The 57,671-nt window shown below is 43.7% G+C and carries 52 protein-coding genes (2 of these 52 running past the window's edge); 47 read left to right on the forward strand and 5 right to left on the reverse strand.

The features are described from left to right. The 5 genes from DXB91_RS08535 to DXB91_RS08555 all read left to right on the forward strand — a co-directional run. On the forward strand, positions 1–1,312 hold the 3' portion of the coding sequence (locus tag DXB91_RS08535) for an AAA family ATPase (RefSeq protein ID WP_118017524.1). 74 nt of this gene lie to the left of the window's left edge; only the last 1,312 of its 1,386 coding nucleotides appear in the window; its start codon lies beyond the left edge, outside the window; its stop codon occupies positions 1,310–1,312. 161 nt (positions 1,313–1,473) lie between these two features. Beyond that, a complete protein-coding gene (locus DXB91_RS08540; protein WP_055144596.1) occupies positions 1,474–1,869 on the forward strand; it encodes a hypothetical protein in 396 nt (131 codons plus the stop codon). Between the two features lie 109 nt (positions 1,870–1,978). After that, the gene (locus tag DXB91_RS08545; protein WP_055222544.1) at positions 1,979–2,221 is read left to right on the forward strand and encodes a hypothetical protein; all 243 of its coding nucleotides are present in this window, start codon (positions 1,979–1,981) and stop codon (positions 2,219–2,221) included. Positions 2,222–2,405: 184 nt separating this feature from the next. Further along, on the forward strand, positions 2,406–3,299 hold the full coding sequence (locus DXB91_RS08550) for a hypothetical protein (protein WP_118017526.1): 894 nt from the start codon (positions 2,406–2,408) through the stop codon (positions 3,297–3,299). Between the two features lie 334 nt (positions 3,300–3,633). Then, complete coding sequence (locus DXB91_RS08555; protein WP_118017529.1) at positions 3,634–4,029, forward strand: hypothetical protein; 396 nt, start codon at positions 3,634–3,636, stop codon at positions 4,027–4,029. Here the strand turns inward: DXB91_RS08555 and DXB91_RS08560 are convergent. Next, the gene (locus tag DXB91_RS08560) at positions 4,026–4,232 is read right to left on the reverse strand and encodes a helix-turn-helix domain-containing protein (protein ID WP_055144587.1); all 207 of its coding nucleotides are present in this window, start codon (positions 4,230–4,232) and stop codon (positions 4,026–4,028) included. The genes DXB91_RS08555 and DXB91_RS08560 overlap by 4 nt on opposite strands. 155 nt (positions 4,233–4,387) lie before the next feature. Between DXB91_RS08560 and DXB91_RS08565 the strand changes: the two genes are divergently transcribed. The 3 genes from DXB91_RS08565 (at position 4,388) to DXB91_RS08575 (ending at position 7,172) form a co-directional block, all read left to right on the forward strand. Beyond that, positions 4,388–4,846, forward strand: a complete 459-nt coding sequence (locus tag DXB91_RS08565; RefSeq protein ID WP_118017531.1) for a hypothetical protein — start codon at positions 4,388–4,390, stop codon at positions 4,844–4,846. Between the two features lie 86 nt (positions 4,847–4,932). Beyond that, positions 4,933–5,889, forward strand: a complete 957-nt coding sequence (locus DXB91_RS08570) for a hypothetical protein (RefSeq protein ID WP_055222553.1) — start codon at positions 4,933–4,935, stop codon at positions 5,887–5,889. Beyond that, a complete protein-coding gene (locus DXB91_RS08575; RefSeq protein ID WP_118017533.1) occupies positions 5,889–7,172 on the forward strand; it encodes a hypothetical protein in 1,284 nt (427 codons plus the stop codon). The genes DXB91_RS08570 and DXB91_RS08575 overlap by 1 nt, the downstream gene beginning before the upstream one ends. Positions 7,173–7,259: 87 nt before the next feature. On the opposite strand, the gene DXB91_RS08580 is transcribed toward DXB91_RS08575, so the two are convergent. Beyond that, entirely contained in the window at positions 7,260–11,480 is a 4,221-nt protein-coding gene (locus tag DXB91_RS08580; RefSeq protein ID WP_118017535.1) for a 2-hydroxyacyl-CoA dehydratase, read from the reverse strand. A 214-nt stretch (positions 11,481–11,694) separates the two neighbouring features. Here DXB91_RS08580 and DXB91_RS08585 point away from each other — a divergent pair, with 214 nt between their 5' ends. The 6 genes from DXB91_RS08585 to DXB91_RS08610 all read left to right on the forward strand — a co-directional run bounded on the left by DXB91_RS08585 (position 11,695) and on the right by DXB91_RS08610 (position 16,219). After that, complete coding sequence (locus tag DXB91_RS08585) at positions 11,695–12,030, forward strand: LysM peptidoglycan-binding domain-containing protein (protein WP_022216550.1); 336 nt, start codon at positions 11,695–11,697, stop codon at positions 12,028–12,030. A gap of 173 nt (positions 12,031–12,203) precedes the next feature. Further along, positions 12,204–13,049 carry a hypothetical protein gene (locus DXB91_RS08590; protein WP_022216549.1) on the forward strand — a complete coding sequence of 282 codons (846 nt, stop codon included), beginning with the start codon at positions 12,204–12,206 and terminating at the stop codon, positions 13,047–13,049. Between the two features lie 47 nt (positions 13,050–13,096). Continuing rightward, the gene (locus tag DXB91_RS08595; RefSeq protein ID WP_118017537.1) at positions 13,097–14,524 is read left to right on the forward strand and encodes a hypothetical protein; all 1,428 of its coding nucleotides are present in this window, start codon (positions 13,097–13,099) and stop codon (positions 14,522–14,524) included. A 24-nt stretch (positions 14,525–14,548) separates the two neighbouring features. After that, entirely contained in the window at positions 14,549–14,872 is a 324-nt protein-coding gene (locus DXB91_RS08600) for a hypothetical protein (RefSeq protein WP_015534869.1), read from the forward strand. A gap of 32 nt (positions 14,873–14,904) precedes the next feature. Beyond that, entirely contained in the window at positions 14,905–15,801 is an 897-nt protein-coding gene (locus tag DXB91_RS08605) for a DUF2953 domain-containing protein (protein ID WP_118017539.1), read from the forward strand. A 1-nt stretch (position 15,802) separates the two neighbouring features. Then, entirely contained in the window at positions 15,803–16,219 is a 417-nt protein-coding gene (locus DXB91_RS08610; RefSeq protein WP_118017541.1) for a GerW family sporulation protein, read from the forward strand. A 320-nt stretch (positions 16,220–16,539) separates the two neighbouring features. On the opposite strand, the gene rpmB is transcribed toward DXB91_RS08610, so the two are convergent. Further along, the gene (gene rpmB / locus DXB91_RS08615) at positions 16,540–16,725 is read right to left on the reverse strand and encodes a 50S ribosomal protein L28 (RefSeq protein ID WP_015534872.1); all 186 of its coding nucleotides are present in this window, start codon (positions 16,723–16,725) and stop codon (positions 16,540–16,542) included. Positions 16,726–16,949: 224 nt separating this feature from the next. Here rpmB and DXB91_RS08620 point away from each other — a divergent pair, with 224 nt between their 5' ends. The 8 genes from DXB91_RS08620 (at position 16,950) to DXB91_RS14020 (ending at position 25,166) form a co-directional block, all read left to right on the forward strand. Further along, a complete protein-coding gene (locus DXB91_RS08620; RefSeq protein ID WP_015534873.1) occupies positions 16,950–17,309 on the forward strand; it encodes an Asp23/Gls24 family envelope stress response protein in 360 nt (119 codons plus the stop codon). A gap of 18 nt (positions 17,310–17,327) precedes the next feature. After that, on the forward strand, positions 17,328–19,019 hold the full coding sequence (locus DXB91_RS08625; RefSeq protein WP_118017543.1) for a DAK2 domain-containing protein: 1,692 nt from the start codon (positions 17,328–17,330) through the stop codon (positions 19,017–19,019). A 42-nt stretch (positions 19,020–19,061) separates the two neighbouring features. Next, on the forward strand, positions 19,062–21,098 hold the full coding sequence (recG, locus tag DXB91_RS08630; protein WP_118017545.1) for an ATP-dependent DNA helicase RecG: 2,037 nt from the start codon (positions 19,062–19,064) through the stop codon (positions 21,096–21,098). Positions 21,099–21,119: 21 nt separating this feature from the next. Further along, positions 21,120–22,712 (forward strand): cellulase family glycosylhydrolase, encoded by a 1,593-nt coding sequence (locus DXB91_RS08635; protein WP_118017547.1) that lies wholly within the window; start codon positions 21,120–21,122, stop codon positions 22,710–22,712. A gap of 104 nt (positions 22,713–22,816) precedes the next feature. Then, on the forward strand, positions 22,817–23,383 hold the full coding sequence (gene rsmD / locus DXB91_RS08640; RefSeq protein ID WP_117874244.1) for a 16S rRNA (guanine(966)-N(2))-methyltransferase RsmD: 567 nt from the start codon (positions 22,817–22,819) through the stop codon (positions 23,381–23,383). Beyond that, positions 23,376–23,864, forward strand: a complete 489-nt coding sequence (gene coaD, locus DXB91_RS08645; protein ID WP_117549014.1) for a pantetheine-phosphate adenylyltransferase — start codon at positions 23,376–23,378, stop codon at positions 23,862–23,864. Before rsmD ends, coaD begins: the two co-directional genes overlap by 8 nt. 46 nt (positions 23,865–23,910) lie before the next feature. Next, entirely contained in the window at positions 23,911–24,654 is a 744-nt protein-coding gene (locus DXB91_RS08650) for a hypothetical protein (RefSeq protein ID WP_117549013.1), read from the forward strand. 206 nt (positions 24,655–24,860) lie between these two features. After that, positions 24,861–25,166, forward strand: coding sequence for a hypothetical protein (locus DXB91_RS14020; RefSeq protein ID WP_133300870.1), 306 nt, complete (start codon positions 24,861–24,863; stop codon positions 25,164–25,166). A 480-nt stretch (positions 25,167–25,646) separates the two neighbouring features. On the opposite strand, the gene DXB91_RS08665 is transcribed toward DXB91_RS14020, so the two are convergent. Next, the gene (locus tag DXB91_RS08665) at positions 25,647–26,891 is read right to left on the reverse strand and encodes a tRNA(Met) cytidine acetate ligase (RefSeq protein WP_117549011.1); all 1,245 of its coding nucleotides are present in this window, start codon (positions 26,889–26,891) and stop codon (positions 25,647–25,649) included. 290 nt (positions 26,892–27,181) lie between these two features. Here DXB91_RS08665 and recA point away from each other — a divergent pair, with 290 nt between their 5' ends. From recA to DXB91_RS08695, 6 genes are all read left to right on the forward strand, one after another. Then, positions 27,182–28,240, forward strand: coding sequence for a recombinase RecA (gene recA / locus DXB91_RS08670; RefSeq protein ID WP_022216537.1), 1,059 nt, complete (start codon positions 27,182–27,184; stop codon positions 28,238–28,240). Continuing rightward, on the forward strand, positions 28,233–28,853 hold the full coding sequence (locus DXB91_RS08675) for a regulatory protein RecX (protein WP_117549446.1): 621 nt from the start codon (positions 28,233–28,235) through the stop codon (positions 28,851–28,853). Before recA ends, DXB91_RS08675 begins: the two co-directional genes overlap by 8 nt. 74 nt (positions 28,854–28,927) lie before the next feature. Then, on the forward strand, positions 28,928–30,481 hold the full coding sequence (gene rny / locus DXB91_RS08680; RefSeq protein ID WP_022216535.1) for a ribonuclease Y: 1,554 nt from the start codon (positions 28,928–28,930) through the stop codon (positions 30,479–30,481). Between the two features lie 157 nt (positions 30,482–30,638). Continuing rightward, entirely contained in the window at positions 30,639–31,172 is a 534-nt protein-coding gene (locus DXB91_RS08685; RefSeq protein ID WP_118017551.1) for an NUDIX hydrolase, read from the forward strand. 246 nt (positions 31,173–31,418) lie between these two features. After that, positions 31,419–32,297, forward strand: a complete 879-nt coding sequence (xerD, locus tag DXB91_RS08690) for a site-specific tyrosine recombinase XerD (RefSeq protein ID WP_117549009.1) — start codon at positions 31,419–31,421, stop codon at positions 32,295–32,297. Between the two features lie 34 nt (positions 32,298–32,331). Then, positions 32,332–33,180: a formate/nitrite transporter family protein gene (locus DXB91_RS08695; RefSeq protein ID WP_055222574.1), complete on the forward strand. Its 849-nt coding sequence runs from the start codon at positions 32,332–32,334 to the stop codon at positions 33,178–33,180. Positions 33,181–33,375: 195 nt separating this feature from the next. Here DXB91_RS08695 and aroC read toward each other — a convergent pair whose 3' ends face one another. Beyond that, the gene (gene aroC / locus DXB91_RS08700; RefSeq protein ID WP_022216531.1) at positions 33,376–34,473 is read right to left on the reverse strand and encodes a chorismate synthase; all 1,098 of its coding nucleotides are present in this window, start codon (positions 34,471–34,473) and stop codon (positions 33,376–33,378) included. A gap of 286 nt (positions 34,474–34,759) precedes the next feature. On the opposite strand from aroC, the gene DXB91_RS08705 reads away from it, so the two are divergent. The 19 genes from DXB91_RS08705 to DXB91_RS08795 form a co-directional block, all read left to right on the forward strand. Beyond that, positions 34,760–34,930 carry a chorismate--pyruvate lyase gene (locus tag DXB91_RS08705; RefSeq protein ID WP_117549008.1) on the forward strand — a complete coding sequence of 57 codons (171 nt, stop codon included), beginning with the start codon at positions 34,760–34,762 and terminating at the stop codon, positions 34,928–34,930. 128 nt (positions 34,931–35,058) lie between these two features. Next, positions 35,059–35,325 (forward strand): 30S ribosomal protein S15, encoded by a 267-nt coding sequence (gene rpsO / locus DXB91_RS08710; protein WP_004851136.1) that lies wholly within the window; start codon positions 35,059–35,061, stop codon positions 35,323–35,325. 305 nt (positions 35,326–35,630) lie between these two features. Beyond that, entirely contained in the window at positions 35,631–37,727 is a 2,097-nt protein-coding gene (locus tag DXB91_RS08715; RefSeq protein WP_022216529.1) for a polyribonucleotide nucleotidyltransferase, read from the forward strand. 158 nt (positions 37,728–37,885) lie between these two features. Next, positions 37,886–40,288, forward strand: coding sequence for a GH36-type glycosyl hydrolase domain-containing protein (locus DXB91_RS08720; RefSeq protein WP_118017553.1), 2,403 nt, complete (start codon positions 37,886–37,888; stop codon positions 40,286–40,288). Positions 40,289–40,400: 112 nt separating this feature from the next. Then, a complete protein-coding gene (locus tag DXB91_RS08725) occupies positions 40,401–41,057 on the forward strand; it encodes a ClpP family protease (protein WP_022216527.1) in 657 nt (218 codons plus the stop codon). Between the two features lie 59 nt (positions 41,058–41,116). Beyond that, positions 41,117–41,998 carry an undecaprenyl-diphosphate phosphatase gene (locus DXB91_RS08730; RefSeq protein ID WP_118017555.1) on the forward strand — a complete coding sequence of 294 codons (882 nt, stop codon included), beginning with the start codon at positions 41,117–41,119 and terminating at the stop codon, positions 41,996–41,998. A 21-nt stretch (positions 41,999–42,019) separates the two neighbouring features. Further along, a complete protein-coding gene (locus DXB91_RS08735) occupies positions 42,020–44,917 on the forward strand; it encodes an FtsK/SpoIIIE family DNA translocase (protein ID WP_118017557.1) in 2,898 nt (965 codons plus the stop codon). Positions 44,918–44,936: 19 nt separating this feature from the next. Next, a complete protein-coding gene (locus DXB91_RS08740; RefSeq protein ID WP_118017559.1) occupies positions 44,937–46,607 on the forward strand; it encodes a formate--tetrahydrofolate ligase in 1,671 nt (556 codons plus the stop codon). A 12-nt stretch (positions 46,608–46,619) separates the two neighbouring features. Next, complete coding sequence (gene folD, locus DXB91_RS08745) at positions 46,620–47,462, forward strand: bifunctional methylenetetrahydrofolate dehydrogenase/methenyltetrahydrofolate cyclohydrolase FolD (RefSeq protein WP_015534883.1); 843 nt, start codon at positions 46,620–46,622, stop codon at positions 47,460–47,462. A 28-nt stretch (positions 47,463–47,490) separates the two neighbouring features. Then, on the forward strand, positions 47,491–48,804 hold the full coding sequence (rimO, locus tag DXB91_RS08750; RefSeq protein WP_022216522.1) for a 30S ribosomal protein S12 methylthiotransferase RimO: 1,314 nt from the start codon (positions 47,491–47,493) through the stop codon (positions 48,802–48,804). Then, positions 48,801–49,325, forward strand: coding sequence for a CDP-diacylglycerol--glycerol-3-phosphate 3-phosphatidyltransferase (gene pgsA, locus DXB91_RS08755; protein WP_015534884.1), 525 nt, complete (start codon positions 48,801–48,803; stop codon positions 49,323–49,325). The genes rimO and pgsA overlap by 4 nt, the downstream gene beginning before the upstream one ends. 240 nt (positions 49,326–49,565) lie before the next feature. Then, positions 49,566–50,981, forward strand: a complete 1,416-nt coding sequence (locus DXB91_RS08760; RefSeq protein ID WP_055273023.1) for an acyl-CoA carboxylase subunit beta — start codon at positions 49,566–49,568, stop codon at positions 50,979–50,981. A 15-nt stretch (positions 50,982–50,996) separates the two neighbouring features. Further along, the gene (locus DXB91_RS08765) at positions 50,997–51,974 is read left to right on the forward strand and encodes an OadG family protein (protein ID WP_117548998.1); all 978 of its coding nucleotides are present in this window, start codon (positions 50,997–50,999) and stop codon (positions 51,972–51,974) included. 19 nt (positions 51,975–51,993) lie between these two features. Continuing rightward, on the forward strand, positions 51,994–52,365 hold the full coding sequence (locus tag DXB91_RS08770) for a biotin/lipoyl-containing protein (protein WP_118017561.1): 372 nt from the start codon (positions 51,994–51,996) through the stop codon (positions 52,363–52,365). A gap of 41 nt (positions 52,366–52,406) precedes the next feature. Next, positions 52,407–53,537 (forward strand): sodium ion-translocating decarboxylase subunit beta, encoded by a 1,131-nt coding sequence (locus DXB91_RS08775; RefSeq protein WP_055222592.1) that lies wholly within the window; start codon positions 52,407–52,409, stop codon positions 53,535–53,537. Positions 53,538–53,578: 41 nt separating this feature from the next. After that, entirely contained in the window at positions 53,579–54,985 is a 1,407-nt protein-coding gene (locus tag DXB91_RS08780; RefSeq protein ID WP_118017563.1) for an oxaloacetate decarboxylase subunit alpha, read from the forward strand. Between the two features lie 98 nt (positions 54,986–55,083). Then, a complete protein-coding gene (locus tag DXB91_RS08785) occupies positions 55,084–56,343 on the forward strand; it encodes an NAD(P)/FAD-dependent oxidoreductase (RefSeq protein ID WP_118017565.1) in 1,260 nt (419 codons plus the stop codon). 40 nt (positions 56,344–56,383) lie between these two features. Beyond that, positions 56,384–57,046, forward strand: coding sequence for a (d)CMP kinase (gene cmk / locus DXB91_RS08790; RefSeq protein WP_022216517.1), 663 nt, complete (start codon positions 56,384–56,386; stop codon positions 57,044–57,046). Between the two features lie 16 nt (positions 57,047–57,062). After that, positions 57,063–57,671, forward strand: the 5' end (the start) of a protein-coding gene (locus DXB91_RS08795; RefSeq protein WP_055222594.1) for a bifunctional 4-hydroxy-3-methylbut-2-enyl diphosphate reductase/30S ribosomal protein S1. It continues 1,341 nt past the right edge of the window; 609 of the gene's 1,950 nt are visible here — the first part of the coding sequence; the start codon lies at positions 57,063–57,065; its stop codon lies beyond the right edge, outside the window.

The raw sequence follows: 57,671 nt of genomic DNA on the forward strand, positions 1-57,671 counted from the left end.
CATAACCAATCCTGCGGTCGACTTCACCAAAAGGGCAAAGGCTGGGGTCTATGACTCTATGACGGATGAAGAGTATTATGAGGAGCTTGATAAGGTTGAAGAACTGAACAGGGTTTGGCAGCACAAAACCAGCAAAACGGTCGGAGAATTGCTGCTCACAGCTCTGGAAAACCTGAACATCCGGGACGAGGATGTGGAGGACATTTCAGCTACGCTTATGTGTGCATACAGCAGGACTGACCAGGAGAGCATTCCGTGTGACTCAGATGTGAGTGAGCGGGTAAGTGATATAATATTCGGAAATCATCACGACAGGAGGCCTGATGGTGAGACTGAGGAAATAGATGAGGATATCCTTTGTGAAGATGAGATTCCGTCAGAAACATCCGGACAGGTGAGTCATATATTGAGTTCACCTGCCAGGATATACAAGTACCTTGACCGGAATGTGTACGGCCAGAAGGAGGCAAAGCGCGCCGCTGCCATGCTCATCTGGAACCATGTGAATGGCAGGAGGCAGAATGTACTCTTTGCAGGCCCTACCGGCTGTGGCAAGACAGAGATATTCAGGCAGCTCGCAAAGCTATATCCGAACATAGTGATCCACAATGCCACCTCTCTGACGGGCACGGGCTGGAAGGGAAATACAAAGGTCAGAAATCTGTTCGATGGGGTGCCTCAGGATAAAATGGGCCACCTTATCATTGTCCTTGATGAGGCTGACAAGATGTTCGAGGATGCGGACGACAGGCATTACAGTTACATAGTCCAGAATGAACTGCTGAAGGTCCTGGAGGGGGACATGGTTCATTTTGATGGCAATCCGTCGAACAGTGAACCAGCTCTTGATATAGATACATCAAATGTAAGTTTTGTGTTCCTGGGTTCCTTCGATTCCATGGTCAGAGCGAAGGATGTGGCTGTGAATAAGAGCAGGGCTATAGGTTTTGGTGCAGTATCGTCTGACGAGTCATTTGACGGATACAGGAGTACATTCACTCAGGAAGATCTGGTGCAGTACGCAAATGTCAGAAGCGAGGTCGCCGGTCGTATAGGCACTATAGTGCAGCTAAATGAGATGACAGAGGATGATTTCTACGCCATCTTAAATGCCGAAGGGATCAGTCCGGTCGATAAGATTGCGGACTATTACGGGGTGCGGCTGAAGATGTCAGCTAATGCAAAGCACAAGCTGGCAAAGCAGGCGGCCGAAAACAGAATGGGAGTGCGATTTATCCGCTCACAGCTACAGAGAAAGCTTGATGATGAGCTTTTTGAGGACTGTAACAGGACGGAGTACACTATTGCTTAGATAAATATAATCAGATATCAGCGGGAGAACTGCAATGCAAATTATGCATTGTGGTTCTTTTTTGTCTGGTCGTTTGCCTGCCGTTGAAAAAACGGAAGAAATATAACTGGTGATATGATTTGTTTACAGGTTAGGTATTTGATTGCAGGAGGTAAAAATATATGCTGTATTGTTTAGAAGCGTTTCTTTTTTGTTTTATTGTCATGTATGCATTTGGCCGCGAGAAGCTGGTAATGCTGTGGAAGATTATGAAGATCACAGCATTGGTAATTGTAGTAATATTTTTTGTGAGAATGTATATTCAGAACCGGCGTATCCACTCTGAAGCTGTCGCAACCGTGACAGAGGTGACAAATGACGATATGATGGGTGGATACAGCCAGAAACTCACATTAGAATATACCTATGATGGCAAAAAGTATGTCGTTGAAGATCTGCAGACAATAAATCTGCAGGCAGAAAAGGGAGATATGTACACGGTACATTTCAGCTACCGCACCCCTGATAAGCTAAAATTCATACAGCCGGATGATAAAGTGAAAAATAAAAGAAAATAGCATTGCCTGGCAAAAATCTCCGTTTTTTATACGGAATATCTATGTTGGAAGATTATACTTCGTATATGAGCTTGAGAGTTAGAGGAATATTGCGGAGGTGTAAAAGAGTATGGATGATACAGAGATTAAAATGTACGAAAAAAACTGGGTGAAAATTGCAATATGTCTTGCCAGGATGTACGGAGTAGGTGAATGTCTCAGGCCATTGCCAAATATTCCGTTGGACGAGATGGCAGATATAGTAATTGAGTGGACGGATGAGTATATAAAGTCCGGATGGAATCTGAGTAATGGGGGTGATATAGTAGACTTCTTTGAAATGAAAATAAAAATCTGGACTATGGATATTTAAAATAGTTCCAATATTAGTTATGAAAATGTATGCAATGTAAATACTCAACATATTGACTATGATGTAGCTTGTACTGTATAATAAGAAAATAAGTGTGTGTATTGCATATCCATATAGCACATCAATTATTTTAGTGTGAGGGATACCGTAAATACGGTGCATTATACGAAGGAGGGAATGTAATATGAAAAAGAGTGAGACAGGTTTTATAACCAGAATTGTAACTTTGATTATGGTATGTGTGATGGCATTATCACTGATACCTAATGTTTCGGCAAATGCTGCAACAACCAGTAAGAGCACAGCGTATAAGTCGACCAAGACTATGACGTGCTATCTGGCAGGAAGAGAGAGAAAGACTATCACCATGCCGGCTGATATTGCAAAGATAAGCTTTGGAAGCCAGAGTGCAGTGAAGATGAGAAAAGCATCATCACGCAAGGTGGTTGTGTCAGGAATCCGTAACGGAAAAACAAAGTTTACGGTGATCACAAAGGACAAGAGACGTATAGTATGTAACGTAGTCAGAACTACGAAATTTACAATGAGTCCGTCTAAAAAGCGTGTAATAAACACCAACATAAAGCTCAAGTATGTGAAGAGCTCTAATACAAAGCTTGCGACAGTAAAGCTTGCAAAGAACAAGAAATCCTTTACTGTTACCACTAAGAAGAAGGGTACAGTAAAGATCACAGTCAGATATTCAAACAATAAAGTAGAGACACTTCGTTTAGTAGTGGCTCACCAGCATACATGGAAGACAGTTGTAGATAAGGATGAGTGGGATGAGCCAATTTATGAAGAAAAACCTATTATAGAGTATCATGCAGCATGGCCTGATGGTACTTATGCAGATGAATTGGATGATTCTGGTGCCAAAGTACAATGGTGTATAGACCACTGTATTCATTGTTTTCCTAACTGTCCTGACCCAGACCCTGCTGGTAGATGTGCTCTTCAAGTATGCCAAAGTGCATCAAACCCTGTAATAGTAGGATATGAGAAAGTTCAGACTGGCACAAAGCATCATAACGCAGTAACACACCAGGAGTGTACCACCTGCGGTGCCAGAAAGTAATATATTAAAACCCAGTTTGTAATTTAGTTTATAGACTGGGTTTTATTTCGATAACACACAGATACCAAAATTAAAAAGAAAACTGTCGATAAAAAGTGTACCATTTGATATAAACAACCCAAACTTCCGACAAACTCCTAATGTCGTGCCATAGAACATAGTAACACCAATAACACCTAAAAACGCTATCATAAATATTGAGATATTTACCCTCTTTACCGGTCAACCGATAAAGAGGGTATTTTTATGTAAAAAAAACGGAAGAAAAATAAACGTCTGATATTATGATATAGAAGCTTGAGACATACCAGTATAAGAAAAGGAGGCAATGTTTATGAAGAAATTCAAGTTAATAAGAAGCAATTTATATGCGGAGAAACAGAATTATATCTCAACTCTCAAGATAGAGAATGATGACTATTATGTTGCATTTAATTATTTTTGCGACTATATGGGAGACCTGAAAAATAATGAGCTGGACATGCAGAATCTGGCAGTTGTTGTGAAAATGAAGGTGAATGGCGATGGGATGCCGATGATATATTCATCAACCGAGGATGATATGTTTATCAATCTGTGTCGATATCCAAACAATCTTCTTGATGACGAGGGAATCAAAAAGCTGATCTGCAGGCTGCAGAAAGCCAAGGAGACAAAGAAAGAATTGCTTAGATATGTACAAATGATTGCCAGAGGCGAGTGCATAGATGTGGAAAAGGAATTTATCTAGCTGTCAGATTTGACAAATTCAATTATATCGGATACCGGACAGTCGAGAATGTTACAGAGAACATCGAGAGTCTTTGTAGTTATGGCTTCACCATGTTTCATTCTGTGAATGGTATTGGCCGGTATGCCGTGCTTAAATATGAGAGCATATTCAGTGATGTTCTTTTTGTATAGTGTTTCGTAAAAGGGTCTATAAGAAATCATATGAAAAACCTCCATTACTGTTAAAACTATCACATTTCATACAATTAATATGCTCAATAAGTTGACTATAAAACGCAAGCAGTGATATAGGAGGGAAGAAATAATAAAGAAATATAATTGATCTGCAGACATTTGTGACATAGAGGAGGAATATGATGGGTAAAAATACAGACCAGCCTGGGCTGGAACAGTTGGAAAAGGAACGTTTCCGTATAATTACGGACATAATTTATTACGCTGCCGGGCATGTTGACAGGATGGATTTTAAGTATGGGTGCACTCTCAACAGACTTGTATTCAAGGTAAGAGAGTGTATTGATATATATGACGTGGCAGAGGTGATACAGGAGGATATGTTAAATACATATTCCATTGTGATGGGGCTTGTGTCAGACAAATATCTGATGAGTAAGGAAGGTTCAAGAGGAAAGTATGACTGCGTCGTAACGAAAAAAGGTAAAAAGATAGGCATGGGAAGATATACCACGTCGGAAGGTGTTACTAAGATAACACTCAGCAGCGTTGCTGCGGACATGGTGATCAGGAACATCCGGAATGGAAGGTATTTAAATCGACATACTGAAATGGAGAATGACGATAAGGTATGTAAGTAATTAACCGGAAAAAACAGAGAATATGTTTGACATGGACAGATGTAAGTATGAAAATGAATATAAATAATATACAAGGAGCAATATTTATGGGGTATATGGTAGATAAAATGAGAAATATGAGCTTCCGTCAGTACAGCTTTGAGAAAAAGCTGCGCGACATTGAAGCTGAGATGAGCGGCAGGAACAGATCGTTTTTGCCGGAGATTACGGATGTTAATGGTGTAGTCAGCGAGGAACGTATAGATAGCTTCATAGCGGCGAATGTAGATCGTATAGAAGAGTATGGAACAGCCAACAACATGTGGAGAGAAAACGGTTTCAGGTCGGTCACTTCTGAGCACATGCCGGATGTGCTCCGGGAATATCTGAGCGATTTTATGTATCTTGCAATAAAGGTAATATTGACGGAGGATTATCTGGGTGATGAAGAGCTGGTTGAACTGCCGGTGTCGACATTTGAACAGATATACATGATGGCAGAGGAGCTTGGATCAGGTGAGATGAGATATGACGATGTGTTTACCGAGTTTTACTGCGGTGGTGTACAGCGTGCCAATCTTCTGGCATATTGTGATTCTTTATACGAGCTGCTTTCAGGTGAGAAGATAAAAAGCCTGATAACAGATGAGATGCTTGACAGGGCAAATAAGCTCTATGAGAAAGATGTGGAGCGTATCAACGGTTCATATCAGGAAATAGAAGATCTTCCTGAGGAGATAAGAGAGGAAATGGAAGATTGGAGCGAATCGGTAACTGGGGAAGAGATGCCAGAGCTCATTGGGATTTGTGATGTCCAGAATCCTGACGTGTTCTGCACGAAATACAGACGCTTCAGGGAAATATATTTTTCCGATGAACTTCCGCAGGATATCGATCTTGCAAATGTAGTAAAGAGGATGCTCAATATCTATCTGTGCAGTATAAATGCATCGTCATATGGATTTGAGGATGCATTTTCTGACTCATACATTTACATGAAAAGGGCACAGCGCATGGTGAGCTACGCGGCAAAGAAGCACGCAGAAGGCGGGGCGGATGACTGATGAAGGATTTTAAGAGGGAATACTACAAAAATCTCAAAAAAGACTTTGATGAGAAAATAGAGAAGTCCGCAATATTCAAATATATAAGGGATGAATACGAGAAAGACATCGATACCCGGGAAGCTGGGGATGATAAAAGAAATTACATAAAACTCCGGAGACTCCAGTTGAGATACGACCGCGGAGAGATCGATATTCCTGGGTTCATGGAGGGATATATCAGAATAAAGCTCAATATGCCGAAGATCAACATGGAAAAAGACAAAGCCGGTGTAGTGTATGGCAACAGGAAGACCATGGCCAGAGTGAAAAACAGACAGCTCATCAGAAGGGGTTTTGACAGGCTGGAAGATGAGCTTGCGGCTGGAAAACGTAAGACAAAAGACAAACTCAAAGCTTTGCTCAAGACTGCCGGTGAAGACAAGGAGTTATTTGACAGAACAGTAAGAGAGTGTTTTCGAGATGACGATGTGGTTCCTGTTTCTCTGGATGAGTCCGATATAGACCTTCCGTGCGAAGATTGCCAGAGCCCCGGCATTGTACAGATGATAACATACGAGATGCTGTACGCCATAATAATGTATGATATAGCCGCCAAATTCTACGACATGGGATTCAGACAGATCAGAAGCGGTGAGGATACAGGCCGTATGGATAACGTCTCAGAGATGGAGAACCTTATTCCAAGAAAGAAGGATAAAAGTCTTGATCTTGTTGAACAGTTATTTCGGACTAAGAGGCTGAATAATCCTTTTTTAGGCAGTTCAGTTGTTGAGCCACAGAGAGATGAGAACAGGCTGGAGGAGGAGAGCACAAAGCTTCTGGACATCCTGAACACAGAGCAGAGAACAGATATATGTATTCCGCTCAAGGTAGATCCCGCCACCGGATGTGGTGTATATATACTGGGAAGGGATTATTATACGGACAGAAGCCTCAAGGTCATGGAGAACAGAGCACAGTATTGTAGATTTGGAATTATAGAGATGGATCCCGGTCTGGCGCCGGACACGATATTTGATATAAGGACCATCGATGATACCGATCCGGATGAATATCAGTCAGTTGTGGACATCTGGAAGACACAGGTGGTAAGTGACGCACATGAGGAACTCAGGGAGCGGAATGGCGTTATACCTGAGGGCTGCTCGGATTACTTTGCGGGATGGTTTTCTGATGACAACGACAACTGGTTTGACAGCCGGATAACCGGTGATGAGAGGATCGCATGTGCAGAACAGTTAAGCAAAGATAAGCAGCGGTTCATGAAAAGATATAATTAAACCTAGGTAATTCATAACGTGAAAAAGGCACATCACATGCAGAAATATTCTGTATGTGATGTGCCTTTAGCGTTATATAACTATCTTTTATTTCTTCATATTCTTATTTGCCGCTGCAAGCATGAGCTTGATTCTGTTTACCTGATTGACCTCAGATGCACCAGGATCATAGTCGACAGCCACGATGTTTGCCTCAGGATATGCTTCACGCAGATGCTTGATAACACCCTTGCCTACGATATGGTTAGGCAGACATGCAAATGGCTGAGCGCACACGATGTTAGGGGCACCGCTCTTTATGAGCTCGATCATCTCGCCTGTAAGGAACCATCCCTCACCATTCTGGTTACCAATGGATACGATAGGTCTTGCATACTCGGCAAGTTTTTCAATATGAGCTGGGGCCTCGAAACGCTTACTCTTCTCAAGTGCATCCCTAGCAGGTTTTCTGAAAGACTCCAGAACCTTTATAACAGTGTTGCTGACTATGGCGCCCTTCTTGGTCTTGCCGAGGAACTCATAGTTGTAATTGTTGTTGTAGAAGCAGTACATGAAGAAGTCCAGGAGATCCGGCATAACTGCCTCTGCACCTTCTGCCTCGAGCAGGTCAACCAGATGGTTGTTGGCTGATGGCAGGAACTTTACAAGTATCTCTCCAACAATTCCGACTCTAGGCTTCTTGATATCAAGGAGTGGAAGAGTATCGAAGTCGTGGACGATTCCCTGTATATTCTTCTTGAATACTGCGTTGCTTCCGGTCTTTGTAAGGCTCTCCAGACAAACCTTCTTCCATTTCTCATGGAGTGCATTTGCCGAACCCTTTTCCTTCTCGTAAGGTCTTGTCCTGTACAGACATCTCATGAATACATCACCATATATCAGAGCCTGCATTGCACGCTTTACGACCTTGTAGCTTATCTTGAAACCTGAGTTCTTCTCAAAGCCCTGGGCTGACAGTGCTATTACAGGTATCTGACCGTAGCCTGCCTTGGAGAGGGCACGTCTGATAAATCCTACATAGTTTGTTGCACGGCATCCGCCTCCTGTCTGGCTCATGATGACAGCCAGCTTGTTCACATCGTACTTTCCTGAAGTGATGGCGCTCATCATCTGTCCGACAACGATCAGAGATGGATAACATGCGTCGTTGTTTACATATTTCAGACCAACATCTATCGTCTCCTTGGTTGCATCCGGCAGGATCTCAATATTGATTCCCATGCACTTGAATGCAGGTGCAAGAAGATCGAAATGGATAGGAGACATCTGAGGTGCAAGAACTGTATAGTCCTTCTTCATCTCCTTGGTAAATTCTATTCTGTTGATGGCACTGCTTGACGGACATGTCTTGTAGTGCTGTTCATGTCTTGAGTTGACCGCGCTTATGAGGGATCTGATTCTGATCCTTGCTGCACCTAAGTTGCTGACCTCATCGATCTTGAGGACAGTGTATATCTTGCCTGACTTGGTAAGTATATCGTTGACACAGTCAGTTGTTACAGCGTCCAGACCACAGCCGAATGAGTTGAGCTGTATGAGCTCTAAGTTGTCACAGGTCTTGACGTAGTTGGCTGCCTTGTACAGTCTTGAGTGGTACATCCACTGGTCGGAGACAATAAGAGGTCTCTCGACCTTGCCAAGGTGTGCGACTGAATCCTCGGTAAAGACAGCGATCTTGTATGAGTTGATGAGTTCTGGTAGACCGTGGTTGATCTCAGGATCAAGGTGGTATGGACGACCTGCCAGAACGATACCGAGCATGTCATGTTCATCAATGTATCTGAGGGTTTCTTCGCCTTTTGCACGTACATCTTCCTTGACTTTTTCTGCCTCTGCGTACGCCGCATGTATGGCGCTTCCAATCTCGTCCATTGTCACATCATAGTACTTGGACATCTCACGGTACATACGTTTTACGAGAGCTTCCTCGTTGTCCAGGGCCACAAATGGTCTGATGAATGTTATGTCGTCAGCCTTGAGTTCCTCCATGTTGTTCTTGATGTTCTCTGCATAAGAAGCAACGATAGGACAGTTGTAGTGATTGTTTGCCTCAGGAGTCTCGTTCATTTCATATGGTACACATGGGTAGAAGATGGACTTGATTCCATTTTTCAGCAGCCACATAACGTGTCCGTGTGAGATCTTGGCAGGGTAACACTCTGACTCACTAGGTATGGATTCGATACCCAGGCTGTATATGTTTCTCGATGACTTTGGAGACAGTACAACTGAGAATCCAAGCTTTGTGAGGAATGTGTGCCAGAAAGGATAGTTTTCGTACATGTTGAGTACACGTGGAACACCTATCACGCCGCGCTTTGCCTCCTCAGGCTTAAGTGACTCATAGCCAAATATTCTTCCAAGCTTATATTCAAAGAGGTTAGGGATGTTGTCTGCGTTCTTCTTCAGACCTACACCCTTCTCACATCTGTTTCCGGTGATGAACCTCTTGCCGTTTGAGAATTTGTTTATTGTAAGGAGACAGTTGTTTGTACATCCTTTACATCTTGTCATGGAGCTCTCATATGTGAGCTTTCTTATCTCCTCGATAGGGAGCATAGTCGTGACAAATCCCTCTTTGTACTTGTTCCTAGCGATGAGGGCAGCACCAAAAGCACCCATGATACCTGAGATGTCAGGTCTTATGGCTGTTCTTCCTGATATGACCTCAAAGCTCTTTAAGACAGCATCGTTGTAGAAGGTACCACCCTGTACCACAATGTTCTTGCCGAGATCCTTAGGATCTGTGAGCTTTATAACCTTGAGCAGGGCATTTTTGATGACGGAGTAGGCAAGTCCGGCGGATATATCAGCCACGGATGCTCCCTCCTTCTGGGCCTGCTTAACCTTTGAGTTCATGAAAACAGTACATCTTGAACCGAGGTCTATAGGGGTTTTTGCTGTTATGGCTATATGTGCAAAGTCCGCAATATCATAGTTGAGTGACTTTGCAAATGTCTCTATGAATGAACCACATCCAGATGAACATGCCTCGTTCAGCATAACGTTATCTACGACACCGTTCTTGATCTTGATACACTTCATATCCTGACCGCCGATATCGAGGATACAGTCAACCTCCGGGTCAAAGAATGCAGCAGCGGTGTAATGGGCGATAGTCTCAACCTCACCGAAATCCAGTGAGAGAGCCTGCTTGATAAGAGCCTCACCGTAACCAGTAGAACATGAGCCTGCGATCACTGCGCCCTCAGGAAGCTTGCTGTATATATCCTTTATAGCTCTGATGGTGGTGTTAAGTGGACTTCCGTTGTTGCTGCTGTAGAAGTCGTAGAGCAGTTCACCGTCAGAACCGACAAGTGCAACCTTTGTGGTGGTTGAACCGGCATCGACACCGATGAAACAGTTTCCTTTATATGTTGCGAGATCACCGCGCTTTACGGCGTACTTGTTGTGATCTGCCTTGAATTTCTCGTAATCTTCATCGCTCTCAAAGAGTGGCGCAAGTCTCTCTACACCTGAGGAGAGGTTGAGCTCCTGTGAGAGTGCATGTATAAGCTCTGAAAGTGTCATGGATACCTCAGGCTTGGAGTTCATGGCGGCACCTACGGCTGCAAACAGATGTGAGTGTCCCGGATCTATGATGGCATCACCTGTCAGGTTAAGAGTTCTGATAAATGCATTCTTCAGCTCCGGGAGGAAGTGAAGAGGACCGCCCAGGAATGCAACATTGCCCTTGATAGGTTTACCACATGCAAGACCGGATATAGTCTGGTTGACAACGGCCTGGAATATGGAAGCGGCCAGGTTTGGCTTTGTAGCTCCCTCGTTGATGAGTGGCTGTATATCTGTCTTGGCAAATACACCACATCTTGCAGCGATAGGGTAGATGGTATCGTAATCCTTTGCATAGTCGTTAAGACCTGATGCATCGGTCTGCAGAAGTGTAGCCATCTGGTCGATGAATGAGCCTGTACCTCCGGCACAGACACCATTCATACGCTGCTCTATTCCGTTTGTAAAATATATGATCTTGGCATCCTCACCGCCGAGCTCTATGGCAACGTCGGTCTGTGGTGCATAGTCCTGCAGTGCCTCTGATACACAGACTACCTCCTGTGTAAATGGCACACCGATGAGCTGGGCGAGAGCCAGTCCACCTGAACCGGTTATACATGGATTGACCTCGTTCTCGCCGAGGGCATCCTTTGCTTCCTGTACAAGATCTTTAAGTGTTTCTTTGATATTTGCAAAATGTCTTTTGTAATCGGAGAAAAGTATCTTGCCCGCCTTATCAAGGACAGCAACCTTAACTGTTGTTGATCCAATATCAATTCCTAATGTGTACATAAAACAACCCTTCCAATTTCTTTTGTGTGTTGAATGTGTTTGATTTCGACATTTCTGCCGATAAAGCTACTTTATTATAGTGTAGGGTTTAAAAAAATACAATGACTTTATAAAAACTTAACCATTACCAGAAAATGTAAAAATAAAAGTTTTTTGCAGGTAACTATATCATCGGAGGTGAATATATTATAAAAAAGCCTTTCAGGGGTAAGCTATGAATTTTGATACCTGTAACGGAGTTATCCATGTAGTGAAGAGAGGGGACACACTGTATAAGCTGTCCAGGATATACAAGGTAAAGCTCAGCGACATCATATCAGCAAACCCGTACATCAACGTATACAATATGCAGCCGGGGGATGAAGTGTGTATTCCCGTGATCATGGAGGAAGATTTTCTTATATATACAGTGCAGGATGGAGATACATTTGAGGATGTCCTTAAGAATACCGGAGTATCTCCGGATGATCTGTTCAAATTCAATCCGGATCTCTACAAGATGGCCCTTGCCGCGGACATGGAGATAAAGTATGTGGACTTTCAGAAGTAGATGGATGCACATGGCTGTATGATATCTGTCCTGGCTGCCGGTTTATAGCTGGCAGCTATTTTGCTGTTATCCGCCAGGTTAGAAAAACTTAATTATTCTACTGTTGTAAACTCATTTTTTATATTATATAATTCAAAAGGTGTAGTTTAAAAAAGTATGACAGGAGTTTTTCTATGAATATAATAAGTAAGATCGAGAAGAAGTTTGGCAGATACTCCATTCGAAACCTCACATTATACCTCATCATAGGCTACGGTATAGGATATCTGTTGTTCATGTTCCAGCCAAAGATACTGTTCATGTTGACACTTGATCCGGCGGCGGTAATGCATGGACAGGTGTGGAGACTTTTCACATGGATAATCACACCACCGGTATTCGGTGTCGATATATTCACGATAATCATGCTGATATTTTACTACAGTCTGGGATCTCTGCTGGAACGTACTATCGGAACATTCCTTTATAATCTGTACATGTTCAGCTCCATGCTGTTTACCATGATCGGTATAATGCTTGCACACATATTCTGTACCTATATCATAAGGTATGATTACGCGAGCTCGACTGGTTATTTCGCATATGCATCGACATATTATATATTGATGTCCATATTCCTTGCTATAGCGGTATGCTATCCTGACATGAGCGTGTTATACGCCATGATCATACCGATCAAGATGAAGTATCTCTCGATACTGTATATCGTCATTATAGCGTATTACTTCATCAATGAGACATTTATGGGAAGAGTGAACATAGCCATGTCACTTGTGAGCTTTGTGATATTCTATCTGAGCACGAAGAACTTCAGAAAGTTTTCGCCAAAGCAGATGAAGAGGCGGCGGAATTATAACAGGCAGGTGCGGACAGCAAAACAGGAGAATATCGGACACAGATGCGTTGTGTGTGGAAGAACGGACAAAGATTATCCTGATCTGCAGTTCAGGTACTGCTCAAAGTGTACAGGTAACAAGGAGTATTGTCAGGATCATCTGTTTACTCATACACACAACTAGGATATATGATCAAAGATTTATAAAGAAGATAAAAGAGGAAGTTTATTATGTATAATGAAGAGAAGAAGCTTATAACCGATATACAGAGAAAGAAGGATCTGGACAGGAATCTTGCACTGTTTGCAGGGGTGGCATCGAAAGCAAATTATGAATATGCATGCCACAAATTCACCTTGAATTACCTGACACTCAAGGACATGCATATGGATGGGGATGTCCCTGATGATCCATATATCGCTCAGTGCCAGGCTGTGATCGACAAGCTGATAGGCGACTTTGTTGTGGGAGATAAGACGGTGTGCGAGGATGCTGACATGAAGCTTATATCGGATGTCAGGAACACCATAACAGCCAAGATGAAGGTGCTCACATCATACACGGATGCATTTGAGATGTATGAGTATATTTTAAACAGGAAAGAATACAGTTATTCGGAGAATGTTGACGAGGAGATACAGAAGGAGCTTAAGGAGCTCGATGAGGCGGGCGTCAGTGACTTTGCAGAAGAGATATACAGATTTGTGTTCGCAGATCAGGACAAGGTTGCCATCAACTCCAAACTGCAGTCCATCATAGGACAGCTCCCGATACGTATGACAAAGAACAGATTCTATGACATTCTGGGAGAAACTCTTGATATATATAATGGAGTGGAGAAGGAGTCTCTTGACCAGTTTATTGAGATGATCGAGAATACTGCTCTCATAAGACTTCCAGAGGGATTTGAGACAGAGTACCATGAACTACATGAGGCGCTTGAGGTCTTAAAGACCGGTGATTACACTGCTCTTGATTACGATGGTTACAGAAAGCTCACTGATGTGCTGGACAGAAGTGCAGCATTCCTGAATTCGGTTGTGACTGAATATATGCTCATCATAGAGCTTGTAAACGATCTCTATGTTATGATGCTTGCGCTGGATTCAAAGAAAGGCGTATCTGAGAGCTGTAAGAAAGCGATGACTGTCATAGAGAAGGCTGTCGCTGACGACGGAGAGCATCTTGAGGATGTATATGCACTCCTTGACGATATCGTCGGAGAACAGGAGCTGGCAGGAGAGCATAAGGTAATGCTTGAGTCTGCTGTGTACGACATCTCAACCGGTTACACCGATGATATTGCCGCAAATGAGCTTCAGGATACATACAGAGATCTGGAGATCATGGATAAGCTTCTCTCGGGAAGTATGTTTGTGGATATAGACAATATAGCTGTGATGGGCGTACTCAATGTGGATACTGATTATATAGCTGCATGTAAGGAGAAGCTGACAAATGAGTTTGCAGATCTGTTTGCTGCCAACTCAATGACAGTCAACAGAGCCATCATGGCAAAGATACTCTCCAACATACCTGTTTTCTTCAACACCACTGATGAGATAAGGGAATATGTAAACGGATCTCTTTCGAGATGCAGGGAAAAGAGTGAACTTCTTGCGGACTATATTGTTATAAAGCAGATGATGGAAGAATAAACTGTTTATTACAGGTGATTGAATATGGTCATTGATGATAAGTTTTATGTTGGTGGAGCCCGGGACCGGCAGATCATAAGGATGGTCAGAGGAATAAGGCGCTTCCACAGAGTAAAATATGTGCCTGGAGTGTTCGTTATCACACTTCCGTTGTTTGGAGATGGGATTCTTGAGATATATGAGTTGAATGAACTCAGGCAGAAGATCTACACTGACATGGGCGATGCTATACATATTGTCGGTGCAGCTCCAAGCAGATTCCAGGCTGTACTGCTTGTCAGGGATATAATAGATGATATATATAAGAAGACCGGGGATGTTGATGTGGAGAGATTTTTTGCATCGTGACCAGATAGTCTCTGGGTCTAAGGGGATGGAGCATGCATATTGTTTGGTTGATATTGAAGATACTGCTCATAGTTATCCTGTCGCTGGTGGGACTGGTAGTGCTTCTTGCACTTCTCGTATTGTTTGCGCCGGTGAGATATAGGGCGTATGTGAAGAAGGATGATGACATATTTGCGAAGTTCTCTGCCAGATGGCTTGGTTTTGTCCTGTGTTTTAAGGTTTTGTATGATTCGGACGGCCTTCGGTACAGGCTGAGGCTGTTTGGCGGAACCATCATGGGCAGCGAAAAAAGTGCCATACCGGAGCCGGAAGAAGAGGTATATTCTGAACCCGGGGAATACAGTCGGGCTGAGACAGAGGAAGAGGCTTCTGACAGTCCGGGATATGAAGACTATCCATCGGTGGAGCCGGAGGACAGGCAGTTTCTTCTTGAGGACAGCGAATTTGAGGAACCCGTACCGGGGCCGCTCATCAGGCTGGGCAGAAGGATAGACAGTATGGCAAAGGCGGTTGTATCGAAGTTCAAAGATCTGTCAGAGAAGTTTGCCAGTCTGAAAAAGAAAAAAGATGGCTATACTAAGCTTGTACACAATGTCAGAACAAAGGAAGCCATGAGAGTTTTCAAGGTTGAACTGATAAAGGTGTTAAAGCATCTTAAGCCCACAAAGCTTAAGGGGCAGATCATATATGGTGCGGATGACCCGGCAACAACAGGTGAGCGCCTGGGGTATATGAGCCTGCTTTTCCCGCTATACTATGATAATATAGATATAACACCGGATTTCTCTGAAGCCCGGCTGGAGGGAGACCTGTTCATGAAGGGCAGGATAAGACTTGGAACAATCGGCTGGAGCGCGCTGAAGGTGATCTGGAACAAGAATGTCAAGATAACTATTGCTCGATTTAAAAAGATATCAGGAGGAAATTGATATGGCAAATATGAATATTGAGGGAACACTTGGTTCTATGTTTAAGGGAATGGATGGCTTTATATCATCGAAATCGGTGGTGGGAGAGCCTGTGTATGTCGGTGACACGATCATTATTCCTCTTGTAGATGTCAATTTTGGTATGGCTGCCGGAGCGTTCAATAAGCAGGACGGCAACAAAGCTGCCGGAGGAATCGGAGCAAAGATGAGCCCGTCTGCTGTTCTTGTCGTCTCAGGAGGAAATACGAGACTTGTAAATCTCAAGAACCAGGATGCCGTAACAAAGATCATAGACATGGCCCCAGAGGTCGTAGATAAGGTCGTGGGTCTGTTCAAGAAGGACAAGACAGAGGAAGAGAAGAATGTTGACAAGGCGATAAATGATGTCGCACAGTCAGAGAAATCTGTCACAGAATAATAAATATCAAAATATATAATATAAGTAAGATTCAGTGCGTTGGGAAATGCATTATTAAAAAGTCACCACATATAATGATAATAAATCATTATGGTGGTGATTTTTTATCTGGAAAAAATTCACAGGATTTGCGTTTTTTTTCACAGCGGTGGGAGTGGTTATAGGATATTTCATAAGTGGATTTGTGGAATTTCTCATAATCGTTATATTATTGCTGTTATCTTATATATTCTCCTGCAGATAAAAAAATAAGAGTGATGATCCTTGAGGACCATCACTCTTATTTATACCAGAACTGAATCGGTGATATTATGCAAATATTATGCACGCTCGACCTTACCAGATCTTAAGCAAGATGTACAAACATAGATCTTCTTTGGTGTACCATCAACTACAGCCTTAACAGACTTAACATTTGACTTCCACATCTTGTTTGCTCTTCTATGAGAGTGGCTCACTTTGATACCGAAATGAGCACCTTTATCACAAATTGAACATTTTGCCATAATAGCACCTCCTTCAATGAATAAACTAACTTTCTTCCTAAGTTCACAACAAGACATATAATAGCAGATTATTTTTCCATATGCAAGCAAAATATTTATTTTTTATTGGAAATGAAGAAATACTATAGAATAAAATTAGATTTATGCTATAATTGATGAGTAATTGTGTTTATAAGTCGGTAGATATGATGAACACTGGTGACTTTGTTAGAAAGGAGTCGTGTATGAAGGAATATATTAATAGCGATAACGGTAAAGTAAGTATAGATGAGAGTGTTGTTGCACAGGTTGCAGGACTTACAGCCCTTGACTGTTTTGGAATAGTAGGAATGGGAATAGTCAGTGTCAAGGACGGAATTGTAAAGCAGCTCCGCAGAGACAATGTTTCTAAGGGTGTAAATGTACGTTTTGATGAGAATGGTGATATAGTCATTGAGCTGCACATAGTTGTTGCTTATGGCGTTAGTATAAAGGCTGTCACAGACAATCTTATGCAGTCGGTAAAGTACAAGGTAGAGGATTTTACGTCGTTTAAGGTCAGCCATATCAATGTCTATGTTGAAGATGTTAAAGTACTTGATTAGTTTGGAGGATAGAGTAAAGTGAGTAATACGATTGATGCGCTTGCACTGAAGAAAGCATTTATTGCCGGTGCCAATAATCTTGATAAGAACAAGGAATATATCAATGAACTTAATGTGTTCCCTGTGCCTGACGGAGATACAGGAACTAATATGACGCTGACAATCCTGTCTGCAGTGAAGGAGGTTGAGGCGGCACCTGATGATATGAAGTCCATAGCAAAGGCCATGTCCACAGGTTCGCTCAGAGGCGCCAGAGGTAACTCAGGTGTAATTTTGTCACAGCTTTTGAGAGGATTCAGCAAGAAAGTGCAGGACGCAAGGACCATAGATGTTCACGTTATAGCAGATGCTTTTCAGAAGGCTGTGGAGACTGCATATAAGGCTGTCATGAAGCCTAAGGAGGGAACGATTCTCACAGTTGCCAAGGGCGTGGCGTCCAAGGCAAGGGAGTGTGCTGATGCAGATATGTCCCTTGCACAGTTCTGTGACGAGGTTATTGAATATGGAGATGCCGTTCTTGATTCCACTCCTGAGATGCTTCCGGTTTTGAAGGAAGCCGGCGTGGTCGATTCAGGTGGACAGGGACTCATGGTGGTGCTCAAGGGTGCTGTCGACTGTCTCATGGGCAGAGTTACAGTTGAACTCAGCAAGAACACAGGAACAGTGAATGTGGCAAGAACATCCACAGGCGCAGGCAACGATTCCATATCCACAGCGGATATAAAGTTTGGATATTGTACAGAGTTTATTATCAATCTTGAGAAGTCATATGGCGAGGCTGAGGAGGATGATCTGAAGAGCTTCCTCGAGTCTATAGGTGACTCGATAGTATGTGTATCTCTTGATGATATAGTTAAGATACATGTGCATACCAACCATCCTGGTCAGGCATTTGAAAAGGGTCTTACACTTGGCTACCTTACTAATATGAAGATAGACAACATGAGGATAGAGCATCATGAGCGTGTTATCGGTCAGGCAGAGCGCGATGAGGCCGAGAAGCAGGAGGAAGAGAGACAGCACAGAAAGCAGGAGCATAAGGAGCCTCGTAAGAAGTATGGATTTATTACGGTATCCATGGGTGATGGTCTCAAGACTCTTTTTGAAGAGCTTGGAGCAGACCGTGTTATAGAAGGCGGACAGACCATGAATCCAAGCACTGAGGATATGCTCAATGCGATCGATGATGTGAATGCCGAGAATATATTTATACTCCCGAACAATAAGAATGTTGTTCTTGCGGCTAATCAGGCTGCAACTCTGTGTGAAGATAAGAATATAATTGTGATTCCAACCGCGAATGCTCCTCAGGGCATAAGCGCCATGATCGCATTCGACAGTACAGTCGATGTGGACGAGAACAGATCTGCCATGAAGTCGGCTGTCAAGAATGTCAAAAGCGGACAGGTAACTTATTCCGTAAGAGATACCTCGATCGATGGAAAGGCCATCAAGGAGGGCGATATCATGGGTATCGGCGATAAGGGGCTTGTCAGTGTTGGAAATGATATAGAGAATGTAACATTTGAACTGATCGCAGATGCGGTCGATGAGGATTCAGAGGTTATAAGCATATATAATGGTGCTGATGTGTCTGAGGAGGATGCGCAGAAGCTTGCTGGCAGAGTGGAGGAGGCATATCCGGACGTTGATGTGCAGTGCTACTATGGCGGACAGCCGATATACTATTATATAGTATCTGTGGAATAACTTTCTGTGTATCTGTGAGATCCGTTGTGAAGAGGTGTATGTATGGAATTGAATGACTCCATAAAGACAATAAAAGGCATAGGTGACAAGACTGCGTCGGCATTTGCCCGGCTTGGGATAGAGACGGTGAACGATCTGCTTCTCAATTACCCCAGGACATATGTCACCTATGAGGATCCGGTGGATATATCAGATCTGCAGGCGGGAAGCAGGCAGTCCGTGAGGGCTGTTGTGAACAGCCGTGCGGAGGTCAGAAAAGTACATGGACTGACCATAGTAATATTGTACGCAAAGGATTTCTCTGGGACAATTAAACTTACCTGGTTTAATTGTCCTTTTTTGCGTAATTTCTTTCATATAGGTCAGGAGTTTGTGTTTGTAGGAAATGTGGCTTATAAGGGCGGTATGATGACCATGACGCAGCCGGAATACTACACTGATGATAAATACGGCGAACTTACGCATGTTTGGCAGCCGGTGTACACGGTAACGCCCGGTATAACCTCAAAGACCATACAGAAGGCTGTGAGAGGCGCAGAGGAAGCCATAGACAGGCTTGAGGATTACCTGCATGACAATGTGCTTGATGAGTACCATATTATGGGTATACAAAAGGCTATCCACTCGATTCATTTTCCTCAGGATGAGCAGAAGCTCAAGGGGGCTGTGAAGAGGATGGCATTTGATGAATTTTACAGCTTTATATCAAACCTTCACAGGATAAAAGACGACAATGTGTATGCAGAAAATACATGTATAATAAACTGTGATGAGAAGGTCAGGACGTTTATTGAGAACTTGAGGTTCAGGCTTACCGGGGCGCAAATGAATGCGGTGCGTGATATGCTTGACGATATGCGCTCTGAACATGTCATGAACAGGCTGGTTCAGGGGGATGTCGGATCAGGAAAAACCATAGTTGCAGCAGCCGGATTATACGCAGTGGCTGCAAGTGGCTATCAGGGAGTGATCATGGCACCGACTGAGGTTCTGGCGGTTCAGCATTACAAGGAGCTCAGTTCACTGTTTGAGCCATACGGAATATCTGTGGGACTTCTGACTGGTTCCATGACAGCGAAAGAGAAAAGAGAGATGTACAGCCGTATCAAGAATATGGATGTGCAGGTTGTGGTCGGAACACATGCCCTCATACAGGACAAGGTGGAGTATGGAAGACTGGCGCTTGTTGTAACTGATGAGCAGCACAGATTCGGTGTAAAGCAGCGCGAGAGACTTGCGTCAAAGGGAGAAGCTCCGCACACGCTTGTTATGAGTGCCACACCTATTCCGAGAACCCTTGCGATCATCATGTATGGCGATCTTGACATTTCAGTTATAGATGAGCTCCCGGCGGGAAGAATCCCGATCAAGAACTGCGTTGTGGATGAGAGCTACAGGAAGACGGCTCTCGGCTTTATCATGAAGGAGGTCTCACAGGGGCATCAGATATATATAGTCTGCCCGATGGTGGAGGCCAGCGAAGTTCTGGACGATGTTGCAAATGTGACCGAGTATACGGAGGAGCTGAAGAAGTCCATCAGGGATGGATATGGCGCTGACACTTCGGTGGTATGTTTGCACGGTAAGATGAAGGCGGAGGAAAAGAACAGGATACTCCAGGACTTTGCGGATGGTAAGATAAGCATTCTTGTCTCAACTACGGTCATAGAGGTTGGAATAAACAATCCAAATGCCACAGTTATGATGGTGGAGAATGCAGAACGTTTTGGCCTTGCGCAGCTCCATCAGCTCAGGGGACGTGTAGGAAGAGGAAATCTCCAGTCGTACTGCATTTTCATGAGCGGAAAAAAGGACAAGGATACTATGGAGAGACTGAATGTTCTGGAGAAGTCAAATGACGGCTTCTATATAGCCGGTGAGGATCTCAAGATGAGGGGCCCGGGCGATTTCTTTGGAATAAGACAGAGCGGGGAGCTGATGTTCAAGGTTGGGGATATATACAATCATGCTGACATGCTTAGGGCGGCGCAGGACGTATACGACCGCTATGGACAGGAGATAGATGCGAAACTGATAAACAAAGGAGATGACAGGCTGTACACTATGCCTGTATTATAAATAAAAAAAAGGGGGTATACCATGAAAAATAAGAAAACGATAGTTATGGGAATAATTATTGGCGTTTTGCTGATAATTATAGCGGTTATGGGATATGTGATCGCTTCGGGAAAGAAAGGTGATTCCGTTAAGAAAGAAACGCTGCAGGAGACTTCTGCAGGCACAGAAGAAGTGAAAAGTGCTGACAATACGGGCGATACAACTGAGTCGTCAGAAAAACAGGATGACCAATCCTTGGATATTGCAGACGATTTCTATGCTGAGATAGGACATGATACAACGTGGGAGGCAGATGGCAAAAAGTGTGCTACAGAGAGCATCAACATATATAACAACACATCTGCGTCTGCAAAGGACTGGAAGCTTGAGATTACATATAAGGGAACTCCGGCTGTAGATCAGATATGGGGCGGAGAGTACAAGATATCAGGCAAAACAGTGTCAATAAAGGCCGTGGATTACACCCAGGAGATACCGGCTAAGGGCAGTATCAACCTCGGATATAATTTCTCTTCAGATGACCTCGACGTTGAGAAATACGTGCTGTATGTAAATGACACACAGTACAGCGGAGATGGTCTTAAGATGGTAGCTTCAGCGCCTGAGAAGACCGACAGCAATGAAACAAGCGGAGGCGGGAAAAATACAGAATCCGCTGCCACTGAGAAGAAAAACAATACAAATGTTCCGGGAGAGATCCCATTTGAAACACATGGAAAACTTTCGGTAAAAGGAACGGATATAGTGGACATGAATGGAGACAAATATCAGCTTAAGGGTGTCAGCACCCATGGAATCACATGGTTCCCTGATTATGTGAATAAGGAAGCCTTTGAGACTCTGCGGGATGACTGGGGTGCAAATCTTATAAGACTTGCGATGTATACGGATACAGGAGACAGCTACGGATACTGCAGTGGCGGAGATAAGGACGAGATACTTGCTCTTGTCGACAAAGGAGTTAGTGCAGCGACTGAGCTTGGCATGTATGTCATAGTTGACTGGCACATACTAAGCGACAGTGATCCGAATAATCATATAGATGATGCAAAAGAATTCTTTGACAAGGTATCTAAGAAATATGCTGCACAGGAGAATGTCATATATGAGATCTGCAACGAGCCGAATGGTGGAACCCAGTGGAGCAGTGTCAAGTCGTATGCCGAGACTATAATACCGGTCATCAGGGCAAACGACAAAGATGCTCTGATAATCGTGGGAACTCCAAACTGGAGCCAGGATGTCGATATTGCGTCACAGGATCCGATAACCGGTTATGACAACATCATGTACGCAGTGCATTTTTATGCGGCTACCCACAAGGATGACCTGAGAAATAAGGTTAAGACGGCTCTGGACAACGGACTTCCTGTATTTGTGAGTGAGTTCAGCCTGTGCGATGCATCGGGCAATGGAGGTATTGATTACGATTCATCTGACGAGTGGTTCGAGCTTATAAACGAGAATAATCTCAGCTATTCATCATGGAGTCTGTGTAACAAGAATGAGACATCGGCACTTATAAAGTCTGATTCAACAGCCACGGGCAGCTTTTCCGATGGAGATCTGTCGGATACCGGAAAATACGTGAGAGACAGAATAATGGGAAAATAGAGTGAAGATTGGAAGCTCTTCTTGTAATTTCGCAGAAGGCATGGTATAAGAATGTCTGGCGGAGAACGTTTACAATAAACAGTACATATAGATAGGAGATTAATATGAGGGTTATTGCCGGTAGTGCAAGAAGTCTGAAGTTGGTGACGGTTGATTCGATGGATACCAGACCGACAACGGACAGGATAAAAGAAACCTTGTTTAATATGCTCTCAAATGATATTCCGGGATGTCGGTTCCTTGATGTGTTCAGCGGAAGTGGAGCTATTGGAATAGAGGCGCTCAGCCGTGGGGCAGACATGGCAGTATTTGTTGAGAACAGCAGAAAGGCAGTGGAGTGTATCAATAAAAACCTTGCGTTTACAAAGCTTGCCGACAGGGCGCAGGTATTGTCAGCGGATGCTGTTCAGGCAGTGGGGATGCTGGGGAGACAGGGGAAGGCATTCGATGTAATATTTATGGATCCTCCATATGGAAAGCTTTTGGAAAAGGCTGTGCTTGAAAGGCTTGCAGGTTCACCTCTGATGGATGATGACACAATGGTCATTGTGGAGTCGGATCTTGACACGGATTTTGATTATCTTGATGATCTGGGACTGGAGCTTTATAAGACGAAGAAATATAAGACCAATAAACATACATTTATATATAGGAGACTGGAAGATGAGTAGAGCTATTTATCCGGGAAGTTTTGATCCGGTGACACTTGGCCACCTGGATATAATTAAGAGATCTGCGGAAATGTTTGATGAGCTTATAGTCGGGGTGCTCAATAATACCGCAAAATCTCCATTGTTTTCTTTGGAAGAACGTGTTAATATGTTAAAGAATGTAGTCTCAGATATCCCGAACGTGAAAGTTATGGGTTTTGGAGGACTGCTGGTGGATTTTGCAAGACAGAACGACGTGAAGGTCATAGTGAGAGGCCTTCGGGCTGTGTCGGATTTTGAGTATGAATTACAGATTGCCCAGAGCAACAGGAAAGTTGCCCCGGATATTGACACGGTTTTTCTTGCAACCAGTATTGAGTATTCGTACCTTAGCTCAAGCGTGGTCAAGGAATATGCGAGCTTTGGTGTGGATGTACATGATTTTATCCCGGAGGAGATCAGGGATACATTGAGAGACCGATATTCGACAGACAGAGACTGACAGACGAAGGAAGAATTTTTGGATAGATTATTAGGAGGAGAAAAACATGGCAAGAAAAGGTATTGAAGAGATGATCAGTGAGATAGAGATATTTATTGACAATTGTAAGTATCAGCCATTGTCATCCAGTAAGATTATTGTACCAAAGGAAGATCTGGAGCAGATGGTGGGCGAACTCAAGCTCAAGCTGCCTAATGAGATAGAGAGATGTAAGAAGATCATGAGAAACAAGGAGGCTATACTTGCAGATGCAAGAGCGAGAGCTGATTCTATCATCACAGAGTCTGTTGCAGAGGCAAACAGACTGGTTGATCAGAGCCAGATAGTTGAGCTTGCCAACATCAGAGCGAATGAGATAACAGACATGGCGAGAAGTCAGGCTGAACAGATCATCGCTGAGGCGAATGCAGATGCCAGGGAAGTCAGAGCAGGTTCTATGTACTATTCAAAGGACAAGCTCACAGAGATCAGCCAGTATATAAATGCAACACTTCAGGCAGAGAGAGCAAACTATGAGAATCTCATTAAGTCTCTTGAGGACAATGCGGCAAGAGTTGCTGACAATATGGCAGAGCTTGATTCAAGCATAGCTCAGATCAATGGCGTTCCTGAGCAGGTACAGCCAAGTGCTGACGATTCAGCATTTGCTGATGATGACAACACAGATTACAATGTATACGGCAAGACAGAGTATTCATCAGACGACTCTGACGATGAGGATTATGATGACGAGGATGATGATGAATATGACGACGAGGATGAGGATGATGAGGAGTTCCTCGACGAGTAATCACGCCAGATGATACAGGATGTATTTACAGAAACATCATATAGAAAATGAAACACAGGAAGGCACATACTGTTTTCCCTGTTGTGTATTTTATGAATGACAGCCTGGATATTCTTATCATATCACGGCTTTGGAACAAGGCTGATAGCCCTCCAAAGGCAGTGAGTGAGAGAATGAGGGCTGTCTTTATTTTTGTGGAAATATCCATGCCGTATAATATTGGAACACCGCTGCCTATCTCCAGATATGCGGATATGATGGTGCATGCATCGCCTGAAAAGTATCTGCACATAAGATTTCCTGCAATGGCAAATATGACCATGTACACACCGATCACAGTTATATTGTGTACCGAGCTGCTTATTATGTCAGAATACGTATTTTCTGGATTCCCTGAATTGGGGCTCTGGTTGTCTGATGATACCTGGACTGTTGCGGCAGTAAGCAGCTCCGTGGAAGTGCTGGAGCGGTGGGATGACATACATGACAGAGTAAGCGCTATTACAGTATAAATGATCTGTGGAAGATATACAGCCTCGATCAGCCGTGCAAACGATATATATTCCATCAAATGATCCCTGTATATGTAATTGTAAAGAAACATCGGACTTATATTGTTGCACATCGGGAGTAGGCTCTGACATACGTTTTCAGAGATGATCCTCTTTCGGTAAAAGAAAGCTATGATGATCGTGCCTGTGGGAAAACCGCATAGCAGGCCTATTATAAAGATGATCGCATATGCGCAGCATTTTGATACCTGTATCGATCTGAGAAAGCTGGTTATAACACCGGTCAGCAGCATAAAGGGGAGCAGAATAGGCACAATGGATGAGTACCATAGCTGTAACCCCTGGGTGCATCCGGATCTGATGATGTCTGAATTTAAACATGCAAATATTATAATTGAAGCTGTTAGAATTATATAACATACGTTCTTCATATGCCAATTGTATTCATTTTATAGAGCAAATATGATAAATAAGAATATGTCATATAACTATGACAGGTTGTTCAAAATCGGTCTTTATACTGATTTTGTATTTGTTGTATACCATGTTTCTGTATATGTCTGCGGCTTTTATGTCGTATGAGAACATGGACAGACCTGTGGAATCTGTATTTTTGTATATCTCGGCTGAACGGGTTATGATCGGTACCTGCGAAGCCTTTTTCATGCTTTTTATCACGGCACCTGCATCTTTTTTTAGTCCAAGAAGCTTGATGTAGGCTATCCAGCCGTTTTCTTTAAAATGGGAATAGTCATCACATCTCAGGTCTGTGATGGTGTGCAGCAGACCTCTCTGAATGTGCGTGAGAGTATAATTCCTGCATTTAAGTGCTGTTGCGGTCTCAGTAAAGGATAGATTTGTGTCAAGCCTGGAGAGACGGTTGCAGAGATCTCTATCCATGTCAACGATGTCATCCGTGCACGGAGCAAGTATCCTTCGTGCTGACAGGAGATGAGACAGGTCGTCGTCGAACATCGGAAATGACTTTCTGTACGCGTTTTGCAGGATGTTGTAGCAACTGTCAGGAATGTGGCGCCTTAAGCTTTCAACATCACTTGACCGGAGTAGCTCACGTATGGCTGAGGCCGAACAGATGTCGTTGTCGGTGGCAGTGCTGTTGTATTCTGATAAGATCCTTCTGATCGGGACAGTTTTGATCCTGGAGTCTGTCTGTATAAGAGTAGCAATATACTCTATGGCCAGAATGTTGTTCGGGCTTGCCAGGATACGGTCAAGATCAGCGCTGGTATAACCGGTAAGGTTCTGGTTCTGCAGATACTCGGAGATGGCGGCTGCTCTGGCTGATCCATATGAGATGCCCGAAGATACGGATTTTTTTATGGATTCCGATACCTGTGGCGGTTCATTGACGGTGAGTTCGGCAATTTTTTGCAGAAGATCAATGTCATCACATTCTGCGCCGAATGAGATATAGTCTATGCCATCAAGAGCGTTCATCATGCAGACTGCGGCATGTGCATAGTCTCTGGCACTTGATGATGCGTATACAAATGGAATCTCGAACACAGCGTCTACACCGCATCTCAAAGCGATCTCGGTTCTTGTGTGCTTATCTGCTATGGCAGGAACGCCTCTCTGAAGAAAATTGCCGCTCATAAAGCATATGACATGTTCGGCACCAGTTAGAAGCTTCGCCTGCTGTATCTGATATTCGTGTCCCTTGTGAAATGGATTGTATTCGCAAACTATGCCTACTGTGCTCATGGCTCCTCCTTGAAATGCGTGTTTTATAACCTGTCACGATTTATAATGCCTTTGTCGGTAAAGTTTATTCTATCTTAATAATTAATGGCTGTAAAGTGTGTTATAATGACGGGCATAAAGATGTTAAGTGAAAAATTCAAGATGCGGCATTGTTCTGATGCCGATGATCCCCACATACCAGACAGATATTGATTAATTAAGTGAAGGCAGCCAATTTATGGTTGACAAAGTGGCAATAATCTAATACTATATTAAAAGATAATCGAACATATGTTTAGGAGGAAGATACAATGGCGAATAATTCCGGTAATGTAAATATTGATGATAAGAGAAAGGCATTGGATGCCGCTATAGCACAGATAGAGAAGCAGTATGGTAAGGGTTCGGTGATGAAGCTTGGCGATTCCAATGCGAATATGAATATAGATGTGATCCCTACAGGATCCCTCAGCCTTGATATAGCACTTGGACTTGGCGGTGTGCCTAGAGGAAGAATCATAGAGGTGTTCGGACCTGAGTCGAGTGGTAAGACGACGGTAGCACTTCACATTGTTGCTGAGATACAGAAGAGAGGCGGAATCGCAGGCTTTATAGATGCCGAGCATGCACTTGATCCGACATACGCCAAGAACATAGGTGTAGATATAGACAATCTTTACATATCACAGCCTGACTGCGGAGAGCAGGCTCTTGAGATCACAGAGACCATGGTCAGATCGGGAGCGGTTGATGTCGTTATCGTGGACTCTGTTGCTGCACTTGTACCAAAGGCAGAGATAGACGGAGAGATGGGCGATTCGCATATGGGACTTCATGCCAGACTTATGTCACAGGCGCTCAGAAAGCTCACTGCTGTTGTCAGCAAGACCAACTGTGTTGTCATATTTATCAATCAGCTTAGAGAGAAGGTTGGAGTTGTGTTCGGTAACCCTGAGGTTACAACAGGTGGTCGTGCACTTAAGTTCTATGCTTCCGTAAGACTTGACGTAAGAAGAATTGATACGCTCAGACAGGGCGGTGAGATCGTAGGTAACAGAACAAGAGTTAAGATAGTTAAGAACAAGGTGGCTCCTCCATTCAAGGAGGCTGAGTTCGATATCGTGTTCGGCAAGGGTATATCTAAGGTTGGAGATATTCTTGATCTTGCTGTTGCGAACGACATAGTGGATAAGTCCGGTGCATGGTACGCATACAACGGCAATAAGATAGGTCAGGGAAGAGAGAATGCGAAGGCATATCTTGAGAACAATACAGCTATCTGTGATGAGATAGAGCAGAAGGTAAGAGAGGCGGTTGGTGTTGCCGGAGAGTCTGCCGAGAACACTGTAGATGATGGAGCAGATGAGTAGGATCGCAACTGTCACTGATATCAGGAAGATCGATGACAAAAGGTTTTGTCTGTTTGTGGACTATGAGCCTTTTTCATCGGTCTATGCATCGGATATACGAAGATTACATCTTGCCTGTGACGGTGAGATAGAATGGAGTAAACTTGAGGAATTCAGACGGGACTATCTGTTCAAACGTGCCATGAACAAGGCTGTGAACTCCATAAAATTTTCGGACAAGTGTGAATACGATATCAGGCAGAAGCTTAAGGATCTGTATTACGACGAAGAGATCGTGGATCAGACCATCGACAAACTGAAGTCGTATGGATATATAGATGATTACAGGTATGCATGTGGATATATACGCAGAAACTCCGCTAAAAAAGGCATTCGTGTCATACGATTTGAATTGCAGGCAAAGCATATAGGCCAGGATATTATCGATCTGGCTGTGGAAGACTCAGACATATCAGACGAAAGCGACAGGATAACACACATTTTACAAAAAAAATACACTGTGGAAGAACTGACTGAAAAGCGTGATAAAGTCTATGCATACATGTACAGCAAGGGTTTTGACAGGCGTAAGGTTTCTGAGTGTATACGAAATATTGTCTCTGATATTACTTGACATAACATCTTAAAAATATTAAACTTAAATAGTTGTATTCTTGTACAATGAAAACTTAATAAGGAGGTGCTCCTGTGAATTCACCAATAGTATGGGGAATAATCGCTGTTGTTGTAGTTGCACTGCTTGTTGCTACATGGTTTATCGCTATTGCATATCGCAAGAACATAGTAGAGACCAAGATAGGAAGAGCAGAGTCACAGGCAAGAGAGATTATTGACGAAGCTCAGAAGACCGCCGAGGCTAAGAAGCGCGAGATACTGCTTGAGGCAAAGGAAGATTCCCTTAAGACACGTAATGACCTTGAAAAGGAAGTAAAGGACAGACGTGGAGAACTTTCACGTATGGAGAAGAGAATTCTTGCACGTGAAGAGAATCTTGATAAGAAGACTGAGGCAGTTGAGAAGAAGGAAGCTAGTTTAGCTAACAAGGAAAGCGCGCTGGACAAGCAGAAGGCTAAGGTTGAAGAGTTACAGGCGAAACGTTTACAGGAACTTGAAAGAATTTCAGGTTTGACCTCTGAACAAGCAAAAGAATACTTATTAAAGACTGTTGAAGATGAAGTAAAGCATGAAACAGCAGTTATGGTCAAGGAATTAGAAACCAGAGCTAAAGAAGAAGCGAACAAGAAGGCGAAGGAGTATGTTGTCAATGCAATACAGAGATGTGCGGTTGATCATATCTCAGAGACAACGATCTCATTAGTTCAGTTACCTAACGACGAGATGAAGGGTAGGATAATTGGTAGAGAGGGTAGAAATATTCGTACCCTTGAAACTCTCACAGGCGTAGATCTTATCATAGACGATACTCCTGAGGCAGTTATCTTATCAAGCTTTGATCCGGTAAGACGTGAGGTAGCAAGAATTGCACTTGAGAAACTCATCGTGGATGGTAGAATCCATCCAGCCAGAATCGAAGAGATGGTTGAGAAAGCGCAGAAGGAAGTTGAAAACATGATGCGCGAGGAAGGTGAAGCTGCTACTCTTGAGGTAGGAATTCACGGAATCCATCCAGAGCTGGTAAGACTTCTTGGAAAGTTGAAATTTAGAACAAGCTACGGACAGAACGCATTGAAGCACTCTGTTGAGGTAGCTCAGTTGTGTGGTTTGTTGGCCGGAGAGATAGGTGTCGATATCAAGGTTGCAAAGCGTGCTGGATTACTCCATGATATAGGTAAATCACTTGATCATGAGATGGAGGGTTCACATGTTCAGATCGGTGCAGATCTTTGTAGAAAGTACAAAGAGTCAGCGCTTGTTGTCAATGCGGTAGAATCACATCACGGTGATGTTGAGCCTGAGTCATTGATAGCACTTCTGGTACAGGCTGCAGATACAATTTCTGCTGCAAGACCGGGAGCAAGAAGAGAGACCTTGGAGACTTATACTACAAGACTTAAGAAGTTGGAGGATATTGCTAATTCTCATAAGGGTGTAGATAAGACATTTGCTATTCAGGCAGGTAGAGAAATTCGTGTAATGGTAGTTCCTGAGCATGTAAGCGATTCTGATATGGTATTGCTGGCCAGAGATATTGCAAAGCAGATCGAAGACGAGCTTGAGTATCCTGGACAGATTAAGGTAAATATTATAAGAGAGTCACGCGTGACAGATTACGCAAAATAAAAATTAGGGTTTGTAGAGATGATCTACAAACCCTTTTTATGATTTGTCATATAATGAAGATAACATCAAGCCGGTGCTTGAAGATAATTGAGGTGTATATGTTTCGTAATTTGTATGCATGATGAACTATGAAAACGGGAAGATAGGTGATCGATAAATGGAAAAATTTAAGAAAATAAAGACTGAAGCGGCTTACAGGGCGCATGTGTTTGATGTATATAACGACTATCTTGAACTGCCTGACGGCAGAAATGTTGTATATGATCTGATAAAGCATCATCCGGGAGCGTGCATCCTTCCGGTGAAAGACGATGGATCGATCATATTGATAAAACAGTACAGGAATTCTATTGATGATATAACCTACGAGGTTCCGGCTGGTTTTATCGATGAGGGAGAGTCTCCTGAAGATGCAGCCAGAAGAGAACTCAGGGAAGAGACTGGGTTTACTGCGAAGGTCGTGGAATATGTGACAAGGACTGTTCTGGCTATCGGTACAAGTGATGAACAGACTTACGTGTATATAGGCATGGGACTTACCGGAGGAACATGTGCATTGGACGAGAATGAATTTATAGAGACCGAGGAGATAGGTCTTGATGATGCACTCAATATGATAAGAGATGGCAGGATAGTGGATTCCAAAACAATAATTGCAATCTACGCATATTGGGGTAAGAAATGCTCATAAACACGCAATCACATAATTTGAAACATAGAAAATTCAACTGAAACATTGTCGGAATTAAAAAATGTGAAATATTTTTGAAAAGAATTATGTCAATATCTAGTATACATAATTTGATCGCGCACCGCATTTTGTACTTTTGCTAAAAATGCCGTGAAGCCTTGATTTTACTTGTTAAAATAGTGTTTGATTTTATTTACATTTGTATTTATAATATAATTCAGTCTACATAACTAAGGGGATAAATTAGTGGAACAATACATAGACAGATATGTTGATTATTTAAGAAATGTAAAAAAATCCAGCGAGAATACTGTTGCATCATATCGGAGAGATCTGATAAAATTCTACAGGTATTTTGACGAGAAGGGCATAACGAGGATTGATGATATTAATGAAACTTATATCACTTCGTATGTGTTGGAAATGGAGAAACAGGGGATGTCCATGGCTACGGTGTCACGTAACATTGCATCCATAAAGTCATTCTATGCCTATCTCATGAGGGAGAGGATAGTGAATGAGGATCCAACGGAGAATATCAAGCCTCCGAAGATCGTGAAGAAGGTTCCTGAGACGCTTACCATAAGTGAGGTGAACAAGCTTCTCGACCAGCCTACCAACAAGACTCCAAAGGAGATCAGGGATAAGGCGATGCTGGAGCTGTTGTATGCTACAGGAATACGTGTTACAGAGCTTGTGACATTGAAACTCACGGATGTCAACATAAAGCTTGGGTTCATTGAGTGCCACGACGGCGACAGGGTGAGGACTGTTCCGGTTGCGGAGGTTGCTCAGAGAGCCCTCAGCAGATATATTACTGAGGTGCGCGATGATATGAGTGGAGGCAGTGATTATCTGTTCTTCAACTGCAAGGGTGCACCTATGACGAGACAGGGATTCTGGAAGATAATAAAGTATTATGCGGCTAAGGCCGGCATAGATAAGGATATAACACCTCATATGATAAGGCATTCATTTGCCTCGCATATGTTGGGGAATGGAGCGGATATAAAGTCTGTTCAAGAGATGCTTGGACATGTGGATATTGCGACAACCCAGATATATCTTACAAATAAGCAGAGTAAGCTCAAGGAAGAATATGCAAAGGCATATCCGAGGGCCTAACAAATAACTTATAAACTAAGGAGACAATTAAATCATGGAAAACAATTACTACGTTCCGGCACAGATCATTGAGAATAATCTCAAGGGTGCTGTTGGAAAGGCAAATCTCAAGCTGTACAAGATGATTATGATGGGATTCTTTGCAGGAATGTTCATTGCGATAGGAGCTGAGGGATCAAACCTTGCGGTGCATACGGTGGACAATTTCGGACTTGCGAAGACTCTTGCAGGATGTATATTCCCTGTAGGACTCATGATGTTATCGATTATCGGTGCAGAGCTGTTTACCGGAAACTGTATGATGATAACAGCGGTTATTGATGGTAGGATAAAGCTTGTGCAGATGCTCAAGAATTGGGTTATTGTATATCTCAGCAATATGCTTGGATCAGTTGTGACTGCAGCTCTTATATATGGAAGCGGTCAGTTTGATAATTCAGCAGGCGGCCTTGGCGCTTATACCATCAAGGTGGCTATGGGTAAGACAGGCCTTGATTTTTGCAATGCGTTCATGTCGGGAATAATGTGTAATGTTCTCGTGTGTATCGCGGTTCTCATGTCATCTTCGGCTAAGGATATAATTGGAAAGCTGTTTGCATGCTTCTTCCCGATAATGGTATTCGTCGTGTCAGGTTTTGAGCACTGCGTTGCAAATATGTACTATATACCTGCAGGTCTGATGGCTGCATCAAACAGCAAGTACGTGGACAAGGCATGCGAGCTCTATGGATATACCGCACAGCAGATAAGTGACCAGCTCACAGTGGGACATTTCTTCAGTAAAAATCTCCTCCCTGTAACGCTTGGTAATATCATCGGCGGTGGTCTGATAGTGGGAATTGGACTTTACATCATCAACAAGCCTAAAAAGGTGGAAGAGTAGAATCTGGCGCCAGACTTATAGGCAACAAGGTCAGAATGATGGACTGAATAAATGATGGATTGAAAAATAAGATAGATAAATAAAAAACAGATGTGGCATGATTTGAGGAATCACCCTGGATCATATCACATCTGTTTTTTATTACTTACATTTTATCGCATTATTGTTTGTCGCAATTTTCAGTTTGTTTGACAATTACTTATAAAAGTCAATTATCTTGTCCATTCTGGATGACATATTCTCAAATATAAGATCAAGGATCGTCAGGGCGGTCATGGCCTCGACGACCACAACAGCTCTCGGCCCAATGATAGGATCGTGGCGGCCTCTGATCGAGACCTCTATGTTATCCCTGGACTTGTTAACGGTTTTCTGTGTGGATGCGATGGATGGGGTCGGCTTGAAATGCGCCTTGATGATTATGTCTGAACCATCGCTCATTCCGCCGAGAATACCTCCGGCGTGATTGGTCTCCTTGTCTACGTTATAACCGTTCATGACAAATGCATCATTGTTATATGAGCCTCTTGCAGTGGATACCTCGGTGCCGTCGCCAATCTCGACAGCTTTCACAGCTCCGATGGACATAACTGCCTTTGCGAGGCATGCATCCAGTTTGTCAAATACCGGTTCACCGATACCTGCCGGCATTCCATGCACGATACATTCAACACCAGAGCCTATGGAATCGTTCTCCGCCATGCAGTCTTGAAGAAGGATTGATGCCTTCTCGTAGGCATCCGGGTCCGGCATGTTGAGGTCGTTCTTAAGTATATAGTCAGCGTCAAAATTGTTCCTGTCTATATGTACATCACCGATGGAAGATACGTAGGTAGTTATGGTGATACCGAGTTCCTTCAGTATCTTTGAGGCGATCGCACCGGCTGCAACTCTGCCGATGGTCTCTCGTCCCGATGAACGGCCGCCGCCTCTGTAATCCCTGAAGCCATATTTTTCATCAAATGTATAATCTGCGTGGCCTGGTCTGTAATATGTGGCGATATCTCCGTAATCCCCGGAGCGCTGGGATGTATTTCTCACCATCATGGATATAGGAGTTCCGGTTGTCTTTCCCTCGAAAATTCCTGACAGTATCTCTATGGTATCGGATTCCTTTCTAGGCGTTGAGAACTGTGAAAATCCGGGTTTTCTGCGATCCAGAAATACCTGTATATCTTCCTCACACAGTGGAAGACCGGCAGGGCAGCCGTCAACGACAACTCCCAGAGCCTTTCCGTGGGATTCTCCCCATGTGGTGATGGTAAATTTATTTCCTATGGTGGAACCTGCCATAATATATCTCCTTTCAAATGCGGCGAAACCTGCCGCTCTCTATTCGGCAAATGAACTGCAGAATCCTGCAGCGCAAATGTCCACGCGCACTATTATAGCATAGATAAGTTTGTGATAACAAGAAATAAGTTGGGATGCTGTAAAGTGTGAAAGCGTATAAGGTGAATGTCAAACCGGGAATATTACCGGCCGGGGTTGTAATGAAATATGTTATATATTAAAATATCTATGAAATGAATGAAAGAACACGGCTGAAAGCACAGCCGGACATAAGGTGGTCAAGAAAATGGAGAAATATTATATAGTAAAATCGATAGACGGAGATTACGCAAATCTTGCTGATGAGAATGATCTTGGCGGTGAGACAAAGCTCGTTGCAAGGGCGCTGCTTCCGGAAAGTATAGCGGAAGGAACAAGGCTGCACTATGCATTTTTGCAGTATGAAATTGCGGATTAATTTCCTCTTTACAAAACCAGACACATATGTTATCCTACACAAGGTCAACTGACACTTAGTTTGAGGACACCTCTAGGCCTTTTGCCCGGTGTCAGTCATGTATATTATTTTATAGGAGGATTGTTATTATGATAACAAAAGAGCAGAAGCAGGAAATCGTAGCTAAGTACGGCAAGGATGCAAACGACACAGGTTCAACAGAGGTTCAGATCGCACTTCTTACAGCAAGAATCAACGATCTCAACGGACATTTCAAGGCTAATCCAAAGGATCATCACTCAAACCGTGGTCTTCTTAAGATGGTTGGTCAGAGAAGAAACCTTCTTGCATACCTCAAGAGCAAGGATATCGAGGCATACAGAAAGCTCATCGAGAGCCTTGGACTTAGAAAGTAATTTCTATTCGAGCCTTAATACAATAACAATTATGGGAATCATGTGTACACGCATGATTCCTTTTTATTTGCCCGGACACATTTTTATGGTATCAAATAGTGTAAACAGAGGTGTTTGGATATTGTATTTTTTATATTCGTATGATAAAATTTAAAAGATTGTGGAATGACATATCGAGACTTCTATAAAGAATATCATGGATCATCGCTGAAAGATGGCAAAAAGGTTATAAGACATGGTGTTTTTTATAGTTGTTTCGACGTCTTCCACAATACAAATAAATATTAAATCAAGGAGATTTTGAGATGAGTAAGGAATTCAAGAGATACCAGAAAGAGATCGCTGGCAGAATGCTCACTGTTGATATCAACAGAGTAGCTGCACAGGCAAATGGTGCTGCATTTATCAAGTACGGTGACACAACAGTGCTTTCAACATGTACAGCTTCAGAGAAGCCAAGAGACGGAATCGATTTCTTCCCACTTTCAGTAGAGTATGAGGAGAAGTTATATTCAGTAGGAAAGATACCTGGAGGATTCAATAAGAGAGAGGGTAAGGCATCAGAGAACGCTGTCCTCACATCACGAGTAATCGACAGACCTATGAGACCTCTTTTCCCTAAGGATTATAGAAATGACGTAACACTCAACAACCTTGTTATGTCAGTAGATCCAGAGTGCAGACCGGAGCTGGTTGCAATGCTCGGATCATCTATCGCAACATGTATATCAGACGTTCCATTTGACGGACCATGTGCCATGACACAGGTAGGTCTCATCGACGGAGAGTTCATCATCAACCCAACACAGAAGCAGTGGGATGAGGGTGATCTGAAGCTCACAGTTGCATCTACATCACAGAAGGTTATCATGATTGAGGCCGGTGCAAATATTGTACCTGAGGCTAAGATGATTGAAGCTATCTACATGGCTCATGATATCAACCAGGACATCATCGCATTTATCAATGAGATAGTAGCTGAGGTTGGAAAGCCAAAGCATTCATATGTAAGCTGTGCAGTTCCAGAGGAGCTCTTTGCAGCGATTAAGGAGATCGTTCCTCCAGAGGCTATGGAGGAGGCTGTATTCTCAGACGAGAAGCAGGTTCGTGAGGAGAACATCAGACAGATCACAGAGAAGCTTGAGGAGGCATTTGCAGACAACGAGGAGTGGCTTGCAGTCCTTCCAGACGCTATATACCAGTATCAGAAGAAGACAGTAAGAAAGATGATCCTCAAGGATCACAAGAGACCTGATGGACGAGCTATCAACCAGATCAGACCACTTGCTGCTGAGGTTGACATCATTCCTAGAGTCCACGGCTCAGCTATGTTTACAAGAGGACAGACACAGATCTGTAACGTATGTACACTTGCTCCACTTTCTGAGATCCAGAGAGTTGACGGACTTGACGAGAACGTTACATCCAAGAGATATATGCACCACTACAACTTCCCTTCATACTCAGTAGGAGAGACAAAGGTTTCAAGAGGACCTGGACGTAGAGAGATTGGACACGGTGCACTTGCTGAGAGAGCACTTCTTCCTGTACTTCCAAGTGAGGAAGAGTTCCCATATGCGATCAGAACCGTATCAGAGACATTTGAGTCAAATGGTTCAACATCAATGGCATCAACATGTTCATCATGTATGTCACTCATGGCTGCCGGTGTTCCTATCAAGGCTATGGTTGCCGGAATCTCATGCGGACTTGTAACAGGTGATACAGACGACGATTACATCGTACTCACAGATATCCAGGGACTTGAGGACTTCTTCGGAGATATGGACTTCAAGGTAACAGGTACAACAGAGGGTATCACAGCTATCCAGATGGATATCAAGATTCACGGACTTACAAGACCTATCGTTGAGGAGGCTATCGCAAGAACACGTGAGGCAAGACTCTTCATCATGGAGACATGTATGAAGCCGGCCATCGCAGCTCCAAGACCAACGGTCAATGAGTTCGCGCCAAAGATCAAGCAGATCAAGATAGATCCAGAGAAGATCGGTGAGGTTATCGGACAGAGAGGTAAGACTATCAACACTATCATAGAGGAGACAGGTGTTAAGATTGATATCGATGATGAGGGAAGAATCTCTATCTGTGGCGTAGAGCAGGCAGGTATGGACAAGGCTATCGAGATGATCAACATGATCGTAGAGCCTCTTGAGGTTGGCAAGAACTACCATGGTAAGGTTGTAAAAGTTATCGACTGTGGAGCTATCGTATCGCTTGCACCTAACAAGGATGGACTCATCCACATATCAAAGCTTTCAGACAAGAGAGTTGCAAAGGTTGAGGATGTTGTAAATGTAGGTGATGAGGTTGACGTTAAGGTCATCAAGATCGACGAGAGAGCAGGAAGAATAAGCCTGAGTCTCAAGGATGTACAGTAAATAACAGTTCTGAGCTAAACTATAATAAGGATATTTTTTATAAGGGTAAATTTGATGTCTCGAAGCCGGTCTGTCATATGGCCGGTTCCGGGGCATTGTAGTAAATAAAGGCATACATAAACAAACTAGAAAATAAATGCAGATTTAAGGGGGAACATATGAGATACGGTTATTTTGACGAACAGAACAAAGAGTATGTAATTGACAGACCAGACACCCCGGCACCTTGGGCAAACTACCTTGGTTCACCGGAATACGGAGCTATAATCTCCAACAACGCAGGAGGCTACAGCTTTGAGAAGTCAGGAGCAAACGGAAGAATACTGAGATACATATTTAACAGCTTTGATCAGCCTGGAAGATATGTATATCTTCGCGATGATGACACAAAGGATTACTGGTCAGCATCATGGCAGCCGGTAGGCAAGAGTCTTGATGTGTATAAGAGTGAATGTCACCATGGAACGGCATATACAAAGATGTATGCAGATTATTCTGATATCAAGTCAGAGGTGCTGTATTATGTTCCACTTAACAAGACACATGAAGTGTGGAAGGTGAGAGTTACCAACAACTCTGATAAGCCTCGTAACCTTTCAGCTATCGGATACTGTGAGTTTACCAATGACTGCAATTATGAGCAGGATCAGGTAAATCTCCAGTATACACTGTTCATAACCAGAACATATTTCATGGATAACAACAAGATCCTTCAGGTCATCAATGAGAATGTTGAGAAGGCTGAGATCAATGGAAGTAAGGCAAACAGAAGATTCTTTGCACTTGCCGGAAGTGATGTTGCATCATACTGTGGTGACAAGGAGGAGTTCCTTGGAAGATATCACGGCTACGGCAATCCGATCGGAGTTATAAATGGAGATCTTGGCAACAAGCTCAACTACAACAGCAATGCCTGCGGTGGACTCCAGACAAAGTTCACACTTGCTCCGGGCGAGTCAAAGGATTTTGCATTCATAGTCGGAATGAAGGACAATGACGCTGCAAATGCTGTCATAGCCGGATACGCAGATCCTGCCGCAGCATGTCAGAAGGAGCTTGACGAGCTGATCGAGTATTGGCATTCAAAGCTCAACAACTTCCAGGTGCACACACCTAGTGATTCATTCAATAACATGGTAAATACATGGAATGCATACCAGTGTTTCATGACATTCATATGGTCAAGAGCTGCATCGTTCTCATACTGTGGTCTGAGAAACGGATATGGATACAGAGATACAGTTCAGGATATCCAGGGCGTTATCCACCTTGCACCTGAGATGGCTCTTGAGAAGATCAGATTCATGCTGTCAGCACAGGTTGACAACGGCGGTGGACTTCCACTTGTAAAGTTCACACATAACGCAGGTCATGAGGATACACCGGATGATCCATCATATGTACAGGAGACAGGACATCCTGCATACCGTGCAGACGACGCACTTTGGCTGTTCCCAACTGTATATAAGTATATTGCTGAGTCAGGCAACCTTGACTTCATAGACGAGGTTATTCCATTTGCCAACAAGGATGAGGGTACAGTTTATGAGCATCTTAAGAGAGCGATAGATTTCTCCATGAATAGACTTGGAGATAATGGTATGCCGGCAGGACTCTGGGCAGACTGGAATGACTGTCTGAGACTTGGAAAGAGAGGCGAGTCAACATTTGTTGCAATGCAGCTCTACTATGCGATGACAGTTATCAAGTATTTTGCTGAGATGAAGGATGATGCAGAGTACATAGATTACATCAACAGCATTCAGTACAAGATGGGTGAGACCATTCAGGAGAAGTGCTGGGAGGATGACAGATTCATCCGTGGATACAAGGAAGGCGGACAGGTCATCGGTTCAAAGAATGATCCTGAGGCAAGCATGTGGCTGAATCCTCAGTCATGGGCAGTTATAAGCGGACTTGCCACAAGAAAGCAGTCTGAGATCGCCCTTGAGTCTGTTCACAGGGAGCTTAACACAGAGTACGGTGTGAGACTTATGTTCCCACCATACAGAGAGCATGCATTTGACGGAGCGCTCATGCTTCTGTTCAATGCAGGAACAAAGGAGAATGCGGGTATATTCTCACAGCCACAGGGCTGGATAATACTGGCCGAGGCGCTCATGGGACATGGAAACAGAGCGTTTGAGTATTTCAACGAGAGCTCTCCTGCATCCATGAATGATAAGGCAGAGATCAGAAAGCTTGAGCCATACTGCCATGGACAGTTCACAGAGTCTGTTGGAAGTCCATTTGAGGGTCGCGCTCATGTACATTGGCTCACAGGTACAGCATCCACATGTATGGTTGGCTGCGTTGAGGGTATCATGGGTATGAGACCAGACTTTGGCGGAATCAAGATCGCGCCTTCAGTCCCATCAGACTGGAAGGAGTTCGAGATCGAGAAGATGTTCAGGGGTAAGAAGCTCTCAATCAAGGTTCAGAATCCTGATGGACATGAGAGCGGTTTCCAGAGCCTCACATTAAATGGTGAGAAACTTGAGACCAATTATATCCCTGCTGACAAGCTTGTTGATACAAACGATATCGTGCTTGTAATGTAATGAATATAAATACATTATTTATACCATATTAAGTTAAGAAGGGCTCAGCCCTTCTTAATTTTTGCCCTGATGCGGAATGAGTGGATCGGGGTTGGAAGGTGGTGCAGGCGAAGTGGAATCGGTATCGATCGCTGAGAGGTTAAAACTCACTGACAACATACATGTTATGGATGTTCCAGGTGGAGGTTATATCCTGTTATGTGGAATATATGGAGAGATTGAGGGGCATGACAAGCTTCCTGCCGGTATGAAGAGTACAAGCTACGAGAAGCTGCTTCCGGTGATAGCCCAGGCAGAAAACTGCGGAGATGTAAAGGGAGTCCTGACTCTGATAAATACGGTCGGAGGCGATGTTGAGTCCGGACTTGCCATATCTGAGATGTTGTCCAGCCTGTCAAAGCCGGTCGTCAATATCGTGCTTGGCGGCGGACATTCCATAGGAGTTCCTCTGGCGGTGTCGGGAAATGTGTCTTTTATAGTGCCGACCGCAACGATGATAGTTCATCCAATAAGGACAAATACGGCGGTGCTTGGAGTTAAGCAGAACTTTGAATATATAGAGAAGATGCAGGAGAGGATCATACAGTTCACAGTGGATCACTCATCTATAGACAGGAAAGAACTGGAGAAACTTATGTTTAACACGACAGAGCTGACCAAGGATGTGGGCTCGGTCCTGATAGGAAAACAGGCTGTCGAAAAAAGGGTTATAGACAGGATCGGTGGTATGTCGGCGGCTTTAAAAACGCTGTATGACTTGATTAATTAAGAAAATGATAGTAAAATTCCATAGGATATTGTATAAACATCGATCAAGGGAGGTCGGTCATGAGCTTATTACAGGCAATTTTGATGGGAATAATACAGGGAGCTACAGAATTTCTTCCAGTCAGCAGTTCGGGACATCTGGCTATTTTCAAGAATATTTTTGGAGTGGAGACCGATACGGGTATATTATTTGACATACTGCTCCATTTTGGCACGCTGGTTGCCATATTTATAGTCTACTGGGCAGATATAAAGAAGCTCGTTATAGAGGGATTAAAGATAGTTGGAGACTGCTGTGTCAATTTGGTAAATTTCATAAAGAACAAGACCTCGAATGAGGGAAAGATATATCCGTATAGGAAGATCGTGTGTACGGCATACAGAAAGTTTGTTATGCTCATACTCGTGTCAACTCTTACGACGACGGTGATCGCAGTCCCATTTGACAAAGCTATAGGACATGCGGGAGATACACTTTTGATACCGGGTATCTGTCTGTGTATAACATCTGTTATCCTGTATTTTGCGGACAGACTGCCGGCTGGTAAGAAAAGTGTAGCAAAGGCTACATACAGAAATGCCATATTTGTTGGACTGGCACAGGCTGTTGCCACACTTCCCGGAATATCCAGATCCGGAAGTACGATAACTGCAGGTATGGCGTGCGGCTACACAAGAAAATTTACAGTAAAGTATTCGTTTATAATGTCCATACCGGCTGTTCTTGGCGCTGTCATACTGGAGATACCTGATCTGTTTAAGGCATCAATCTCAGGGGCGGATGTCGTTAATTACATAGTTGGTATGATCGTTGCCGGCATTGTCGGATACATATGTATAAAATTTATGCTTTATACGGTCAAGAAAAAGAATTTTAAGGGATTTTCCATATATTGTATGATCGCGGGAATCGTGTCTGTAATATGGTATTTTGTTGCTTAAGATTTAGAATAGAGGTAGAAAATGGCTGCTGGTAATAAAAAGTCATACAAGAACAATACATCAAAGAATGGCACGTCCAAAAACGCTGCGTCTAAAAAGACTGTGGCAAAGAACTCTTCAAAAGGCGGATCAAATAACAGGACATCTGCGAAGAAGAATACTGCATCGAAAAAAACATCTGCCAGATCAAAGGCTGCCATAGAACGCAAAGCCCGGGAAGAGGAACTGGCAAGGCAGAAGCAGATGAGAAGTGAGATCATACTCATAGTTCTCTTTGCATTTTCGGTATTTCTGCTGCTTGCAAACTTCAGGATCTGCGGAATAGTGGGAGATACCGTATCGGGATTTTTCTTTGGAATAATCGGTTTCAGCGAGTACATATTCCCGGTATATCTGTTTGTGTCGGCTGCCTATCTTATATCAAATGATTTCAGGAGGAAGATCGTCAAAAAGGTTGTATATTTTGGCGTTGTGCTCATCCTGTTGTCCATGGTATTTCAGGCTATATATTCATCGACCTTTGAGTCGGTCAAGGTTCTGTACATGGATGGGTATAAGGACAGATCAGGCGGAGGAGTTATATGCGGAGGAATATTCTTTGCGATAAGGACACTGCTTGGAGTTCCGGGTGCGTGCATAGTAATATTTATAGCTGCGGTTATCATGTTCATTCTCATAACGGAGATATCAGTTATAGACGAGATCAAACTTTTCATAGCATCTATCCGTGAGCGCAGAGAAAGTGATGATGACGAACAGTATGAAGATGAGGAGTATCAAAGTGACAGATATGACGATGGTTATTACTCACATGATGTAAATGATACTCCGGTTCGCAGAGTGAGACCATCGATGGCAAATCTCAATGTGTACAGCAGCGATAAGACCAAGGATGACAGAGCTTCCGACAGGACTGCTGCAACGCAGGTCAAGCCAAGGAAGACTAAGACACAGAAGGGTGTAGAGAGGGAGCCTGCCAGGGATTTCTTTGCCATGGAGGATGTCCACGAGCTCACTCCTGGCGATGGCGCTGTGGATATGTCCTATGATGAATTTAACAATGATATAGAGAAGATCGTCATGACCGACAGAGAGGAGATCGTCAATCCAGTTCAGATAGACAGAGAGGATCCTGTGCATAAACCGGTGCGGAAGCCTGCACCTGTGAAGAGAAGAAAGCCGGTGGTCGTAACTCCTGAAGAACCAAAGCTGGCTGCTGTGGACACTGATATGGAGGATGCAGAGATACTTTCATTTACTGATGATGCGGAGGATGTCCTTGCGGGAGCGGTAAATGGCAATATGCATCCAGAGAGTGTGTCAGATTACAATCCGCTCTACGACTCTGCATTTGCGGAGGAGGAGAAGACGGATACCGCGGCTCAAAGCAAAAAGAAGCCGGCGGTACAGACTGAGAGCTCAAAGCAGTATCAGGAGGGAAGAAAGTATAAATTCCCAACGGCAGATCTGCTGTCCCAGCCTAAAAAGGCGAACAATTCCAACAGGGATGCCCATGTCAGGGAGACAGCCATCAAGCTTAAGAATACCCTCGAGACATTTGGTGTTAATGTAACCATAACAAACTATAGCTGCGGTCCTGCTGTAACGAGATTTGAGATGCAGCCGGAGCAGGGTGTCAAGGTCAGCAAGATACTGAACCTTGCGGACGACATAAAGCTCAACCTTGCGGCTGCGGATATACGTATAGAGGCACCGATACCTGGCAAGGCAGCCATAGGAATAGAGGTCCCTAACAAGGAGAACTCAATTGTGGCGTTCCGGGAGCTTATAGAATCAGATAATTTCAAGAACCTCAAGTCCAAAGTGGCATTTGCGGTTGGTAAGGATATAAGTGGACAGGTCATCGCAACGGATATTGCCAAGATGCCGCATCTTCTGATCGCCGGAGCCACAGGTTCGGGTAAATCAGTGTGTATCAATACACTTATAATGAGTATACTGTACAAAGCCACACCGGAGGAGGTAAAGCTCATAATGATAGATCCTAAGATGGTTGAGCTTGCATGCTACAATGGCATACCACACCTTTTGATACCGGTCGTAACAGATCCAAAGAAGGCGGCAGGGGCACTCAACTGGGCAGTCATGGAGATGACAAGAAGATACCAGCTTTTTGCTGAGCACAGTGTACGTAATATACAGGGATATAATGACAAGGTTGAAAATGCCGTTATAGCGGGAGCTGATGGAGAAAAGCTGACCAAGATGCCACAGATAGTGGTCATAGTGGATGAGCTTGCAGATCTTATGATGGTTGCCCACGGCGAAGTCGAGGATGCTATAGTGAGACTTTCACAGCTTGCCAGAGCAGCGGGTATACATCTTGTCATAGCAACACAGAGACCGTCGGTTGATGTCATAACAGGTCTCATAAAAGCAAATGTTCCATCGAGAATAGCATTTGCAGTTTCGTCGGGAGTTGATTCCAGAACCATACTTGATATGGTAGGAGCAGAGAAACTTCTTGGAAAGGGAGATATGCTGTTCTATCCGACAGGCTATCCTAAGCCGGTCAGAGTACAGGGCGCATTTGTGTCGGATGATGAGGTTACAGCGGTTGTTGATTTCCTCAAGAAGAACAATGGCGTGGGAACATATGATGATGAGATATCCAAATCAATATCCGGAAATGGTGGATCAGGCGCCACAGCGATAGGTGGGGCTTCAGCCAGTGATAAGGATGAATATTTCGTGGAAGCGGGAAGATTCATTATAGAGAAAGAAAAAGCTTCTATAGGTATGCTTCAGAGAACGTTCAAGATAGGCTTTAACAGAGCCGCAAGGATCATGGATCAGTTGATGGCCGCGGGAGTAGTTGGCCCGGAGGAGGGCACAAAGGCCAGAAAGATCCTGATGACTCAGGAACAGTTTGATGAATATATAGACACTAATTTATAAAAAGCGGAGGATAAGAGCTATGATGACAGACATTGAAATTGCACAGAAGGCTGAGATGAAGCACATAAGGGAGGTTGCTGCAAAGCTCGGAATATCAGAGGATGACCTCGATCTCTATGGAAAGTATAAGGCAAAGCTCTCAGATGAGCTTATAAAGAAGGTTGAGGGCAACGAGAACGGAAAGCTTATCCTCGTTACAGCCATCAATCCAACACCTGCAGGAGAGGGAAAGACGACAATCACTGTAGGACTTGGTGAGGCTATGGGACAGCTTGGAAAGAAGGCGGTTATCGCACTTCGTGAGCCATCACTTGGACCATGTTTTGGAATCAAGGGTGGTGCAGCCGGCGGCGGATATGCACAGGTAGTACCTATGGAGGATCTCAACCTCCACTTTACAGGAGATTTTCATGCTATAACATCTGCAAACAATCTCCTTGCAGCCATGATGGATAACCATATCCAGCAGGGAAATGCACTGAGAATAGATGTGAACAGAATAGTGTTCAAGAGATGTATGGATATGAACGACAGAGTTCTCAGACACACAGTTGTCGGACTTGGAAAGCGTGTCGACGGAGTGCCTAGAGAGGACGGATTTGTCATCACAGTTGCATCGGAGATCATGGCTATTCTCTGTCTTGCAAGTGATATGAAGGATCTTCAGGAGAGACTTGGCAGAATAATCGTTGCATACAACATGGACAATGAGCCTGTGACAGCGGCTGATCTCAAGGCTGTAGGAGCTATGGCAGCGCTCTTAAAGGATGCCATCAAGCCAAACCTTATCCAGACACTTGAGCATACACCGGCAATCGTACACGGCGGACCATTTGCAAATATAGCACATGGATGTAACAGTGTAATGGCTACAAAGACAGCATTAAAGCTTGCAGATTATGTAATAACAGAGGCAGGATTTGGCGCAGATCTCGGAGCTGAGAAGTTCTTCGATATCAAGTGCCGAATGAACAACCTTAAGCCGGATGCGGTGGTTCTGGTTGCTACAGTAAGAGCACTCAAGTACAATGGCGGAGTTGCAAAGGCAGATCTCGGCGAGGAGAATCTCGGCGCGCTTAAGGCTGGTATAGTAAACCTTGAAAAGCATATTGAGAATCTTCAGAAGTATGGCGTTCCTGTTGTTGTTACACTGAACAGATTTGTCACAGACAGCCAGGCAGAGCTTGACTTTGTCAAGAAGTTCTGCGAGGACAGAGACTGTGATTTTGCCCTTGCAAATGTATGGGAGCAGGGAGGCAAGGGTGGTATAGACCTTGCAAATGCGGTGCTCAACACGCTGGAGAACAAGAAGAGCAACTTCAAGGTGCTCTACAATGACAGCCTTTCAATAAAGGATAAGATAAACTGTATCGCTACAGAGATATATGGCGCGGATGGTGTTACATACAGTGCAGAGGCCAGCAAGGCCATCGCCAAGATCGAGGAGATGGGATTTGGTAACTTCCCTGTATGTATGGCAAAGAACCAGTATTCTCTGTCAGATGATCCAAAGAAGCTTGGAAGACCTACAGGATTCGATATAAATATCCGTGAGGTTTATGTCAGTGCAGGAGCAGGATTTGTGGTAGCGATTACCGGAACGATCATGACCATGCCTGGACTTCCAAAGGCTCCGGCTGCAGAGAGAATTTATGTGGATGATGACGGCAAGATCGTCGGATTATTCTAGGAGGACAGATAAATGTATAAGCTTATAGATGGTAAGGTTATATCAAAACAGATAAAGGATGAGCTCAAGGAGAAGGTTGCAGGGCTTAAGGCAGAGGGTGTAGAGATATGCCTTGCTGTTATTCAGGTCGGCAATGATCCTGCTTCATCAGTATATGTTGGCAACAAGAAGAAGGCATGTGAGTATATAGGAATAGGTTCACTGTCATACGAGCTCCCAGAGGAGACAACTGAGGAGGAGCTTCTTGCACTTATAGAGAAGCTCAATTCTGACGACAAGGTGAACGGAATACTTGTACAGCTCCCGCTTCCAAAGCATATAGATGAGGATAAGGTCATAAAGACCATATCTCCAAAGAAGGATGTGGACGGCTTCCATCCGATGAGTGTTGGTGCGCTCAGCATAGGACAGCCGGGCTTTGTGTCATGTACACCAGCCGGAGTTATCCAGCTCATCAAGAGATCAGGAATAGAGATAGAGGGTAAGGAGTGCGTGGTACTCGGCAGAAGCAATATAGTAGGCAAGCCTATGAGCATGCTGCTGCTCCGCGAGAACGGAACCGTAACCGTGTGCCATTCCAGAACAAAGAATCTCAAGGAAGTGTGCAGACGTGCTGATATACTCGTGGTGGCAATAGGAAAGCCAGAAATGATCGATGCATCTTACATCAAGGAAGGCGCAACAGTTATAGATGTGGGAATCCACAGGGATGAGAATAATAAGCTCTGCGGTGATGTGGATTTTGAATCAGCCAAGGAGGTTGCCGGAGCGATAACTCCTGTACCTGGCGGAGTCGGCCCTATGACCATAGCCATGCTCATGTCAAACTGCGTGGAATCAATAAATATAAACTAAGAACAAGTGCAAAATTATTGGAGAACAGATGAAAGTATTACTCATATCACTAGGCTGTGATAAAAATCTGGTGGACAGCGAGGTCATGCTCGGTTTGCTGAACAAAGCCGGCCACCAGCTTACAAATGATGAGACAGAGGCAGATGTAGTAGTTGTAAATACCTGTGCGTTCATCAGCGATGCGAAAGAGGAAAGCATCAACACCATCATCGAGATGGGAGAACTGAAGAAAACCGGAAAACTAAAAAAGCTTATCGTTGCGGGATGTCTGTCCCAGAGATACAAGGACGAGATAATGAAGGAGCTTCCGGAGATCGATGTCATTATTGGTGCGACCAATTACGATAAGATAGTTGAGGCAATAGGAACCGACGAGGAGTCGATCGTAGATGATATAAATTATACTCCAAGGCCGATTGCCGAGAGAATAGTAACGACAAATGCGTCGATGGCGTATTTTAAGATCGCAGAAGGTTGTAATAAACTGTGCACTTATTGTATAATACCTCACATACGAGGCAGATACAGAAGCATGCCGATGGACAGCCTGATCGCATCCGCTGAAAAGCTTGCGTCTGATGGTATAAAGGAGCTTGTCCTTGTGGCACAGGAGACTACGCTGTACGGAGTTGATCTGTATGGTGAGAAGAAGCTTCCAGAGCTTCTCACAAAACTCAGTGAGATAGAAGGCATAGAGTGGATAAGACTTCTGTACTGTTATCCGGAGGAGATAACAGATGAACTAATAGAGGTTATGGCCACGAATCCGAAGATCTGCCATTATGTCGATATACCTATCCAGCATTCTGAGAATGCGATACTTAAGAGAATGGGCAGACGGACCAGCAGAGAGGACATTGTGGAGCTTGTCGGCAGACTGAGGACAGCCATGCCGGATATAGCCATCAGAACCACGCTCATATCTGGTTTTCCAGGTGAGACACAGGAACTGCACGATGGTCTGGTCGACTTTGTTGACGAGTGCGAGTTTGACAGGCTTGGAGTATTCACTTATTCGCCTGAGGAGGGCACTCCGGCTGCGGAGTACGAGGATCAGGTGGATGGAGAGCTGGCTGTAAAGTGGCGCGATGAGATCATGGAGCTTCAGCAGGAAATTTCCTATGAGAAGAACCAGCAGATGATCGGAAGCACCCAGAAGGTTCTCATTGAGGGATATCTGGTCGACGATGATGTATATGTGGGAAGAACCTACAGAGATGCTCCGGGGGTTGACGGAATAGTATTCGTCAGCGCACCATATGAATTGATATCCGGTTCATTTGTGGATGTGAAGATAACCGAGGCAAATGAATATGACTTGACAGGAGTGATAGTAGAATGAATTTACCAAACAAATTGACAATACTAAGAGCTATAATGATTCCATTCTTTCTCGTGTTTTTATATATGTCACCGGGATGGTCGAAGTGGGTGGCACTTGGAATATTCATAGCAGCATCACTTACGGATATGCTTGACGGAAAGATTGCAAGAAAATACAATCTGGTAACCAATTTTGGAAAATTCATGGATCCTCTGGCAGATAAGCTGCTGGTATGTTCGGCACTCATAGCACTGTCGGATCTGAACAGGATCCCGGCATGGATCGTTATAGTGATCATAGCGCGTGATTTCATAATAAGCGGATTCAGACTTATTGCGGCAGAAAAGGGAATTGTTATTGCTGCCGGATGGTGGGGAAAGATCAAGACAACGGTTCAGATGATCATGGTAGGATTTCTGATAGCTGATCTCAAGGTGTTCTACATCTTTGATCAGGTGCTCATCTACCTTGCACTTGCACTGACACTTATATCTCTTGGAGATTATCTGTATCACAACAGAGAAGTTCTCAAGGACTAAAACAGTAAAAAATAAAACAGATTTTATAATTCAACGGGGAATTTGGGGTATACTTTTTTTTGAGGGTATATTTTACACAGATTCCCTGTTTTATTTTGAAAAATAATCGCTTACAACGCCGATAAACCTTTGGTGGTTTTTTCGATTTTACTTGAAATATGACGACAAAGGCTTTACAATTATACTCGGCGAAAATTGGACTATATATAGTCCTAAAATAAATTAAACGGAGGGCTAAAAATGAGCAACACACCAAGCTTGTCAGCAAGTGACAGAATTTCAATGTTACTTGATGACTCAAGTTTTGTTGAAATCGGCGCATATGTAACTGCTAGAAATACAGATTTCAACATTCAGGACAAGGATACTCCAAAAGACGGCGTAATAACCGGTTATGGAGTGATCGATGGCAATTTAGTTTATGTTTACAGCCAGGATGCAAAGGTGCTCGGCGGTTCTATAGGCGAGATGCATGCCAAGAAGATCGCAAACCTTTACGACATGGCAATGAAGATGGGCGCACCTGTTATCGGGCTGATCGATTGTGCCGGACTCAGACTTCAGGAGGCTACAGATGCTCTTAATGCATTTGGAGAGGTATTCATGAAGCAGACTCTTGCATCAGGTGTAATACCACAGATCACAGCTATATTTGGTACATGCGGTGGTGGTGCAGCACTTATACCTAATCTCACAGACGTAACATTCATGACTAAGGAAGGAGCTAAGCTCTTTGTTAACAGTCCAAATGCACTGGATGAGAACCGTGCAGAGAAGCTTGACACTGCAGCAGCAGATTATGTTGCAGAGAACACAGCAAATGTTGACGCAGTATACGACACAGAGGCAGAGCTTCTCGGTGCAGTGAGAACTATGGTAGGTCTTCTTCCATCAAACAATGAGGATGATGGCGACTGCGCAGTATGTGAGGATGATGTGAACAGAATCATTCCAGATCTTGCTACAAAGGCAGGGGATGTGAAGGCTGTTATAGCAGATATCACTGATGATGAGTTTGTATTCGAGCTCAAGAAGGATTTTGCAGATGACGTTGTTACTGCATTTATCAGACTTAACGGTGAGACAGTCGGTGTTGTCGGAAACCAGAAGGATGTCATGACAACAGCCGGTGCATATAAGGCAGAGGATTTCGTAAAGCTTTGTGATTCATTCAACATCCCAGTTGTCACACTTGTAAACATCAAGGGATTTGCAGCAACTGTAAAGGAAGAGAAGACTATCTCAAAGGCTGTTGCAAAGCTTACTTACGCTTATGCCAACGCAACAGTGCCAAAGGTAACTGTTATGCTTGACAAGGCATATGGTACAGCCTACACAGTTATGTGTTCAAAGGCTATCGGAGCTGATGTTGTATTTGCTTGGCCTAAGTCAGTTATCGGAACAATGGATCCAGAGATGGCTGTAAAGATCATGTATGAAGATGAGATCGCAGCAGCTGGTGACAAGCTTGCTTATATCAATGATAAGAAGGCAGAGTACACAGAGGCGCTTTCAGGAGCTCTCTCAGCAGCAAGAAGAGGATATGTGGATGACATTATCGAGCCTGATGCAACAAGAAAGAGAGTTATAGCAGCACTCGATATGCTTTTTTCAAAGAGTGAGGACAGACCATTCAAGAAGCATGGAACAATATAAAGGAGTGACAACTTAATGGAAAAGATAATAAAGAAAAAGTTATTATTGATAGTTTCTATGTTAGCTGTTACATTTGCACTTGCCGGATGTTCGTCTTCAGACAAGAAAGTAGAATTTGACTATGACGGAAACACATTGGTTCAGATAGCAGAAACACAGGCTACGAATTACATGCAGATTGCGCAGGTTGAAGATGTATATAATTTCTATGTAGATGAAGAGGCAAATGGCGGTCAGGTAGATGAAACGACTGCTGATGCATTAAAGGTTTTTTCAACGATTGAGTCTGACTATGGTAAATTCCAGCAGTTTAAGCCGGTCAATCTCGAAGATGAAGATGATAAAACAATACAAGAAGTTGATGACAAGGTTGTTGTTACATTATATGCAGAATGTGCAGAAAAAGAAGCTATAGTAAAGGCAACATTTGTAGACAATTCGGTAACTTACAATTTTCAGAAGTATTCAGTGATGGCTCAGAATCAGTATTCAGAAGAAGAGGCTGATCAGATGCTTGCATCAAATGGTGTTTATCCATACAAGATTTCCGAATTTGAAGTTGCTGCTAATCAGACACTTAAGGACAAGATGAAGGATGCGGGAGCAAATACCCTCATAGGTATGGGTATCGTGTTTATAGCACTTATCTTCATATCATTCATAATTTCACTTCTCAAGTATGTTCCGGCTCTTTTGGACAAGGAGACAAGAGAGAAGAGAAAGGCTGAGAAGGCAAAGAAGGCTCTTGGAAGCGTTGCAACATTAAATGTTGACAAGGAGGATGAGACTCCTGCAGGAAGCGCACCTGCTCCAGCTGGAATAGTAGACATTGTCAACACAGCGACCGGTGAGAGCGTTATGAACGACTCAGAGCTTGTTGCGGTTATATCAGCAGCGGTTATGGCGGCACAGGGCGGAAAGACAAGAGTTCGTGTAAACTATCCAAGTAACGATAAGTTGGTTGTAAGACCAAGAAAAAAGAATAAGAGATAATTATAGGAGGATAATTGTTATGAAGAATTATAGAATCACAGTTAATGGCACATCATACGATGTATCAGTTGAAGAATTATCAGGTGGCGCAGCTCCAGTAGCAGCACCTGTAGCAGCTCCAGTGGCAGCACCTGCACCAGCAGCAGCTCCAGCAGCACCAGCAGCAGGCGGCGCAGGAAGCGTTAAGGTTTCATCACCTATGCCTGGTAAGATCCTTGCAGTAAAGGCTAATGTTGGCGATTCAGTAAAGAAGGGTCAGGTAATCCTTATCCTTGAGGCTATGAAGATGGAAAACGAAGTTGTTGCTCCGGAAGATGGTACTATCGCAAGCATAGATGTTACAGTAGGCGCTAGTGTTGAGTCAGGCGACACACTTGCAACACTCAACTAATTGCTTGAAGTAGAATAAATCTTATAGGAGGAAACAACTAAATGGGCAGCACAATAGTTGACGTTTTGACAAATTTAGCTAATCAGACCGGTTTTGCAAGTCTTGACTGGAAGAATTACGTTATGATCCTTATAGCGTTTGCTTTCATGTATCTTGCGATCGGAAAGGGTTTTGAGCCACTTCTTCTTGTCCCTATCTCATTTGGTATGTTTCTTGTAAACATGTTCCCAGATATTATGGCAGAGGGCGGCTTGTTACATTATTTTTACCTGCTTGATGAGTGGAGTATCTTACCTTCACTTATATTCATGGGCGTAGGTGCCATGACAGACTTTGGTCCGCTTATCGCGAACCCGAAGAGTTTCCTGCTCGGCGCTGCAGCTCAGTTCGGTATCTATACAGCTTACTTCCTTGCATTCCTTATGGGATTCAACGGCAAAGAGGCTGCGGCTATATCGATCATCGGTGGTGCAGATGGTCCTACATCTATCTACCTTGCCGGTAAGCTCGGCATGGGTGGAACACTTCTCGGACCTATAGCAGTTGCGGCATATTCATATATGTCACTTGTACCTGTTATACAGCCACCTATCATGAAGGCTCTCACAACAAAGAAGGAGAGACTTGTTAGAATGCCACAGCTCAGACCTGTAACCAAGATCGAGAAGATCCTTTTCCCTATCATCGTTACACTTGTGGTAGTTCTTATACTTCCAACAACAGCACCACTTGTAGGTATGCTGATGCTTGGTAACCTCTTCAGAGAGTGCGGCGTTGTTAAGCAGCTCACAGAGACAGCTTCAAACGCTCTTATGTATATCGTAGTTATCTTACTTGGTACTTCAGTAGGTGCTTCTACAAGTGCAGAGGCATTCCTTAAGATGAGTACACTTAAGATAGTATTCCTTGGTCTTGTCGCATTCGCAGTTGGTACAGCAGCCGGAGTTCTCTTCGGTAAGCTCATGTGCTGGGCGACAAAGGGCAAGGTTAATCCGCTTATCGGTTCTGCTGGTGTATCAGCCGTTCCAATGGCAGCCAGAGTATCACAGAAGGTTGGAGCACAGTATGATCCTACAAACTTCCTTCTGATGAATGCTATGGGACCAAATGTTGCAGGTGTTATCGGTACAGCCGTAGCAGCTGGTACATTCCTTGCAATATTTGGAATTTAATTAAGAATTTAGGCAATGAAATTATATAGGAGGACGATAAAATGGCAGATAAGAAACCGATAAAGATTACGGAAACTGTACTGCGTGATGCGCATCAGTCACTTATAGCTACTCGTATGACAACCGAGCAGATGCTTCCTATCATCGACAAGATGGATAAGGTTGGTTATCATTCAGTAGAGTGCTGGGGCGGTGCAACATTTGATGCATCACTCAGATTCCTTAAGGAGGATCCATGGGAGAGACTCAGAAAGCTCAGAGATGGATTCAAGAATACAAAGCTGCAGATGCTCTTCAGAGGACAGAATATCCTCGGATACCGTCATTATGCAGATGATGTTGTAGAGTATTTCGTACAGAAGTCAATCGCAAATGGTATTGATATCATCAGAATATTTGACTGTCTGAACGATCTTAGAAACCTTCAGACATCAGTTAAGGCTTGTAATAAAGAGGGTGGACATGCCCAGGTAGCTCTTTCATATACACTCGGTGATGCATATACTCTGGATTACTGGAAGGATATGGCAAAGAGAATCGAGGATATGGGAGCAGATTCAATCTGTATCAAGGATATGGCCGGACTTCTTGTTCCAAATAAGGCTACAGAGCTTGTACAGGCACTCAAGGATGGTTCAAGCCTTCCAATTCAGCTTCATACACATTACACATCAGGTGTAGCTTCAATGACATACCTCAAGGCTGTAGAGGCTGGATGTGATGTCATCGATACAGCAATCTCACCTCTTGCGCTTGGTACATCACAGCCTGCAACAGAGGTTATGGCCAAGACATTTGAGGGAACAGAGTTTGATCCAGGTCTGGATCAGAAGCTTCTGGCTGAGATAGCAGACTACTTCAGACCACTCAGAGAAGAGTGGATCGCAAGCGGTCTCTTAAATCCAAAGGTTCTTGGCGTTAACGTTAAGACACTTCTCTACCAGGTACCTGGTGGAATGCTTTCAAACCTCGTATCACAGCTCAAGGAGATGGGTGCTGAGGATAAGTTTGAGGCCGTTCTTGAGGAGGTTCCAAGAGTTCGTAAGGACTATGGTGAGCCGCCACTTGTTACTCCTTCAAGCCAGATCGTTGGCACACAGGCAGTTCTCAACGTTGTAACAGGCGAGAGATACAAGATGTGTACAAAGGAGTCAAAGGCACTTGTACGTGGCGAGTATGGTCAGTCAGTAAAGCCTGTTGATCCAGAGGTTAAGAAGAAGGTTATCGGCGATGAGGAGCAGATCACATGCCGTCCAGCAGATCTTCTTGAGAACGAGCTCGACAAGATTGAGAAGGAGATGATCCAGTACAAGAAGCAGGATGAGGATGTACTCACATATGCACTGTTCCCACAGGTTGCAACTGACTTCTTCAAGTACAGAGAGGCTCAGGATAAGAAGGTCGATGTCACACTTGTTGACAAGGACAGCACAGCTTATCCAGTTTAATAACTGAATTCATAAGGTCAGCTATATAAATGATCATAAAAAGGGACGGAGCTCCGCGAGCGGAGTCTCTGTCCTTTTGTTTAATATATGGAGATAATATGACAGGAAAAATAGTGGTTATAGGAGCAGGAGCTGCAGGGGTAATGGCTGCACTGACAGCGGCACAGAAGAATAAGGTCATTCTCATTGAAAAGAATGACAGGATCGGAAAAAAGTTATTTATAACAGGTAAGGGACGTTGTAATGTGACAAATGCATGTGACGCTGACGGATTTTTTAATTCAGTGGTCACGAACAGCAAGTTTATGTACAGCTCCTTTTATACATTTGACAACAATATGATAATGGACTATCTTGAGAAGGCCGGATGTCCGCTCAAGATAGAACGCGGAGGAAGAGTGTTCCCGACAAGCGATCATTCTTCAGACGTTATAGGAGCATTCAAAACTCTTATAAACAGAAATAAAAATATAAGTCTGTATTTGAATACGAAGGTTACAGGAATCAATATAGAGGATGGCAGGATAAAGAGTGTTGACGTATCAGGAGATAACGGCGGGACAGGCAATGACAGGATATACTGTGATGCTGTTATAATTTGTACCGGCGGAAGATCGTATCCACTCACGGGATCTACCGGAGACGGATACAGACTGGCAGAACATATGGGTCATACGATAAAGCCGTTAAGTCCATCACTGGTTCCGTTTGAGATAGAAGAGAAATGCTGCTCCATGATGATGGGACTGTCGCTTAAAAACGTGGCACTTCACATAAGCAGTGGAAAGAAGAAAATATTTGACGAACAGGGGGAGATGCTGTTTACCCACTTTGGCATAAGTGGGCCGCTGGTGATCAAGGCCTCCGCATATATACACAGGTATATTGGAAAAGATATAGACATGTACATAGATCTGAAGCCGGCTATGGACAGAGATATGCTTGATGCCAGACTCCTCAAGGATTTCAAGAAATATGCAAACAAAGACTTCAAGAATTCTCTTGGAGATCTGCTTCCGATCAAGATGATAGATGTGGTTGTGGAGAGATCCGGTATCAATCCGTATAAGAAGGTCAACTCAGTGACCAGGGAAGAAAGACAGAGACTTATAGATGTGCTGAAGGAATTCAGACTTACATTTGTGGGGCTTCGGGGATATGATGAGGCTATAATCACAAGAGGCGGAGTGAGCGTAAAAGAGGTAAATCCTTCCACCATGGAGTCTAAGCTTGTGGGGGACGTGTATTTTGCCGGAGAACTGCTGGATATCGATGCGCTGACAGGTGGATTTAACCTGCAGGTGGCGTGGTCGACTGGATATCTGGCTGGACTTTCTGCTTCCGAGAGTTTACAATAGGCGTGGAGGACAGTCAATTTAATTACAGGGAGACGAAGATATGAATATAGCAATAGATGGACCTGCAGGTGCAGGCAAAAGCACGATAGCAAAAAAGGCGGCAGGCGAGCTTGGTTTTATATATGTGGATACAGGTGCCATGTACAGGGCGGTGGCTGTATATCTCACAGAAAGCGATATATCTGCCAGCGATGAAGACCTGGTGGAGAAAAGCATAGCGGACATTTCCGTGGAAATAAAATATGAGGATGGAGCACAGCAGGTCTACCTTAACGGCGAGAATGTAACAGGAAAGCTGAGAACTGAGGCTGCTGGTAATATGGCTTCAAAGGCATCTGCACTTCCATGCGTCAGGGAAAAGCTTCTGTCACTCCAGCGGGATCTCGCTGCTTCAAATGATGTTGTCATGGATGGAAGGGATATAGGAACAAATATACTTCCTTCAGCAGAGCTCAAGGTATACCTTACCGCCTCTTCGGCAGTGAGGGCCAAAAGAAGATATGACGAGCTTGTCGCAAAGGGCGCTGAGAATATTGATATAGAGAAGATAGAGCAGGATATAATCCAGAGGGATAAGCAGGATATGGAGAGAAAAACAGCTCCTTTAAAGAGGGCTGATGACGCGGTTCTTATCGACAGCTCAGATATGACGATAGAGCAGGTTACAGACACTATAGTCGGACTTGCAAGAGAGAGAATGTAATACAGGTGGTTTAGATATGGAGATATTACTTGCAAAGAGTGCCGGATTCTGCTTTGGCGTTCAGCGTGCGGTGGATACAGCATACGAACATGCTGACGAGGAAAATGTGTATACTTATGGTCAGATAATACACAATGAAGAGGTGGTTGGTGATCTTACAAAGCACGGAGTGCAGGTGATCGACAGTGATGACGAATTGCTTGAGATAAAAGACAGCAAGGTCATAATCAGATCCCATGGCGCTGAGAAAAGGATATATGACATTCTGGAGGCTGGTGGGAATACGGTGATAGATGCGACCTGTCCATTTGTCAAGAAGATACACAACATAGTGCGCGAGGAAGGACAGAAAGGAAATACAGTCGTCATCATAGGCGACTCAAGCCATCCCGAGGTGAAAGGAATCGTGGGCTGGTGTGTAGAGCCTCCGGTAGTCATAGGTTCCGAGGAGGAGGCTGAGGCTTTTGTAAGAAAATATATTGACGGAGAGGTCAAAACAGCGGATAATATATCGATAGTTAGTCAGACAACTTTTAATTACAGAAAATTTAATTATATTGTTGATATTATTCGAAATAAATTGTATAATGTTACTGCTTATAAGACTATCTGTAATGCTACGTCC

It is taken from the genome of Coprococcus sp. OM06-34AC, assembly GCF_003462545.1.
Classification (GTDB): Bacteria; Bacillota; Clostridia; order Lachnospirales; family Lachnospiraceae; genus Coprococcus; species Coprococcus aceti.

Excerpts from the sequence above, each read along its gene's own strand:
- DXB91_RS08540 (WP_055144596.1), top strand. The coding sequence starts at position 1,474 with ATGCTGTATTGTTTAGAAGCGTTTCTTTTTTGTTTTATTGTCATGTAT.
- DXB91_RS08545 (WP_055222544.1), top strand. The coding sequence starts at position 1,979 with ATGGATGATACAGAGATTAAAATGTACGAAAAAAACTGGGTGAAAATT.
- DXB91_RS08550 (WP_118017526.1), top strand. The coding sequence starts at position 2,406 with ATGAAAAAGAGTGAGACAGGTTTTATAACCAGAATTGTAACTTTGATT.
- DXB91_RS08555 (WP_118017529.1), top strand. The coding sequence starts at position 3,634 with ATGAAGAAATTCAAGTTAATAAGAAGCAATTTATATGCGGAGAAACAG.
- DXB91_RS08560 (WP_055144587.1), bottom strand. The coding sequence starts at position 4,232 with ATGATTTCTTATAGACCCTTTTACGAAACACTATACAAAAAGAACATC.
- DXB91_RS08565 (WP_118017531.1), top strand. The coding sequence starts at position 4,388 with ATGGGTAAAAATACAGACCAGCCTGGGCTGGAACAGTTGGAAAAGGAA.
- DXB91_RS08570 (WP_055222553.1), top strand. The coding sequence starts at position 4,933 with ATGGGGTATATGGTAGATAAAATGAGAAATATGAGCTTCCGTCAGTAC.
- DXB91_RS08575 (WP_118017533.1), top strand. The coding sequence starts at position 5,889 with ATGAAGGATTTTAAGAGGGAATACTACAAAAATCTCAAAAAAGACTTT.
- DXB91_RS08580 (WP_118017535.1), bottom strand. The coding sequence starts at position 11,480 with ATGTACACATTAGGAATTGATATTGGATCAACAACAGTTAAGGTTGCT.
- DXB91_RS08585 (WP_022216550.1), top strand. The coding sequence starts at position 11,695 with ATGAATTTTGATACCTGTAACGGAGTTATCCATGTAGTGAAGAGAGGG.
- DXB91_RS08590 (WP_022216549.1), top strand. The coding sequence starts at position 12,204 with ATGAATATAATAAGTAAGATCGAGAAGAAGTTTGGCAGATACTCCATT.
- DXB91_RS08595 (WP_118017537.1), top strand. The coding sequence starts at position 13,097 with ATGTATAATGAAGAGAAGAAGCTTATAACCGATATACAGAGAAAGAAG.
- DXB91_RS08600 (WP_015534869.1), top strand. The coding sequence starts at position 14,549 with ATGGTCATTGATGATAAGTTTTATGTTGGTGGAGCCCGGGACCGGCAG.
- DXB91_RS08605 (WP_118017539.1), top strand. The coding sequence starts at position 14,905 with ATGCATATTGTTTGGTTGATATTGAAGATACTGCTCATAGTTATCCTG.
- DXB91_RS08610 (WP_118017541.1), top strand. The coding sequence starts at position 15,803 with ATGGCAAATATGAATATTGAGGGAACACTTGGTTCTATGTTTAAGGGA.
- rpmB (WP_015534872.1), bottom strand. The coding sequence starts at position 16,725 with ATGGCAAAATGTTCAATTTGTGATAAAGGTGCTCATTTCGGTATCAAA.
- DXB91_RS08620 (WP_015534873.1), top strand. The coding sequence starts at position 16,950 with ATGAAGGAATATATTAATAGCGATAACGGTAAAGTAAGTATAGATGAG.
- recG (WP_118017545.1), top strand. The coding sequence starts at position 19,062 with ATGGAATTGAATGACTCCATAAAGACAATAAAAGGCATAGGTGACAAG.
- DXB91_RS08635 (WP_118017547.1), top strand. The coding sequence starts at position 21,120 with ATGAAAAATAAGAAAACGATAGTTATGGGAATAATTATTGGCGTTTTG.
- rsmD (WP_117874244.1), top strand. The coding sequence starts at position 22,817 with ATGAGGGTTATTGCCGGTAGTGCAAGAAGTCTGAAGTTGGTGACGGTT.
- coaD (WP_117549014.1), top strand. The coding sequence starts at position 23,376 with ATGAGTAGAGCTATTTATCCGGGAAGTTTTGATCCGGTGACACTTGGC.
- DXB91_RS08650 (WP_117549013.1), top strand. The coding sequence starts at position 23,911 with ATGGCAAGAAAAGGTATTGAAGAGATGATCAGTGAGATAGAGATATTT.
- DXB91_RS14020 (WP_133300870.1), top strand. The coding sequence starts at position 24,861 with ATGCCGTATAATATTGGAACACCGCTGCCTATCTCCAGATATGCGGAT.
- DXB91_RS08665 (WP_117549011.1), bottom strand. The coding sequence starts at position 26,891 with ATGAGCACAGTAGGCATAGTTTGCGAATACAATCCATTTCACAAGGGA.
- recA (WP_022216537.1), top strand. The coding sequence starts at position 27,182 with ATGGCGAATAATTCCGGTAATGTAAATATTGATGATAAGAGAAAGGCA.
- DXB91_RS08675 (WP_117549446.1), top strand. The coding sequence starts at position 28,233 with ATGAGTAGGATCGCAACTGTCACTGATATCAGGAAGATCGATGACAAA.
- DXB91_RS08685 (WP_118017551.1), top strand. The coding sequence starts at position 30,639 with ATGGAAAAATTTAAGAAAATAAAGACTGAAGCGGCTTACAGGGCGCAT.
- DXB91_RS08695 (WP_055222574.1), top strand. The coding sequence starts at position 32,332 with ATGGAAAACAATTACTACGTTCCGGCACAGATCATTGAGAATAATCTC.
- aroC (WP_022216531.1), bottom strand. The coding sequence starts at position 34,473 with ATGGCAGGTTCCACCATAGGAAATAAATTTACCATCACCACATGGGGA.
- DXB91_RS08705 (WP_117549008.1), top strand. The coding sequence starts at position 34,760 with ATGGAGAAATATTATATAGTAAAATCGATAGACGGAGATTACGCAAAT.
- rpsO (WP_004851136.1), top strand. The coding sequence starts at position 35,059 with ATGATAACAAAAGAGCAGAAGCAGGAAATCGTAGCTAAGTACGGCAAG.
- DXB91_RS08715 (WP_022216529.1), top strand. The coding sequence starts at position 35,631 with ATGAGTAAGGAATTCAAGAGATACCAGAAAGAGATCGCTGGCAGAATG.
- DXB91_RS08720 (WP_118017553.1), top strand. The coding sequence starts at position 37,886 with ATGAGATACGGTTATTTTGACGAACAGAACAAAGAGTATGTAATTGAC.
- DXB91_RS08730 (WP_118017555.1), top strand. The coding sequence starts at position 41,117 with ATGAGCTTATTACAGGCAATTTTGATGGGAATAATACAGGGAGCTACA.
- DXB91_RS08735 (WP_118017557.1), top strand. The coding sequence starts at position 42,020 with ATGGCTGCTGGTAATAAAAAGTCATACAAGAACAATACATCAAAGAAT.
- DXB91_RS08740 (WP_118017559.1), top strand. The coding sequence starts at position 44,937 with ATGATGACAGACATTGAAATTGCACAGAAGGCTGAGATGAAGCACATA.
- folD (WP_015534883.1), top strand. The coding sequence starts at position 46,620 with ATGTATAAGCTTATAGATGGTAAGGTTATATCAAAACAGATAAAGGAT.
- rimO (WP_022216522.1), top strand. The coding sequence starts at position 47,491 with ATGAAAGTATTACTCATATCACTAGGCTGTGATAAAAATCTGGTGGAC.
- pgsA (WP_015534884.1), top strand. The coding sequence starts at position 48,801 with ATGAATTTACCAAACAAATTGACAATACTAAGAGCTATAATGATTCCA.
- DXB91_RS08760 (WP_055273023.1), top strand. The coding sequence starts at position 49,566 with ATGAGCAACACACCAAGCTTGTCAGCAAGTGACAGAATTTCAATGTTA.
- DXB91_RS08765 (WP_117548998.1), top strand. The coding sequence starts at position 50,997 with ATGGAAAAGATAATAAAGAAAAAGTTATTATTGATAGTTTCTATGTTA.
- DXB91_RS08770 (WP_118017561.1), top strand. The coding sequence starts at position 51,994 with ATGAAGAATTATAGAATCACAGTTAATGGCACATCATACGATGTATCA.
- DXB91_RS08775 (WP_055222592.1), top strand. The coding sequence starts at position 52,407 with ATGGGCAGCACAATAGTTGACGTTTTGACAAATTTAGCTAATCAGACC.
- DXB91_RS08780 (WP_118017563.1), top strand. The coding sequence starts at position 53,579 with ATGGCAGATAAGAAACCGATAAAGATTACGGAAACTGTACTGCGTGAT.
- DXB91_RS08785 (WP_118017565.1), top strand. The coding sequence starts at position 55,084 with ATGACAGGAAAAATAGTGGTTATAGGAGCAGGAGCTGCAGGGGTAATG.
- cmk (WP_022216517.1), top strand. The coding sequence starts at position 56,384 with ATGAATATAGCAATAGATGGACCTGCAGGTGCAGGCAAAAGCACGATA.